The sequence below is a fragment of the Micrococcus sp. 63XJN7_6_ISO-PGPR-S23-444 genome, from assembly GCF_058072765.1.
In genome coordinates this window covers 1-57,105 of sequence record NZ_CM176516.1, presented here as the reverse complement: position 1 = coordinate 57,105, position 57,105 = coordinate 1, and the positions used below count along the sequence as shown (strand labels likewise).

The following is a 57,105-nucleotide window of genomic DNA, read 5'->3' as shown; positions in this document are numbered from 1 at the left end:
CCGTCGGTCTCGCCGGTCAGGAGCGCGGCGCCCAGCCGGGCGTCGTCGCGGTGTCCATGGTGCTGGCGCAGGTAGACCTGCAGGTCGGCCACGGCGCGGGCGTGCGCGGCGCTGCCGGTGAGCGGGCCGGGGCCGGTGGCCTGCCCGACGACGTCCATCACCTCGGTGCACAGCTGCGCCACGGTGCCGCGGATCCGGTCGGCCTCGACCATGCCGCGGCCGTGGTCCAGGCGGCCGGCGTCCACGTCGTCGGCGGCACGGGCGAGCAGGGCGGCCATCGCATGGAGCAGCCGGTCGACGCGGCCGAGCGCGGCCTGGCCGATCTGGTCCGGGCCCGGTCCGCGGCCCTCGGCCTCGGCGGCCGCGCGGGCGGCGGTGGCGTTCCGCAGGGTGCGGGCGATGCCGACGGCGCCGCCGAACCACACCGCCGCCACGCCGATGCCGCCCCACGCGAAGCCGGGCCGGCGCAGGTACCACTCGGCGCCGCCGACGGCGTTGCCGGGGACGGCGTCGAAGGCCAGGCCCACCGTGCGGATCGGGGCGAGGCCGAGCGCGGGCCAGGCCGAGTCGGTCTCGGCCACGCCGGGGTGGGACAGGTCCACGAGCACGGCACGGCGGGTGCCGTCCGCCTCCCGGCCGGTGACGACGGCGGCCGCGCACCGGTCTGCGAGCGAGCACCACGGCTTCTCGCCGTCGAGCAGCCAGGCGGTGTCGGGGCCGTCCGGGACGGGGCGCAGGGCGGGGGTGCGGCCGCCGGACTCGGAGGCGTAGACGCCGAGCAACCCGGCCGGGGCGGGGACGCCGGCCTGGGACAGGATTGAGAGCGCGTCCAGATGGGGCTCGAGCACGCGGGCGGCCGAGAGGTCCTGCGCGGCGACGGAGGCGAGCAGCTCCCACTGCTCCCGGGTGCGCCCCGCGCCGGTCAGCGGCAGGTCGAGCGGGGCGGCGTCGTCGTCGGACGCGGCGCCGGACGCCGCACGGAGCAGCTCGACCATCGCGTCGACGTCGCCGCCGCAGGCCGCGGCGGCCGCGAGGAGGGCCTGCTCGGCCGGGCGGTCCACGGCTCCACCCGGGACGAGACGGACGGGCTCGGGCTGGGCCATGGGTGGGGACCTCCTCGTCGACGGCGCCCGGGCCGGTGCGCCCCGGGGTCGAGGATTCACCGTAGTCAGCACGGGGACGGCGGGGAATGGCCGGTGCGCCGGGGGCGAAGCGGCCCGCTCTTTCTTGACATGTTCCAGAGAACCGGATGGGATCGACTGGCATGGAGACCACGACGCGGGACGAGGACGAGCGCACGCTGCTGCGCGGCGTCGGCCTGCGCGTGACCCGGCCCCGCCTCGCGGTGCTGACCGCCCTCGCCGACCACCCCCACGCGGACGCGTCCACCGTGCTGGCCGCCGTGCGTCGGGCCCTGCCCGGCACCTCGCACCAGGCCGTCTACGACTGCCTCCACGCGCTCACCGAGGCCGGGCTCGTGCGCTCCCTGCAGCCCGCCGGCTCCCCGGCCCGCTACGAGATCTGCACGGGCGACAACCACCACCACCTCGTGTGCCGCGGCTGCGGCACGGTCGTGGACGTGCCGTGCCGCACCGGCTCCGCCCCGTGCCTCGACGCCCCCGAGGACCACGGCTTCGCGGTCGACGAGGCCGAGGTCTACTACTGGGGGCTGTGCGCCGGCTGCCGAGGGTGACCGCCGGCGTCGTCCCGCTGGGCCGCGCGTCTTCCCCCGTCCGCCCGCCCGTGCCAAGGTGTGGCACATGACCGAGAACACCGCCGCCCTGCCCCCCTCCGAGCGTCCCGGCACCCCCGCCCTGCCGCAGGACCTGATCGACGTCGACGCCCTCCTGGAGGCGTACCGCACCGGTCACCCGGACGTGACGGACCCGGCGCAGAAGGTCGTGTTCGGCACCTCCGGCCACCGCGGCTCCGCGTTCACGACCTCGTTCAACGACGACCACATCGCCGCCATCACGCAGGCCGTGGTCGAGTATCGCGCGCACCACGGGATCACGGGGCCGGTCCTCGTCGGCAAGGACACGCACGCCCTGTCCGGGCCCGCGCAGGAGACCGCCGTCGAGGTGCTGCTCGGCAACGACGTCGAGGTGCTCGTCGACTCCCGCGGCGGCTACACGCCCACCCCCGCCGTGTCCCACGCGATCCTGCACCTGAACGCCGGGCGCGAGCTGTCGCCGTCGGGCTTTGCGGTGGACGGGGACAACGCCGGCCTCGTGGACGGCCTCGTGATCACCCCCTCGCACAACCCGCCCGCGGACGGCGGCTTCAAGTACAACCCGCCCCACGGCGGCCCCGCGGACACCGAGGCGACCACGTGGATCGCCGACCGCGCCAACGAGCTGCTCGCCGCCGGGCTGGCGGGCGTGCACCGGGTAGCGAGCGCCGACGTCGCCGGCCACGCGAAGCTGGGCGGCTTCGACTTCCTGGACCGGTACGTGTCCGATCTGCCGCAGGTGATCGACGTGGAGGCGATCCGAGAGGCGGGCGTGCGCATCGGCGCCGACCCCATGGGAGGGGCGTCCGTGGCCTACTGGGGCGAGATCGCCGACCGCCACGGGCTGGATCTGACCGTGGTGAACCCGGAGGTGGACCCGCGGTTCGGGTTCATGACCCTGGACTGGGACGGCAAGATCCGCATGGACTGCTCGTCGCCGAACGCGATGGCCTCGCTGATCGAGCGGATGACCCCGGACGCGGACGGGCAGGCGCCCTTCGACGTCGCCACCGGCAACGACGCCGACGCGGACCGGCACGGGATCGTCACCCCCGACGGCGGGCTGATGAACCCGAACCACTACCTCGCGGTGGCCATCGACTACCTGTACCGCCACCGCGAGCAGTGGCCCCAGAGCGCGGGCGTGGGCAAGACCCTGGTGAGCTCCTCGATGATCGACCGCGTGGCCGGGGACCTGGGCCGCGAGCTCGTGGAGGTGCCGGTGGGCTTCAAGTGGTTCGTGCCGGGCCTGCTGACGGGCACCGGCGTGTTCGGCGGCGAGGAGTCCGCGGGCGCGTCCTTCGTGCAGTTCGACGGCAGCCCGTGGTCCACGGACAAGGACGGGCTGCTGCTGTGCCTTCTGGCCGCGGAGATCATCGCCGCGACGGGCCAGTCCCCGTCCGAGCGGTACCGCGACCTCGTGGCCCTGCACGGCGACCCGGCGTACGCGCGCATCGACGCCCCCGCGACCGCCGAGCAGAAGGCGAAGCTGAAGACCCTCTCCCCCGACGACGTCCCCGTGACCGAGCTGGCCGGCGAGACCATCCTCGCGACGCTGACCAACGCCCCGGGCAACGACGCCCCGATCGGCGGGCTCAAGGTGGTGACGCAGCACGCGTGGTTCGCGGCGCGGCCCTCCGGCACCGAGGACGTCTACAAGATCTACGCGGAGTCCTTCCGCGGCCCCGAGCACCTGACGCAGGTGCAGGCGGAGGCGCAGCGGCTGGTGGACGCGGTCATCGGCTGACCCCCGCCCCATCTCCCCTCCCCCCGTCCGCTTTCGTTCGGGAAACGGCGGCGTGTCGCACCGCTTTCGTTCGGGAAACAGCGGGGCGCGTGCGCCGTTTCCCGAACGAAAACGCCGTGGCGCCCGTCGGGGCGGCACCAGCGGCCGGAGGACGACGACGGCGCCCCGCCCTGCCGCCGCACAGGGCCGCTCGGTAGCGTGGCCGGCATGAGCACGCAGCCCCCCGGCCTGACCACCGACTCCCCCGACTCCCCCGCCGACGATCCGGTCCGCGAGCCGTTGCCCACCGAGGCCCTGCCGATCGCGCCGGCCGGGCCCCGACCCGAGGAGCCGCGGGCCGCCGTCGAGCGGCTGCGCGCCGCCGCCCGCTCCCGCGCCGCCCACCCGCGCGCGGTGCGGGTGCGCCAGCTCAAGGGCCTGAAGCGGATGCTGACCGAGCACGCGGACCGGTTCGTCGCGGCGCTCGGCACGGACCTGGGCAAGCCGGCCACCGAGGCGCTGATCACGGAGATCGTCTCGGTGCGCTCCGAGGTGGACCACGCGCTGCTGCACCTGACCGACTGGATGGAGCCGCGGCCCGTGAAGCTGCCGCTGGCCCTGCGGCCCGCGAGCGCGGAGGTCAGGCCGCGGCCCAAGGGTCTCGTGCTGGTCATCGGCGCGTGGAACTACCCGGTGCAGCTCGCGCTCGCCCCGGTCGTGGGTGCGCTGGCGGCCGGCAACACGGTGGTGCTCAGCCCGTCGGAGAAGGCCCCGGCCACGGCGGCGGCGCTGCGGGAGCTGGTGCCGCAGTACCTGGACTCCGCGCTGGTCTCCGTGGTGGCGGGCGGCAAGGAGTGCAACACCGCGCTGCTGGCGGAGCCGTGGGACCACATCCTCTACACCGGCGGGGAGCGCGTGGGCCGGATCGTCTACGAGGCGGCGGCGAAGACCCTCTCCCCCGTGACGCTCGAGCTGGGCGGCAAGTCGCCGGCGGTGGTGACGCCGTCGCGGAACACGGGAGCGATGGCCCGCCGCATCGCGTGGGCGAAGTTCACCAACGCGGGCCAGACGTGCGTGGCCCCGGACTACGTGCTGGCCGTCGGCGAGGCCGCGCTGCGCCAGGTGACCGCCGAGCTCCCCGCAACCCTGCGCGAGTTCTACGGCGACGACCCCCGCGCGTCGAAGGACTACGGCCGGCTCATCTCCGCCGAGCACGCGGAGCGGCTGCGGGAGATGCTCCAGACGGACCTCGACGCCGGCGCCGAGCTGCTCGTCGGCGGCGACGTGGATGTGGCAGGACGGTACATGGCGCCGACCGTGGTGACGGGCGTGCGGCCCGACGGCGCGCTCATGCAGGAGGAGCTGTTCGGCCCGATCCTGCCCGTGCTGACCGTGGACACCTTCCAGGACGCCCTGGACTTCATCGCGGAGCGCCCGCACCCGCTGGCCGCCTACCTCTTCACGGACCGGCCGAGCTACCACCGCGCGTTCGACGACCAGGTGCAGGCCGGCGGCCTCGGCTACGACGTCGGCCTGCTGCACGCCGGCATCGCGACGCTGCCGTTCGGCGGGATCGGCGCGTCCGGGATGGGCGCGTACCACGGCATCCACGGGTTCGAGACGTTCTCCCACCTGCGCCCGTCCATCACGAAGTCGGACCAGGTGGACACGCTCAAGACCGCGTACCCGCCGTACGGGCGGATGAAGCGGGCGCTGCTGCCGAAGATGCTCTGAGGGGGCGGGGATCAGCGCTGCGGCCAGAAGCCGCGTCGGGCGTAGACCTCAGCGAGGACGTCGGCGCGGTCGGTCATGACGCCGTCGACGCCGAGGTCGAGCAGGCGCTCGATCTCCGCGGGCTCGTCCACGACCCACACGTGCACCGGCAGGCCCGCCGCGTGGCACCGCCGCACGAAGTCGGCGGTGGCCACGGGCACGCGGCCGTGCCGGACGGGCACCTGCACGCAGTCGACGTCGAGGGCGCACCGGCGCAGCCAGCGGGTCAGTCCCAGCGGGCCCAGCGTCACGAGCGCCGCGATGGCGGCCGCCCCGCCCGACGTCGCCACCCGCTCCGGCCCGTACGCCCGCTCGGGGTGGCCGAGGCGGGCGAGGGCGCGCCGGAAGAGGCGGCGCCGCGAGTCGTGGAACGAGGCGACGAGCACGCGGTCCCACGCGCCGTGCTCGGCGAGGATGCGGGCCAGGGCCGGGGCCGACGCGCGGTCCTTGAGGTCCACGTTGAGGCGCGCCTCGGGGAGCGCCGTGAGCAGTTCGGTGAAGCGCAGCAGCGGCTCCCCGCCGACCGTGACGTCCGCCAGCCGCTCCCACGTGTGGTCGCGCAGCCGGCCGCGGCCCGTGCTGACGCGGTCCAGGGTCTCGTCGTGGAACACGACGAGCTCGCCGTCCGCCGTGGTGCGCACGTCCAGCTCGAGGTAGGTGAATCCGGCGGCGTGGGCGTCCACGAACGCGGCCAGGGAGTTCTCCCGGTCGACGGCGGCGCCCCGGTGGGCGAACCCCAGCGGGTGGCCGCGACGGGCGGGGACGGAGTCGGTGAGGTAGGCGGGGGCGGGACGGGGCGAGGTCGGACGCACGGGATCACCGTAGCGGGACGGGCGGTGGGGTACTCACTGCCGCAGCCGGGAACGCGAGAGGTCGGAATGAGCGTCAGATCCGCCCTCATTCCGACCTCTCGCGTGACCGGAGGGGCCGAAGCGCCCGCCCTCAGTCCTCGACCGGGAGCTCCAGCATGGGACGGTGCTCGTAGAAGGTCTGCAGCACCACGATGGTCCGGGTGGACACCGACGCCGTCTGTCGGATCTCCGTCACGAGGGCCTCGAGCTCGCGCGGTGAGCCCACGCGCACGAAGAGCATGTACGCGGCGTCGCCGGCCACGGAGTGGCACGCCTCGATCGCCGCGATGGACTCGAGGAGCTCGGGGGCGTCGTCGGGCTGGCGCGGGTCCAGCGGGCTGATCTCGATGAACGCGGAGAGCGGCCTGCCCACGGCCTCGGGGTCGAGCAGCGCACGGTAGCCCGTGATGACGCCCGTGCTCTCGAGCCGGCGCAGGCGCGCCTGCACGGCGGAGGTCGAGAGGCCGACCCGCTCGGAGAGCTGGGCGAGCGTGGCGCGCGGGTCATGGGAGACGGCGGCCGCAAGCCGCCCGTCGACAGGGTCGTCCATGCGCCGCACGCTATCAGCCGGCCCCGGCCGCCGGGTTGACAGCCCCATGCCCTCATGGAACCCTTCCGGCAAGTGATCCGCATCACCGGATATTTTCCGGCGATTCGACCTCAGGAAGGTTCCATGTCCACCACTCTGCAGCCCGCCCGGACCGACGGCGTTGCCTCGGAGGCCCCGGCCGACGCGCGCACCGTCGAGACCCACCCGGCCTGGCTCCGCCTCAAGGCCGCCGCCACCGCCCTGCAGCCTCTGCAGGTCAAGGACGGCTCCATCCCGGACCCGGCGGACCACGCCGCCGCGCGCGAGCACGTGGAGACCATCGTCGCCGCCGTCGAGGAGCTCGCCCCGCTCTTCCCGCACGACGCCGCCTACCTCGCCGCCCTGCCCCGCGACTTCGCGCGCTGGGCTGACGGCGGCTTCGCCGAACCCGACTTCCTGGACTCCCTCGTCGCCTTCCAGCCGCAGGAGCACCGCGTCGACGGCGTCCGGCACCTCATGGTCTTCCCGATGTACACGCAGAACGGCTCCCCCGACCGGCACGTGGAGGCCCTGATCGTCGAGACCATCTGGCCCGAGTTCATCGCCGAGCTCGAGGCCGGCGACTATGGCAACCGCCTCTTCGTCTCCCTGCGCCTGATCGACTTCACCCCCGGCTACGACACGAACTCGGCGGTGCTCTTCCCCGAGACCGTGGCCATGCGCGAGATCCCCACCTTCACGTGGGGCGCCATCTTCCAGGACCGCGAGGCCGCCCGCTTCCGTCGGGTCGTCACCGCCGCCGCCGAGGTCACCCAGCTCGAGCTCCCGGCCGAGCTCGCCGAACTGCTCTCCAGCCAGGAGCTCGCCGAGGGCACCTTCGTGATGTGGGACCTCATCCACGACCGCACGCACATGCGCGGCGACCTGCCCTTCGACCCGTTCATGATCAAGCAGCGCATGCCCTTCTTCCTCTACACGCTCGAGGAGATGCGCTGCGACATGACCGCCTTCCGCGAGTGCGTGGCGATCGAGCGCCGCCTCACGGCGCGCGCCGCCGCCGGCGAGCAGCTCACCGCGCTCGAGGAGCAGACCCGCCGCCACGCCGGGCTCGTGCAGCACGCCGTCCTCTTCGACCGGGTCTTCCGCTTCGCCCTCACCGGCTCCCGCGTCCGCAACTACGACGGCCTCGGCGGCCAGCTGCTCTTCGCCTGGCTGCACCGCAAGGACGTGATCCAGTGGCGCGACGTCGAGCTCAGCGTGGACTGGGACCGGCTCGCCGACGCCGTCGTCGAGCTGGGCGACGCCATCGACACGCTCTACTGGGAGTCCATCGACCGCCCCAAGACCGTGCACTGGCTCCAGGCCTACGAGCTCGTCGCCTCCGTGGTCACCCCGCACCCGGCCTCCGTGTGGGCGCAGGGCCTGCCGCGCGAGGTGCTCGCCGGCCCACCCAAGGGCTACACCGACCTCGTGCTCGACGACGAGTTCCCGCTGTCCATGTTCTTCGAGGCCCTCGAGAAGAAGATGCGCGGCGTCATCGAGTCCACCGCCGGGATCCGCGGCACGGACGCCTGACCCGTGGCCGCCCTGACCGACCGCGCCGTCCTGATCGCGGGCGCCACGAGCGCCTCGGGCCGGGCCGCCGCCCGCACCCTCCTCGACGCCGGCGCGCACGTCGTCGCGACCGGGCGCGACGCCGCGAAGCTCGCCCCCCTCGCCGAACTCGGCGCCGAGACCGCGGCCCTGGACCTCACGGACGAGACCGCCGTCCGCGGCCTCGTCGAGGACCTGCACGCCCGCGGCACCCGGATCGACGGCCTGCTCCACCTGGTGGGCGGCTGGCGCGGCGGCGGGGGCCTCGCCGGCCAGACCGAGGAGGACTACCGCGCCCTCGAGGCCTCGTTCACGGCGCTGCGGCACGTGAGCCGGGCCCTCGACGACGACCTGCGGGCCTCGTCCGCCGGTCGCCTCGCGATCGTCTCGTCCACGGCGGTGACCCGGCCGCTCGCCGGCGGTGCGAACTACGCCGCGGTGAAGGCGGCGAGCGAGGCATGGACCCGCGCGGTGGCGCAGGGCTGGGCCAAGGCCGCCCGGGACGCGGGGACCCCGCTGCGCTCGGCGGCCGTCGTGTTCCGCGTGACCTCCCTCGCCGGGCTCGAGGCACGGCTGGCCGAGGAGTACACGCGACTGTGGGAGGCTGAGGCGGGCGCGCTGAACGACGCCGTCCTCACGCTCCAGGAGAAGGGAACGGACTGACATGCAGAGGATCCACGATCCGCAGGAGCGGGGCTTCGCCTCGGACAACTACTCCGGCGTCCACCCGGAGGTGCTCGCGGCGATCGCCGAGGCCAACGGGGGCCACCAGGTCGCCTACGGCGAGGACGTGTACACGGCCCGCCTCCAGGAGGTCGTGGCCCAGCACTTCGGCGAGGACGCCACCGTGTGGCCGATGTTCAACGGCACCGGGGCGAACGTCGTCGGGCTCCAGGCCATGCTGCCCCGCTGGGGCGCGGTGATCTGCGCGGACACCGCGCACATCCACGTGGACGAGGGCGGCGCGCCCGAGAAGTCCGCCGGCATCAAGCTGCTGCCCGTGGCCACCGACGACGGCAAGCTCACCCCCGAGCTGATCGCCGCCGAGGCCTGGGGCTGGGGTGACGAGCACCGCGCCCAGCCCCTGGTCGTCTACCTCACCCAGTCCACCGAGCTCGGCACGGTCTACACCCCGGACGAGGTCAAGGCCATCACGGACTACGCCCACGAGCACGGGATGCGCGTCTACATGGACGGCGCCCGCATCGCCAATGCCGCGGCCTCCCTGGGCCTGCCGCTGCGCGCCTTCACCACCGACGTCGGCGTGGACGTGCTCTCCCTCGGCGGCACCAAGAACGGGGCGCTGCTGGCCGAGGCCGTCGTCGTGCTCGACCCGGACGCCGCGGACGGCCTCGTGTACCTGCGCAAGAACCAGATGCAGCTGGCCTCGAAGATGCGCTTCATCTCGGCGCAGCTGCTCGCCCTGTTCGACGGCGACCTGTACCTGCGCTCCGCCCGCCACGCCAACGCCATGGCCGCCCGGCTGCGCGCCGGCATCGAGGCGGGGGTCGCCGACGGCTCGCTGGCCGGCGTCGAGTTCACGCAGGCCACGGACGCCAACGCCGTGTTCGCCGTCCTGCCCGAGGGCGTGGCCGACCGGCTGCGCGCCCGCTTCCGGTTCTACGACTGGGACGCGGCGCGCCGCGAGGTGCGCTGGGTGTGCGGCTTCGACACGACCGAGGAGGACGTGGACGCGTTCACGGCGGCGCTGCGCGCCGAACTCGTCCCCGCCGTCTGACGGACGCGCCCGGCCGGGATACCCTTCTACCACCGTGCAGCAGGGTGGGACGCCGCGGCCTTCGACGCGCGTCCGACCGCTCCTCCACCGAAAGGCCACCGTGGACACCAGCGCACCCCGGACGTCCCCGTCGACGCCGCGCGCCTCCGCCGCCCACGCCACCCATGAGGGCGGCTCCCTGCAACGCACCCTCAAGTCCCGGCACCTGACGATGATCGCGATGGGCGGCGCCATCGGCACGGGCCTGTTCGTGGCCTCGGGCAACACCATCGCGACCGCCGGCCCCGGTGGCGCCCTCGTGGCCTATGTGGCCATCGGCTTCATGGTGTTCCTGCTGATGCAGTCGCTCGGCGAGATGTCCACGTACCTGCCGGTCTCCGGCGCGTTCGAGGAGTACTCGACCCGCTTCGTGAGCCCCTCGTTCGGCTTCGCCATCGGCTGGAACTACTGGTACAACTGGGCGATCACGGTGGCCGCCGAGCTCGTCGCGGCGGCCCTGATCATGCGGTACTGGCTCCCGGACGTGCCCTCGTGGATCTGGTCCGCGATCTTCCTCGCGCTGCTCTTCGGCCTCAACGCCCTCTCCACGCGCGCCTACGGCGAGAGCGAGTTCTGGTTCTCGCTCATCAAGGTCGCCACGGTGGTGATCTTCCTGGTGCTCGGCGTCCTGATGATCGTCGGCATCCTCGGCGGCTCCTCCCCCGGCTTCCACAACTGGACGGACGGCGAGGCCCCCTTCGTGGGCGGCGGCGCCGGCATCCTGGCGATCTTCATGGTGGCCGGCTTCTCCTTCCAGGGCACCGAGCTGGTCGGCGTGGCCGCGGGCGAGGCCGAGGACCCGGAGAAGAACGTGCCCAAGGCGATCCGCACCGTGTTCGTGCGCATCCTGCTCTTCTACGTCGGCGCGATCACCGTCGTCGGCTTCCTCATCCCCTACACCAGCCCCCACCTGCTGGGCAGCGACGTCGAGGACATCTCGATCTCCCCGTTCACGCTCGTCTTCGAGAACGCGGGCGTGCTCGCCGCCGCCTCCGTGATGAACGCCGTGATCCTCACGGCCATCCTCTCCGCGGGCAACTCGGGCCTGTACGCCTCCACCCGCATGCTCTGGGCCCTGGCCGACTCCGGCAAGGCCCCGCGCTTCCTGGCGAAGGTGAACCGGCGCGGCGTGCCCATGAACGCCCTCTACGCCACCACCGCGGTGGGCGCGGCGTGCTTCCTGACCACGTTCATCGGGGACGGCGCCGCCTACGTGTGGCTCGTCTCCGCCTCGGGCCTGGCCGGGTTCATCGTGTGGATGGGCATCGCCTGGAGCCACTACCGGTTCCGGCGGGCCTACGTCGCGCAGGGCCACGACCCGAAGGACCTGCCCTACCGCGCCTTCCTGTTCCCCCTGGGCCCGATCGTCGCGCTGGTCATGTGCGCCGTCGTGATCCTCGGCCAGAACTACCAGGCGTTCATGGGCGACGTGGACCTCGTGGCCGTGGCCAGCGCGTACATCGGCCTGCCCCTGTTCCTCGCGCTGTGGCTCGGCCACAAGCTCGTCACCGGCTCGAAGCCGGTCCGCTACGAGGACGCCGACCTCACCCGCGTCCTGGACTGAGTCCCCCACCTCGGAGGTCGCCGTGCCCGCCCCCTCCTCCCACGCTCCCGCCGCCACCCACACCGCCCGGGGCCGCCTGGTCTGGGTGGACGTCGCGCGCGGCCTGGCCCTGGTCGCGATGATGGTCGCCCACACGGCGCCCGCCGGCGGCCCGGGTGGGGTGCTCCACCTCTCCGAGCACCTCACCGCGCCCCTGTTCGCGGCGCTCGTGGGCGTGGGCGCGCGCCTCGAGGCGGAGTGGCTGGGCCGTGGCCGGGCCGTGCCCCGCGCGCTTGTGCGGGCGGCCGCCCTGTGCGGGGCGGCGTGGCTGACCGGGCTCTTCGGGGCGGCCGTCGTGAACGTGCTGGCGCACCTGGCTGTGCTCACGGTGCTCATGGCACTGCTGGCCGCCCTCCCCCTCGCCGCGCACCTCGTGCTCGCCGTCCTGGCCGGCGGAGGCGGCCTCCTGCTCGCCGCCACACCGACGGCCGACGTCGTCGACCGGCTCGTCCCCGCCGCGCAGGCGCTCGGGCTGAGCCGCGCGACGCTGACCCCGTGGGTCTCCGCGTTCCTCACGGACGGCCCGTACCGCCTCCCCCTGTTCCTCGCGTGGGCGCTGCTGGGGGCGGTGCTGGTCGCCACCGTCCACGGCACGACGACGGCGGCCCCGGCCCGGAGCGCACGGCTCACGGGACTCGCCTGGGCGGCCGGGGGGATCGCGCTGGCCGGCGTCGTGCTCGCCCTGTCCCGGACACGGACCGGCGCCGCCCCCGTGCCCTACACGGCGACCCCGGCGGAGGCCCTGCTGGACACGGGCCTCGTGCTGATCGTGCTCGGCGGGTGCGCGGCCCTGGCGCCGCGGTGGGCCGGGCTGCTGGCCGTGCCCGGCGCGATGACGCTGTCCGTGTACGTGGCGCACCTGTGGTACCTCGGCTGGGTGCGGGGGCTCGGACCCGGGCCGTGGCGCAGCGCCACGGGCACGGACGACACGTGGTTCAACCTGGCCGTGCTGGTGGCCGGCGCGCTGCTGCTGCCGCTGCTGTGGCGGGCCGTCGTGCGTATCGGCCCGTTCCGCGCGGGGCCGCTGGAGGGCGTCGTCCGCCTGCTGACGGCCCCGTTCGACCGCGCGCGCTGACCGACGTCCACCCCAGCGGGTAGCCTCGAGAGCGTGAGCGAGCGAACCACCTACCTGCTGATCGACGGCGAGAACATCGACGCCACCCTCGGCACGTCCATCCTGCAGCGGCGCCCCCAGCCCGACGAGCGGCCACGCTGGAAGCGCCTGCTCGGCTACCTCGAGGACCGCTGGGACCAGCCGGTCAAGGGCCTGTTCTTCCTCGCCATCGACGGTGAGATCCCCATCCCGTTCGTCCAGGCGCTCACCGCCCTCGGCTTCCAGCCGATCATGCTGCGGGGCGAGGGCAAGGTCGTGGACATCGGCATCCAGCGCACCGCGGAGGCGCTGCTGGGCCGGGAGGACGACGTCGTCCTCGTCAGCCACGACGCCGACTTCGCCCCCCAGCTCACCGACCTCGCGGCCACGCCGGGCCGACGCACCGGGATCATGGGCTTCGAGGAGTTCCTCTCCCACGAGCTGCGCCGCATCCCCGGGGTCGAGTTCTTCGACCTGGAGCACGCGGTGGGCGCGTTCGACTCGTCCCTGCCGCGCCTGCGCGTGATCGACGTCGAGGCGTTCGACCCGTACGAGTTCCTCTGACCCGCCGGGGGTGGCCCGCGGCTCAGTCCGTGGGCAGCTCCAGCAGGCGTTCGACGGTGGCGGCCACCCCGTCGTCGTCGCACGCCCCGACCACGCCGTCCGCCGCGGCCAGCAGCGACGGATGGCCCGAGGCCACGGCCAGGCCGAGACCAGCCCACTGGAGCATCTCCAGGTCGTTGGGCATGTCCCCGAACGCGACGACGTCGACCGGCGCGACCCCCCGGCTCGCGGCGAACTCGGCGAGGGTCGCGGCCTTGTGCACGCCCGGGGCGGACATCTCCACGAGCGCGATGCCGGGCGCGGAGTGCGTGGCACTCACGAGCTCGTCCAGCTCGGCGCGGGCCGCGGCGAGGAAGGCGTCCGGGGCCAGGGTGTCCGAGCGGGCCAGCAGCTTCACCACGCCCAGCCGACCCGGCAGCGCGGCCTCGAGCGTGGCCGCCGCGTGGACCTCGGCCCGGAACTCGGCGCGCTCGGAGAACGCGTGCTCCCAGAAGAAGCCCTCGAGGGTCTCGGCGCCGAAGGACACGGTGCGGTCCAGGGCGCGCAGCCGGTCCGTGGCTGTCCACACGGCCTCGACGGGCATGGGGTGGGCGATCAGGACGTCGTCCGTGGCGGTGTCCACGAGGACGGCGCCGTTGGAGCAGATCACCGGTCCGACGGGGCCGAGCTGCGCGCTCAGCGGGCCGAGCCAGCGGAGGGGACGGCCGGTCACGAACACCACCTCGACGCCGGCGTCGTGGGCGTCCCGCAGCGCCGTGATGGTGCGCGGGCTCAGGCGCCCCGACCGCGTGTGCCGGTACCCGATGATGGTGCCGTCCAGGTCCGTCGCGATCATCCGCGGACGGCGCGAGGGCAGGGGCAGGGCGGGCATGCGCTCAGTCTAGGCCGGGGCCGTGCGGCGGGCCGGGGTGTCCTCCGCGGGCGAGCGGGGGCACGATGGGGGCGTGGACACCGCACAGCAGACCACCGCACAGGACACCGCCCCGGACCCCGCGTCGACGACGCCCCGCACGGTCACCGTCACCGGCGCCGCCGGCAACATCGGCTACGCGCTGCTCTTCCGCATCGCCGCCGGCGGGATGCTCGGCCCGGACACCCCGGTCCGGCTGCGCCTGCTCGAGATCCCGGCCGCCCTGGGCGCCGCGGAGGGCACCGCCATGGAGCTCGCCGACGCGGCCTTCCCGCTGCTGGCCGACGTGGAGGTCACGGACGACCCGGCCCGCGCCTTCGACGGGGTCCAGCACGCGCTGCTCGTCGGCGCGCGGCCGCGCACGAAGGGCATGGAGCGGGGCGACCTGCTCGAGGCGAACGGGGGGATCTTCGGCCCTCAGGGCCGGGCGATCAACGACCACGCGGCGGAGGACGTGCGGGTCGTCGTCGTCGGGAACCCGGCCAACACCAACGCGCTGATCGCCGCCGCCCACGCCCCGGACGTGCCGGCCGAGCGCTTCACGGCGCTGACCCGGCTGGACCACAACCGGGCCGTGGCGCAGCTGGCGGCGCGGGCCGGCGTCGCGGTGACGGACGTGGCCGGTGTGACGATCTGGGGCAACCACTCCGCGACCCAGTTCCCGGACCTCACCCACGCCCGCGTGCGGGTGGACGGGACGTGGCGGCCGGCGCTCGAGGTGGTGGATCCGGCGTGGGCGGGCGAGGAGTTCGTGCCGCGCGTGGCGAAGCGGGGCGCGGAGATCATCGAGGTGCGCGGGGCGAGTTCGGCGGCGTCGGCGGCATCCGCGGCGATCGACCACATGCGCGACTGGACCCTCGGCACCGGTGCGGACGCGGACGGGGCGCCGCGCCGGACGTCGGCCGCGGTGGTCTCGGACGGCTCCTACGGGGTGCCGGAGGGGCTGATCAGCTCGTTCCCCGTGACGTCCGACGGCGGCACCGCGTGGCGGATCGTGCCGGGGCTGGAGCCGGACGAGTCCGTGCTGCCGGGTGAGGGCGGGCGGCTGGCTGCGACCGTCGCCGAGCTGGAGGCCGAGCGCGACGCCGTGCGAGGGCTGGGCCTGCTCTGAGGCGACCGGGATCTTCTGCGTCTCTGACCCTTCTGGGGGCGTCCCCGCCCGCCGGAAGGGTCGGATGCGCAACAGATTCGTGCGGGGACGGGCGGGCGTGGGATCAGTCCGCCAGCTCGGCCCGCGTGGGCGGGTCCGCCCCCGGGCGGGAAGCCGTGATCGCCGACGCGCGGGAGGCGTAGATCAGCACCGACTCGACGTCGGCCGGGTCCATCGCGTGCAGGCGGCCGCGGTTGGCGGCGCCGAGCAGCGAGCGGTCGTCGAGGGCGGCGAGCAGGGCGGCGGTGAACGAGTCGCCGGCGCCCACGGTGTCCGCGACGTCCACGGGCACGATCGGGCGCTCCACCACGCCGTGCGCGGTGACGGCCACGATGTCCTCGGCGCCGCGGGTCATCACCACGAACGCCGGGCCCATCCGCTGCCACGCCTGCAGCGACTCGAGCAGCGGGCGGTCCGGGTACAGCCACGCGATGTCCTCGTCCGAGGCGTGCACCACGTCCGCCAGCCGCACGGACTCCTCCGCGCGGGCGCGGGCGAACGCCCGGTCCGGCACGATCGTGGGCCGCACGTTGGGGTCGTAGCTGATGGTCGTGACCGCGGAGATCCGCTCGAGCAGGGCCATCACCTCGGCGTCGCCGGGGGCGAGCATGGTGGCGATGGAGCCGGCATGCATGTGGTGCAGCGGGCCGCCGGCGGCGTCGTCGAAGTCCCGGGCGAGCGCGGCGGCGGGCGGCAGCGTCCAGTCCAGCTCGAACTCATAGCTGGCGGCACCCGTGGGGTCCAGGCGAGCGGTGGCCACGGAGGTGGCGGCGGCATCCGGCTCGAGCAGGCAGCGCACGCCGTTCTCCCGCAGGTGCGAGGCGATCATGTCCCCGTGCGCATCGCGGCCGAGGCGGCCGGCGAACAGGACGGGCCGCTCCAGCCGGCTCAGGCCCACGGCCACGTTCAGGGGGCTGCCCCCGACGTGCACGCGGGGGGTCGCGGTGTCCGAGACCACGACGTCGACGAGCGCCTCTCCGATCACACCACAGTACTGAGCCACGCGCCCCACGGTACCCTAATCACCGGCGCAGAACCGGGGCTGTGCGCAGGCTTCCAGGCCCCCGAGAAACGCCCGACACCCCCATCCCCGACCCCTCGGCAGGCGGCCATGTCCCCCACCCCCACCCGGCCCTCACGCGGCCCCGGCTGGCGCCTCCACGGCGACGGCCGCACCATCACCCCGGGCACCGTCGTCGCCCCGGACGAGCGGCTGAGCTGGCCCCGGACCGTGGGCATCGGCGTGCAGCACGTGATGGCCATGTTCGGCGCCACCGTGCTCGTGCCCGCCCTGACCGGCATGCCCGCGACGACGGCGCTGCTCTTCTCCGGCCTGGGCACCCTGCTCTTCCTGGTCATCACGGGCAACCGCCTGCCCTCGTACCTGGGCAGCTCGTTCGCGTTCATCGCACCCCTGACGGCCGCCGCCACGATCGGCGGCACGGGGGCCGCGCTCGGCGGCATCCTCGTGACGGGCCTGCTGCTCACGGTGATCGGCGCGATCGTGCACCGCGCCGGCACCGGGTGGATCCACGCGCTCATGCCGCCGGCGGTGATGGGCACGATCGTGGCCCTGATCGGCCTCAACCTCGCCGGCGCCACGACGACGGCCATGCAGGAGGTGCCCGTCACCACGTTCGGCACGGCCCTGGCGGTGGTGCTCACGGCCGTGACGTTCCGGGGGCTCCTGGGCCGCCTGTCCATCCTCGTGGGCATCGTGGTGGGCTACGTACTGGCCCTCGCGCAGGGCCAGGTGGACTTCGCCGCCGTCGGGGAGGCCGCCTGGATCGGGCTGCCGCCCTTCCACGGCCCGGAGCTGCGCTGGGACCTGCTGCCCCTGTTCCTGCCCGTCGTGCTCGTGCTGGTCGCGGAGAACATCGGCCATGTCAGGACCGTCGGGCTGATGACCAAGCGCGACCTGGACCCGCTCACCGGCCGTGCCCTGATCGCGGACGGCCTCTCCACCATGCTCTCCGGCGCGGGCGGCGGCGTCGGCACCACCACGTATGCGGAGAACATCGGCGTGATGGCCAGCTCGCGCGTCTACTCGACGGCGGCGTACTGGGTGGCCGGCCTGACCGCGATCGCCCTCGCGTTCCTGCCGAAGTTCGGGGCCGCCGTCGCCACCATCCCGGCCGGGGTGGCCGGCGGCGCGGGCATCATCCTCTACGGGATGATCGGCATGATGGGCGTGCGCATCTGGGTGCAGAACCGCGTGGACTTCTCCAACACCGTGAACCTCATGACGGCGGGTGCGGGCCTGATCATCGCGATCGCCGACCCCCAGCTCGTGGTGGGCGGGCTCGTGTTCGGTGGCATCACGCTCGGCACGGTCGCCGCCCTGGTGGTGTACCACCTCATGACGGCGATCGCCCGCGCCCGCGGCACCGAGCCGGTGCCCGAGGACGAGGAGCAGTTCGAGGCCTCGGAGGCCGGCCGGCTCGGCTGACCCCGGCCCCGGGCGCCCCGCCTCGCGCATCCCCGCGCCACGCGCACTTTCGGTCGTGAGATAGGGCCAATCTCACGACCGAAAGCGCTGAGAACCCCCCTTTCACGTTCGAAAACGCGGGGTGGGCGGACTGGGGCGGGGCCGGGCGGGGCTGGGGGGCGGGTCCCGTCAGCCGGCCGCGACCTCCTCGTCGGCGAGGGCGAGGACCTGGTCGAGCACGTCGAGGCCGAAGCGCAGGTCCTCGTCCGAGATGTTCAGCGGCGGGCACAGGTGGAACCGGTTCTCGGCCATGAACAGCAACAGCCCGCGGTCCTTGGCCTCGGCCATCATCCGCCCCATCACGGGCGCGACCTGACCGAGCGGGGCCAGCCGCTCCCGGGTCTGCCGGTCCTTCACCAGCTCGACGGCCCAGAACGCGCCGGCGCCGCGCACGTCGCCCACGCTCGGGTGGGCCGCGGCGATCTCGGCCAGGCGCGGCCCGATGACCTCCTCGCCGATGCGCTTCGCGTGGGCGACCATGCCCTCCTCCTCCATCGCGGTGATCGCGGCGACGGCGGCCGCGCACGCGAGGGGGTGGCCCGAGTAGGTCAGGCCGCCGGGGTAGGGCGTGGTCGCGAAGCTCTCGTAGACGTCGTCGCTCATGGCGACGCCGCCCAGCGGCACGTACCCGGAGTTGACCCCCTTGGCGAACGTGACGATGTCCGGGGTGACGCCCGTGAGCTGGTGGCCGAACCACTCGCCCACGCGGCCGAAGCCGACCATGACCTCGTCGATGATCAGCAGGATCCCGTGCTCGCGGCACAGCTCCTTGACGCCGGCCATGTAGCCGGGCGGCGGCAGGAAGATGCCCGCGGTGCCGGGGACGGCCTCGAGGATCACGGCGGCCACGGTGGAGGGGCCCTCGAGTTCGATCACGTCGCGCAGGTGGGCCAGCGCGCGCTCGGCCTCCTGCTCGTCGCTCTCCGAGCCGAACGCGGAGCGGTACGTGTACGCGGGCTGGAAGTGCACGACGCCGTCGGACGCCGAGTCCGAGCCCACGCGCCGCAGGGAGCCGGTCAGGTTCGCCGTCAGGCGCGTGGCGCCGTGGTACGAGAGGTACGCGGAGAGCACCTTGTGCCGGCCCGTGTGCAGGCGTGCCATCCGCACCGCGTGCTCGTTGGCCTCTGCGCCCGCGTTCGTGAAGAACACGTGGTTGATGGACTCCGGCAGCCGCTCCGTGATCAGCCGGGCCGCCTCGGACCGGGCGTCGTTGACGTGCTGCGGGGCCACGGTGGCCAGCGTCTCGGCCTGCTCGCGGATCGCGGCCACGATCTTCGGATGGCGGTGGCCGACGTTCGTGAAGACGAGCTGCCCGCTGAAGTCGACCATGGGCCGACCCTCGCCGTCCCACACCCACGACCCCTCGGCATCGAGGATGGTCATGGGATTCAGGTCGCGCTGCGCGCTCCACGAGTGGAACACGTGCGCGCGGTCGAGCTCGTGGGCGCGGCGGCCCCGCTCGATGGCCTCGTCGCTGATCCGGGGGTCCCGGCGGCCGACGTGCTGCTGATGCTCGGACATGCGCCCTCCTTGAGTGTGATGCGGGTCATTCCGAGCATAGGCGCGCCCGCCCTCAGCGCGAGCTGGCGCCCCGCCGCCCGCGCGCCACCCCCACGAACGCCTGCACGAGCTCCGAGTCGGCCGCCTTGAGCCAGGCCAGGGCGACGTCCCAGCCGGGGTGGCGGGCGTCGTCGTCGCCGTGGCCCGCGGGATCCGCCCCGTCGACGACGGCGGCGCCCGCCTCCGCCTCGGCCCGCGCCTGCTCGTCCGCGAGCGCGGACCGCGTGGCGGCGGCCTCGCGGTCGGCGCGGGACAGGCCCACGGTGTCGTCGAGGGTGGAGGCCAGCGGCAGCACGATCACGTCCTTGCGGCCGAACATGCGGGCCACGGACATCGGCAGCACGACGTGGCCGGCGCCGGACGCGGCGATCTCCAGGGCCATCCGCTCGCCCGCGCCGGGCAGCTCGGCGGCGTCCATCGGCTCCGGGCTGGGGGCCGGGGCGAAGCGGGCGGGATCCAGCTCCTCGTCCGGGTCGAGCTCGGCGGGCGGCACCGGGCCGTCCGCGTCCACGTCCCACGCGGCGAGCAGGTGGTCCCTGCCCACGCACACCACCGGCAGCTCGGAGTAGACGCCCACGAGGTGCACGTGCCGCGGGTCGACGCCGCCGGCGCGCAGGAACTCCTCGACGGGCACGTCGCGTCGGCGCCGCACGTAGCCCAGCTGCGGCAGGAAGTGGCGGGGCTGACCGGCGGCGTCGTGGGCGAGGTGGGCCAGCTGGGCCGCGTCGTCGTGGTTGACGAGCTGCACCGTGCGCTGGCGCGTGGTGAACCGCTCCACCCACGTGGACGGCGTGGCCCCGGGGATGGTGGCCAGGAAGAGGGTCTCGGGCGGGACGGGCAGGTCGGCCGGTGGCGCGGGCGCGGGACGACGCCGGCCCTCGCCCCCGGCGCGGCCCGCAGGCTTCACGCCCTTGGCCACGCCGCGCCCGCCGCCGGAGCGGGTGGACCGGGCGGGGCCGCCCCTGCTCGCGCGGGACTTCCCGCCCCGGCCGCCACGGGAGCCGCTCAGCGGACCTTCTCCTTCAGGAAGGAGACGGCGCGGTCCCAGGCGAGGGCCGCGGCCTCGGGCCGGTAGTTGCCCTGGGGGTTCTCGTCGTTGTGGAAGGCGTGCGGGGCGTCGTAGTAGAAGTACTCGACGTCGGCCCCGGACTCCTCACGGATCTGCTGCTCCTGCTCCCGCGCGTCCTCGACGGGGAAGGAGTCGTCCTGCTCGGCGTAGTGGCCCTGGACGGCGGCGGTGACGCCGGAGAAGTCGCCGGGCACGCCCTGGCCCACGCCGTAGAAGGGCACGGCGGCGGAGACCTTGTCGCCCTGCTGGGCCGCGAGGGCGAGCACGAAGCCGCCGCCCATGCAGAAGCCGATCGCGCCCACGGTCTGCGAGGTCACCTCGTCCCGGGCGAGCAGCCAGTCGACGGCGCCGGCCAGCTGGCGGGCCCCCTCCTCGGCGGGCAGGTTCTGCATCATCTCGCCGGCCTCGTCGCCGTCGTGGGCGATCCAGCCTCCGTAGAGGTCGGGGGCGAGCGCGACGAAGCCGAGGTCGGCGAGGCGGTCGCACACATCCTTGATGTGGTCCACCAGGCCCCACCACTCCTGGATCACGATCACGCCGGGGCCCTTCCCGGAGGCGGGCAGCGCGAGGTAGCCGTGGCCCGTCCGGTCGCCGTCCTGGCCGGCGTCCTTGGTGGGCAGGTCGAACGTGACGTTCTGGTGCGGGGTCTTCGAAGCCATCATGGGCCCCACCCTATGAGGAGACCGGGCCCCTCATCGAGGGACCCGGTCTCGACGCGCGAGGTCGACTCAGGCTCAGGCCTGGGCGTCGGCCTCGGACAGCACGAAGGCGGCGCCGATCTCGAGCTTCACCTTGTCCGAGACCAGGACGCCGCCGGCCTCGGTGGCGGCGTTCCAGGTCAGACCGAAGTCCTTGCGGGAGATCTCGCCGGTGGCCTCGAAGCCCACGCGGGTCGCGCCGAAGGGATCCTTGTCCTGGCCGCCGAACTCGGCCTCAAGCTCCACGGTCCGGGTGACGCCGTGCAGCGTCAGCTCCCCGACCAGGGTGAACTCCTCGGGCTCGCCGCGGACCTCGGTGGAGCGGAAGGTCATGGTGGGGAACTGCTCCACGTCGAAGAAATCGGCGGAGCGCAGGTGGCCGTCGCGGCCCTCGTTCTTGGTGCTGATGGAGGCGACGTCGACGGTCACGTCCACGGAGGACTGGGCGAACTGCTCGGCGATGACGAGCTGGCCCTCCACGGCGTGGAAGGTGCCGCGCACCTTGGAGATGCCCGCGTGGCGGACGACGAAGTCGACGTCCGAGTGGGCGGCGTCGAGATTCCAGGTTCCGGTGGTGATGGCGTTCATGGGGTGCTCCTTCTGAAGCGGGTCTGTCTGGTGTGTCCGGGGTGGGCCGCCGCGGCGGCGATGGCTCCTGGGCCTCCGAACTTGTTTCAAATTCAAACATCATCCGGGCAGGCCGTCCACGCTTGATCGTCAAAATTCGAAATAGAGACGGAGGTCACGGTCCGGGGGCACATCAGGCCGCGTCCGCCCACGACGACGGCCCGGAACCTCCGGGGTTCCGGGCCGTCGGCCCGCGGTCGGGCAGCGGGGCCGCGCTCGGGCGGCCGGACGGGGTCAGGCGGCGGGGCCGCCCCCCGTCACGGGTAGAGGCCGCGGGTGCGGTGGGCCTCGGCCACGCGCTGGACAGCGGTCAGGGTGGCGGCCTCGCGCAGGCTCACGCGGCGGCTCTCGGAGGTGGCCAGCACCGCCTTCCATGCGGCGACCATGCGCCGCTTCAGGCGCTCGTCCACCTCCTCGCGGCTCCACCAGTAGGCCTGGTTCGCCTGGACCCACTCGAAGTAGGAGACGATCACGCCGCCGGCGTTGGCCAGGATGTCCGGGACGACCAGGACGCCCTTCTCCTCGAGGATGCGGTCGGCCTCGCCCGTGGTGGGGCCGTTGGCGCCCTCCACGACCAGCCGGGCGCGCACGCGCGGGGCGTTCTCCTCGGTCAGCACGGACTGCACGGCGGCCGGGACCACGAGGTCCACGTCCATCTCGAGCAGCTCGTCCGCGTCCATGGGCGCGGTGCCGGGGGTGTCCTTCACGGAGCCGGTGTCCCAGAGCTGCCTCTGCAGGGCGTCGTAGTGCAGGCCCTCGTCGTCGCGCACGGCGCCGTACTGGTCCGACACGGCCACGACCTTCACTCCGGCCGCCTCGAGCAGCTCGACCGTGCCGGCGCCGACCTTGCCGAAGCCCTGGACCGCGGCCGTCGCCCGCGACGGCTCGATGCCGAGGTGCTCGAGCGCGGCGAGCGCCACGTAGACCACGCCCGCCGAGGTGGCGGAGGCGCGGCCCAGCGAGCCGCCGAGCGAGACGGGCTTGCCGGTGACCACGCCGAGCGTGGTGTGGCCGACGTTCACCGAGTAGGTGTCCATCATCCAGGCCATGGTCTGCTCGTCCGTGCCCACGTCCGGGGCGGGGATGTCCACCTCGGGGCCGATGATCGGCTGGATCTCGGAGGTGTAGCGACGGGTGACGCGCTCGAGCTCGGCCTTCGAGTACTGGCGCGGGTCGATGGTCACCCCGCCCTTGGCGCCGCCGTAGGGCACGTCCAGCAGGGCGCACTTCCAGGTCATCCACATGGCCAGTGCGCGGACCTCGTCCAGGTCCACGTCCAGGCTGAAGCGCACGCCGCCCTTGGCCGGGCCGCGGGAGAAGTTGTGCTGCACGCGGTAGCCGCGGAGCACCTCGGTGGAGCCGTCGTCGCGGCGCAGGGGGATGGAGACGGCCATCTCGCGGCGGGGGGCGGCGAGCATCTGGTGCAGGCCCTCGTCGTAGCCGAGCGTCTTCACGGCGGCGGAGAGCTGGGCCAGGGCGTTGTCGAGCGGGGAGGACGGGGCCGTCACGGCCTCGTCCTCGGCGGGGATCCTCGTCATTGAGCGTCCTCGTGGTCCGGTGGGCAGGGATGTGTCGCGGCCCGACCGACGCGCGGAGGGCCGCGCCCCATTGCGCGGCCGACGTCGTCCGGACCCCGATGAACGCTACGCGCTCCCCCCGCACCCGTCACCCCTTCTGAGCCGAGATCCACGCCCACCCGGGTGACGTCGGACACGGTGGCGTGTACTGTGCTGTGGACGCGCCGCACACCCGCGGCGCCCTTCGGCGTCGAACCAACGCCGCTCGCTCAGGGCCCACCTGGTCCGTCCCCCGGCCGTCCGCCGCGCGAGGCACCCCGCCCGCGACCTCGGCCCGACGCCCCAGCCCCGTGAAGGAGCCCCTCATGACCGTGACCCTGCCCGCCGCGATCACCCCCTCCCCCGCGTTCCAGCCCGTGCCCGGCCAGCGCATCGATCCGGAGCTCGCCCGCTCCTGGCTGCTGGTCAACGCCGCCCAGCCCGAACGGTTCCAGCCCGCCGAGGACTCGGCCGCGGACATCGTCATCCTCGACATCGAGGACGCCGTGGCCCCCAAGGACAAGGACCAGGCCCGCGCGGACGCCGTCGCCTGGCTGACCTCCGGGCACACCGGCTGGGTGCGGCTCAACGGCTACGGCTCGCGGTGGTGGGAGCAGGACGTCGAGGCGCTCGCCGCGGCCCTGCCCGCGCACCTGGGCGGGCCGGTCGCCGAGGGCGGCCTGGCCGGCGTCGTGCTGGCGATGGTGGAGTCCACGGACCACGTGAACGAGACCGCCCGACGGCTGCCCGGCGTGCCCGTCGTGGCGCTCGTGGAGACGGCGCGCGGGCTGCAGCGGATCGACTCGATCGCCGCCGCGAAGGGCACGTTCCGGCTGGCCTTCGGGATCGGCGACTTCCGCCGCGACACCGGCCTGGGCGAGTCGCCGATGGCGCTGGCGTACACGCGGTCCCAGTTCACGATCGCGGCGCGGGCCACGGGGCTGCCGGGCGCGATCGACGGGCCGACCGTGGGCTCCACCGGCGTGAAGCTCGCCGAGGCGACGGCGGTGACCGCGGAGTTCGGCATGACCGGCAAGCTGTGCCTCGCGCCGGAGCAGTGCGCGGCCGTGAACGAGGGGCTCAGCCCGTCCCAGGAGGAGCTGGCGTGGGCCCACGAGTTCCTCGCGGACTTCGAGGCCGACGGCGGCGAGATCCGCAACGGCTCCGACCTGCCCCGCAAGGCGCGCGCGGAGAAGATCCTCGGGCTGGCCACCGCGTTCGGGGTGCACTCCACGCGGTACCCGGACCAGGACAACGCGATCACGGCGCCGTCGGACACGTACCACTACTGAGCGGGCCGCCGCCCACCAGAAACGCGGGTTGAGTTGTCACGGGTGCGGAGGCCGCACACCGGTGACAACTCAACCCGCGTTGTCTCGGGGGGCGCGGATCCCGCCTCCGCTCACACGTCCTGACGCGTCCGGCGCACGACGGCGGCCCGCACCGAGAACGCCAGCACGATCGCCAGGATCCCGTAGATCACCCACGTGATGGGGGTGGAGACGAGCACGGCCGGGTCGCCCACCGAGCTGAGCAGGGCGTCGCGCAGGCTGGTCTCCGCCAGCGGGCCGAGCACCATGCCGATCATCAGCGGCGCCAGCGGGTAGCCGTACCGCCTCATCAGGAAGCCCAGCACGCCGATCCCCAGCAGCATCAGCAGGTCGAACACCGCGCCCGTGGTGGCGTAGATGCCCAGCCCGCAGAACAGCGTGATCCCCGCGTAGAGGTAGTGCTTCGGGATGAGCAGGAGCTTGGCCCACAGCTGCGCGAACGGCAGGTTGATCGCCAGCAGCACGATCATCGCGATGAAGAAGCTCGCCAGCAGCGCCCACACGAGGTCCGGGCTGCGGTCGAACAGCAGGGGGCCGGGCTGCAGCCCGTACTGGCGGAACGCCGCCAGCATGATGGCCGCCGTCGCGGAGACGGGCAGGCCGAGCGTGAGCAGCGCGCCCATCGCCATGCCGGTGGTCGAGTTGCCCGCGGCCTCCGGGGCCGCCAGCCCGCGGATCGCGCCGCGGCCGAACTGCGGATGCGCCCGGCGCCGGTCCAGGCGCCGCTCGGCCGAGTACGCCAGGAACGTCGGCACCTCGGAGCCGCCCACCGGCACGATGCCGAACGGCAGGCCGATCGCCGTGCCGCGCAGCCACGCCGGGGCGGCCTCGCGGAACTCGGCGCCCGAGAGCCACGGCCGGCCGGTGCGGCGGATGCGCAGGTCCTCGTGCTCGCGGCGCACCCGGGAGGCCACGTGGAACACCTCGCCGAGCGCGAGGATCGCCACCGTGACGGTCACCAGCGGGATGCCGTCGAACAGCTGCGGCGAGCCCATCGTGAAGCGCTCGGTGCCGGTCACCGCATCGATCCCGACGACGGCGATGCCCAGTCCCAGCACCAGAGAGGCCAGGCCGCGCAGCACCGAGTCGGCGACCACCGAGGAGGTGGCCACGAACGCGAAGAGCGCGAGCGCGAAGTACTCCGCGGGGCCGAATCTCGTGGAGAACTCCGCCAGCACGGGGGCGAGGAACACGACGCACACCGAGGCCACCATGCCGCCGATGAAGGCGCCGAGCGCCGCCGTCGCCAGGGCCTGGGCCGCCCGGCCGTTCTGGGCCATGCGGTGGCCCTCGAACGTGGAGGCGATGGCCGAGGCCTGGCCGGGGGTGTTCATGAGGATGGCCATGGTGGAGTCGCCGAAGAGGCCGCCGAAGTACACGCCGGAGAACATGATGAACGCGGCGGTGGGCTCGAGGGCGAAGGTCATGGGCAGCAGCAGGGCCACGGCCATCGAGGAGCCCAGTCCGGGCATCACGCCGACCGCGGTGCCGAGCAGACAGCCCAGCACCACCCAGAGCAGGTTCATGGGGGTGAGGGCTCCGGCGAAGCCCTCCATGAGGAGTCCGAGGGTCTCCATGTCAGAAGCCACCTCCCAGGATGCCCGAGGGCAGGGTCAGGCCCAGGGCCACCGCGAAGCCGAGGTAGGCCAGCGAGGAGACGAACAGGGCGACGAGGATGTCGAACACGGGGTGCGGGGCACCGAACGCGCGCGTGATGCACCAGAACAGCAGCGCCCCGGCGAGGATCCACCCCAGCCAGGGCAGCAGGACGGCGAACGCGAGGAAGCCGAGGAAGCACCAGGCCAGCGCGCCGAAGTCCGAGTGGAACAGGGTCAGCGGGCCGGCCGCCTGGCCGACCTCGCCGTCCGCGTCGGCCTGACCCTCGGGGGCCTGGCGCACGCGCACGACCTCCACCGCGAGCGCGGCGGCGATCACGAGGCCCGCGACCGAGAGGATCAGCGGGAAGAAGTCCGGGCCGGGGAAGTCGGCGCCGTCGGTGTCCATGGTCAGGGACCCCAGCAGCAGGTAGAGGCTGAACGCGGCCAGCACGGCCGGCATGACGAGTCCGGAGAGCCCGGCGGCGCGTCCCCAGCGGGAGGGGGCGTCGGCGGCGGGGGGGACGGTGGATGCGTGGCTCACTTGATCTCCTCCGTCAGCGTGCCGATGCGCTCCTTCTCGGCGGCGATGAACTCCTCGAGTTCGGTGCCGGAGAGGGGCACGGGGTTCCAGTAGTTGCGCTGCACCGCCTCCTTCCACTCGGGGGTGTCGACCGCCTCGGCGATGAGGGTCTCGAGCTCGGTGCGCTCCTCCGCGGAGACGCCCGGCGGCACGAACAGGGCGCGCCAGTTGGTGAGCGTGACGTCGTAGCCCTGGGAGCGCAGGGTCGGGATCTCCTCGACGCCGGCCAGCGGCTCGGCCGCCACCACGCCGAGGGCGCGCAGTCGGCCGGCCTCGACCTGCGGGTAGATGTCCGCGAAGCCGCCGGCGGAGGCCTGGGCGGTGCCGTTGAGCAGGGCCTGGATGGCCTCGCCGCCGCCGTCGGACGGGATGTAGGTGGTGTCCGCGACCGGCACGCCGGCCGTGCGGGCGATGTCCGCCATGACGAGCTGGTCGAAGGAGCCGCCGCCGGTCCACGCCACGTGGGCGGGGTCGGCGCGCCAGGCGCTCACCAGGTCGTCCATGCTCTGGTACGGCGAGTCCGCCGGGACCACCACGAGGCTGTATTCCTCGACGACGCGGCTGACCGCGGTGACCTGGGAGAGCTCGGGGCCGGTGCCACGGGCCGCGTGGGCGGCGATCTGGCCGGTGCCGCCCACCATGAGGTTGTTCGCGTCCTCGAGCGTGGTCAGCTGGCCGAGGGCGATGTTGCCGCCGGCACCGGGGATGTTGACCACCTGGACGTTGTTCACCAGCCCGTTGACGCGCATGGTCTGCTGCAGCTCGCGCTGGAACGAGTCCCAGCCGCCGCCGGCGGCCGCGGGGGCGATGAGGGTCAGGTTGGTGCGGATGTCGTTCCCTCCCGAGGCCGAGCGGATGGAGAAGGCGGAGGCCGCGAGCACGGTGAGCACCGCGATCACGCTGAAGACGATCCGGCCGATCCCCGTGCGTCGGCGCGGGGGGCCGTCGGGGGAGGTGGAGGACATGGCGGTTCCTAACAGAGACACCCCGCCGCCAGGGAGTGGCGCCGGGGACAGGTGCGAGTGGTGGAGGTCACCGTAACAGCGCGACGAGGCTGCGTGCGCTCCGCGTCCGCAGAGTGACCGACGACAACCGGCCCGGGTGGTGACGGGGACCGCGCCCATGACGCACAGTGGTCCCCATGACGATCATCAGCACCGGAACCAGCACCCCCGAGAGCGCCGCGGCCTGGCGGGCCGCCCTGGCGGAGGCGGCCCTGCGCGGAGAGGACGTGGTCTGGTTCTCCCTCGACGGGACCGAGCCGGACGAGGCGGAGGCACGCGAGGCCGGCGTCGGCGTGTCCGTGGCGCACGCCCAGGAGCGCGGCCGGGACGCCGTCGGCGACCTGCTCGAGCACGCCGAGCGCGTGGGCGCGAGCCGGATCGTGGTGGGCGTGAAGCACCGCTCCCCCGTGGGCAAGCTGCTGCTGGGATCGGCCGCGCAGCAGATCATCCTGGAGGCCCGCGTCCCGGTGGTGTGCGTCAAGCCGTGAGGGCCGACGTCGGGCGGGCGGCCCCGCGCCCGGCCCACCCCGGGAACGCCGAAGGCCCCGGAACCACACGGTTCCGGGGCCTTCGTCCTCGGTGCGCGAGGGGGGACTTGAACCCCCACGTCCTTGCGAACACTGGCACCTGAAGCCAGCGCGTCTACCAATTCCGCCACTCGCGCGAGCGGCTTCCTGCTCTCGGCTCCGGGCATCCGGCGACCGTCACAGGCAGCGAGGAATACTCTAACCCCCGCCCGCCCGGGCGTGCAAATCGGCCCCGACGCCCACCCCCGCGTCCCCGCCACGCCGGCAGCTCGCCCCTCCGGCACCTCTCCCACCCGCGCTCCACCCCGCAGAATCCCGCTGTTCTCGGCGGTCTCCCAGCCCGGCCCGTAGTATCGGGACGGACAACTGTGGAAAGGGGCCCCGTCGTGGGACTTCTGGACAACCTCGAACGCGGCCTGGAGCGGGCCGTGCGCTCGGCCTTCTCGGCCGGCGGTCCGCGGGCGGTCAAGCCGGTGGAGATCGCCTCGGCCCTGCGACAGGCGATGGACGACGAGTCGTTCGCGCTGTCCGAGGGCCACACGGTCGCGCCCAACAGCTACGTGGTCCACTTCTCCCCCGCCGACTTCGAGCGCGCCCGCTCGTGGGGGTCCACCCTCGCCAGCGAGCTGTGCGACGAGGTCATCCGCCACGCCGACTCCCAGGGCTATGCGCTGCCCGGCACGGTCCGGGTCGCCTTCCACCCGGACGCGGACGTGCGCGCCGGGGACCTGCGCGTCGTCACCCGCCTGGACGACGGCTCGCTCACCGCCCCGGCCCCCCACGACGACGGCGCCTCGCCCGCCACCGCCCACGGCCCGGGAGCCTCGGCCGCGGCGCCGGACCGACTGGTCGAGGACCTGCCGGCGGCCGCGCCCCGCAAGCCCTCCCCCGCCCCGCGCGTCGGGCCCCGTCCGGCGCCCCGCCGGGCCGCCGCCTCGACCGCGCCCGCCGCCCCCGCCCACGCCGACCAGCCGACCGTCGTGATGGGCCGCCCCGTGACCGGGCCCGCCGGCCCGGCCCTCGAGCTGGACGGCCGCATGCTCCCCCTGGACGGGGACGACCTCATCCTCGGCCGCTCGGCCGAGCGTGCCGACCTCGTGATCCCGGACTCCTCGGTGTCCCGCGAACACCTGCGCCTGCTCACCGTCGGCTCCACGGTCACGCTCCTGGACCTGGGCAGTCGCAACGGCGTGCTCGTCAACGGCCGCCGCGTGGACGGCTCCGTCACCCTGCGCGACGGGGACGTGGTGACCGTCGGCCAGACCGAGCTGCTGTTCTTCGGCGGGACGGGGGGCCGCGCATGAGCGAGCTCGCCGTCGCCGTGCTCCGCATGGGCCTGCTGCTGGCCCTGTGGGTGCTGATCATCTCCATCGTCATGGCGCAGGGCCGCGACCTCGTGGTCGGCCGACGCAACAAGACACGCCTCCAGCAGGCCCAGCGCGACGCCGGCCTGGTCACCGCGGTGCCCGCGGCCGGGGCCGCCGGGGCGGGCTCGTCCGCGGTCGACCGCCCCGCGCCCGCGTCGACGCCGGCCCCCGCCGCGTCCGCGCCGACGACGCCGGCCCCGCGGCTGTCCCGGACCCTGCGGGTGGTCGAGGGCCCGAAGGCCGGGCAGACCATCGCCCTGGAGGGCCGTCCCCTGCTGATGGGCCGCGCCCAGGACGCCGACCTGGTGCTCGTGGACGACTACGCCTCCGGCCGCCACGCCCGGCTGTTCCCGCAGGGCACCCGCTGGTTCCTCGAGGACCTCGGCTCCACGAACGGCACCTACGTGAACGGCGCCCCCGTCACCCGCGCGCTGCCCGTGGGCCCCGGCACGGCCATCCGCATCGGCAAGACCGTCATGGAGCTCGAGGCCTGACCCATGACCCTCGTCCTCCGCTACGCCGCCCGCTCCGACGTCGGCCGCGTCCGTGCCAAGAACGACGACTCCGCCTACGTGGGCCGTCATCTGGCCGTGCTCGCGGACGGCATGGGCGGGCACGTGGGCGGCGACGTGGCAAGCGCGTCCACGGTGCTGGACCTGGCCCCGCTGGATGCGGTGGGCTACGAGGACCCGGCCACGGTGCTGCCGGACGAGATCCAGAACGCCAACCTGATCCTCAACGAGCTGGTGCACGCCAACCCCAAGCTCGCCGGCATGGGCACCACGTGCACCGCCGGCCTGCTCGCGGGGACCACGCTGCACATCGCGCACATCGGCGACTCCCGTGCCTACCGGCTCGCGGACGGCGAGTTCTCCCAGGTCACCACGGACCACACGTTCGTGCAGAAGCTCGTCGACGAGGGGCGCCTCGAGGCCGGGGAGGCCCCGTTCCACCCGAACAAGAACGTGCTCATGCGCGTGCTCGGCGACGTGGACGCCTCCCCCGAGCTGGACGTGTTCGAGGTGCCCGTCGCCCCCGGAGAACGGTGGCTGTTCTGCTCGGACGGCCTCACGGACGTGGTCCCCCCCGAGAAGATCCACGAGGTGCTGCGGGACTCGGAGGCTCTCAACCAGGCCGTCGACACCCTCGTGGACCTCACCCTCAAGGGCGGCGCCCCGGACAACGTCACCGTGGTGGCGTTCGAGATCGCGGAGGGCACGGCGGAGGAGCTGGCCCCCGTCCCGGACGTCCACCTGTCCGAGCAGGCCCTCGCCGCCGCCCACCCGCCCGAGGTCGGCCCGGTCTCCGGCCTGCTGCTGCGCGAGGACCTGGACGCACGGCCTCACCTGCTCGTCGGCGCGGCCTCCAACGCCGTGAAGACCGATCGCATCCCCGTGGTCACCCGCAGCTCCACGCGCCGCCGTGCCGCCGCCCTGCTCGGCGAGACGCCCGTGCCGGAGAACCGTCCCCGGCGCACCGCGGCCGTCCTCACGGACGGGCCGGATCCCGCCGCCGCCCCGCGCCCGGACGCCTCCGTCCCGCCCGCCGCGCAGAGCGGCACCGCTGCCGCCGCCGGCTCCTCCTCCGCCGCCACACCGGCCGCCACCGCTGCCGACCACCCGTCCGACGAGGCCGCCGAGCCGATGACCACGGCCCCCACCCCGGCCCCGGCGACCGCCGGGCCCGCCGGCGGCCCCGAGGACGGGGCCGCGCGTCGGCGGCGTGGAAAGGACGACCGCCCGGTGCAGTACCGCCGCGGCTGGTTCATCCCCGTGTTCACCACGCTGCTCGCCCTCACCCTCGCGGCCGTGGCCGTGTGGGGCTACCTGTGGACCCAGACGCAGTACTACGTGGGGGCCAACGACGGCCGGATCGCCGTGTTCAAGGGCGTCTCCCAGCGGCTGGGCCCGCTCGAGCTGTCCCACGTGGACCGCCAGACCGACCTCCCGGTGGACGCGCTGCCCGCGTACGCACGCGACCGCGTGAACGCCGGCATGGCCGCCCGGGACGTGGACCACGCGGAGCAGATCGTCGCCGAGCTGCGCGACTCGCTGCACCCGAACGCCCCCGCCCCCGCCGGTGAGCCCTCCGAGCGGGCCCGGCCGAGCACGACGCCGTCGTCGTCCTCCGCCCGCCCCTCGGACGCGTCCGGCTCCACCGCGCCGACGAGCCCGGCGTCGTCCCCGAGCGCGACGGGAGGTGAGGCCCCGTGACCGAGGTGATCTCCCCCGCACGCCCGCGCCGGAACATCGAACTGGTCCTGCTGCTGGCCGCCCTGGCCATCGCCCTGGGGGCGGACCTGCTGGGCATGATCGGCACGGACGCCCCGCTGGACTCCACCGCCTGGGTGCCGCTGGGCGTCTTCGGCGCCGCCACCCTCGTGCTGCACGTGGTCCTGCGGCTGCGGGCCCCCTACGCGGACCCGTTCATGCTGCCGATCACCGCCCTGCTCAACGGGCTGGGCCTGGCCATGATCCACCGGCTGAGCCAGGACGCCGCGATGGCCAACCCCACCTCGCAGCTCGTGTGGTCCGTCCTGGCCGTCCTGGTGGCCTCCGCCCTGGTGTTCCTGGTGCGCGACCACCGGGTGCTGCGGCGCTGGCCCTACCTGTTCCTCGCCGCGTCCGGCGTGCTGCTGCTCCTGCCGCTCGTGCCCGGGCTGGGCCTGAGCATGTACGGGGCGCGGATCTGGATCGACGTCGGATTCGGCACCTTCCAGCCCGGCGAGATCGCCAAGATCACGCTGGCCATCTTCTTCGCCGGCTACCTCTCCGCGAACCGCGACCTGATCCTGCTGGCCGGCCGCCGTGTGGGCCCGGTGACCTTCCCCCGAGCCCGGGACCTCGGCCCGTTGCTGGCCGGCTGGCTCCTGGCGCTCGGCGTGCTCGTGTTCCAGCGCGACCTGGGCTCGGCCCTGCTGTTCTTCGGCATGTTCATGGCGATGCTCTACATCGCCACGTCCCGCGCCTCCTGGATCCTCCTCGGCCTGGGCCTGATCGCCTTCGGCGCGGCGCTGGCGTTCCTGTTCATGCCGCACGTGACCGCCAGGTTCGAGATCTGGCTGAGGGCCTTCGACCCCGAGATCTACCATCGCGACTTCGGCGGCTCCTACCAGGTGGTCCAGGGCCTGTTCGCGATGGCCTCAGGCGGGCTGATGGGCACCGGCCTGGGCGCGGGCAACCCCACCCAGGTGCCGCTGTCCTTCTCGGACATGATCCTCACGGCCATCGGCGAGGAGCTCGGCTTCGTGGGCCTGGCCGCCGTGCTCGTCCTGTACCTCCTGCTCGTCACCCGCATGATGCGCGCCGCCCTCGGCGTGCGCGACGCGTTCGGCAAGGTGCTCGCCTCCGGCCTGGCCTTCACCATGGCGTGGCAGGTGTTCGTGGTGATGGGCGGCGTGACCCTCGTGCTGCCGCTCACCGGCCTCACGACGCCGTTCCTCGCCGCCGGCGGCTCGTCGCTGCTGGCCAACTGGATCATCGTGGGGCTCGTGCTGCGCATCTCGAACGCCGCCCGCCGTCCCGTGGTCGTGGACGGGATGGTCAACGCGTCCGGGCCCGGCGCCGGCCACCTCGACCCCGGCACGGCGCTCCCGGCGGCGGCCGTGCCCCCGGGAGGAGGTGAGGAGCGGTGAACGAGGCGATCCGACGCACGTGGACCGTCATGGCGGCCATGATCCTGGTGCTCGCGCTGGCCGCGTCCGTCATCCAGGTGCTGGCCGCGGACCAGCTCAAGACGCACGCCCTGAACTCGCGGCAGATGTTCCTGGAGTTCGGCGCCCCGCGCGGGCCGATCCTCGTGGACGGCGAGCCGATCGCCGAGTCCGTCCCCTCCGACGACGCGTACCACTACCAGCGCGTCTACCACGAGCCCGAGCTGTACGCCCCGCTCACAGGCTTCTATTCGCTCACCTACGGCACCGACGGGCTGGAGGCGGCCATGAACGAGCAGCTCTCCGGCACCCCCACGTCCCAGTTCGTGGACCGCGCCATGGAGATCATCACGGGTGCCACGCCCGAGGGCGACCAGGTGGAGCTGACGATCGACCCCGAGCTGCAGCGTCTGGCGTACGACGCGCTCCCGGACGGCGTGCGCGCCTCCGCCGTGGTCACGGACCCGACGACGGGCGAGATCCTGGCCATGGCGTCGAAACCGGGCTTCGACTCCAACGCGCTCTCCTCACACAGCCCGGCCGAGGCGCAGTCGGCCATGGCCGCGATCGACCAGATCCCCGGCGCCAGCGCGTACCGCAACCGCGCCGCGGAGCAGCTCGTGTCCCCCGGCTCCACGTTCAAGCTGATCGACGCGGTGGCCATGCTCGAGTCCGGTGACTACACCCCGGGCGGGACGGTGGACATCCCCGCCGCGTGGACGCTGCCCGGCACGACCACGGAGCTGCCCAACTACGACGGCTCACCGTGCAACACCGTGGGGCGTCAGACCCTCACGTGGGCGCTGGCGCAGTCCTGCAACACGCCGTTCGCCATGGCCGCCGTCGAGCTGGGCCAAGACCGGATCCGGGAGGTCGCCGAGCGGTTCGGCTTCAACGACTCCTTCGACTACCCGTTGCCCGTGACCGGCTCCGTGTTCCCCTCCGACCTGGACGACGCCACGCTGGCGCAGTCCTCGATCGGCCAGCGGGACGTGCAGGCCACCGCGCTGCAGATGGCCATGGTGGCCGCCGGCATCGCGAACGACGGCGTGGTCATGGAGCCGCAGCTGATCAAGGCGGTCCGCCGTTCGGACCTCACCACGGTGCAGGAGTTCAGCCCCCGTGAGCGCGGCCGGGCCACGACCCCCGAGGTGGCCGGGCAGGTCTCGGACATGATGGTCTCGGCGGTGGAGGACGGCATCCTGGGATCCGTGCAGTCGGACACGGTGCGGATCGCGGCGAAGTCGGGCACGGCCGAGGTCGGGGACACGGGCAACGTGCACTCCTGGATCACCGGCTTCGACGCGAGCGAGAACCCCCGGGCGGCCGTGACGATCGTGGTGGAGGACGAGCCGCCGGGGGTTGGACATCAGACAGTCGTCAGTGGCATGAAGGCAATCATGGAAGCGGTGGTCACGGAATGAGGCCGACATCGGGCATCACCCTCGGCGGCAGGTACCAGTTGACCGATCGCATCGCGATCGGCGGCATGGGCGAGGTGTGGAAGGCGCGGGACAAGGTCCTGGGCCGGATCACCGCCGTGAAGATCCTCAAGGAGGAGTACACGGGTGACCCCAACTTCCTGCGCCGCTTCCGGGCGGAGGCCCAGCACACCGCGCTGCTGAACCACCCCGGCGTCGCCAACGTCTACGACTACGGCGAGGAGAAGGGCTCCGCCTACCTCGTCATGGAGCTCGTGCCGGGCCAGCCGCTGTCCTCCATCCTCGAGAAGGAGAAGGTGCTCTCCCCCGAGCGGACCCTGCGGATCATCGCGCAGACGGCGGCCGCGCTCTCGGCGGCCCACGCCCAGGGGCTCGTGCACCGCGACGTCAAGCCCGGCAACCTCATGATCACGCCCACCGGCCGGGTGAAGGTGACGGACTTCGGCATCGCGCGCCTGGCGGACCAGGTCCCCCTCACGGCCACCGGCCAGGTGATGGGCACCGCCCAGTACCTCGCGCCCGAGCAGGCCACGGGGCAGCAGGCCACCGGCTCCTCCGATCTCTACTCGCTGGGCATCATCGGCTACGAGGCCCTCGCCGGGCATCGCCCGTTCACGGGCGAGTCCCAGATCGCGATCGCCCTCGCCCAGGTCAACGACACGCCGCCGCCCCTGCCGGACACCGTCCCGGCCCCGGTGCGCGCCCTGATCATGTGCATGCTCTCGAAGGACCCCCGGGAGCGGCCCTCGGACGCGGCCGCGCTCTCGGACGCCGCCGACGCGCTGCGGCGCAAGGACACCCGCGGCGCCGTGGAGGCCGTGCCCGCCCTGGCCGTCTTCCTCGAGGAGCAGGGCGTGACCGACCCCTCGGGCGCCGAGACCGCTCCCCTGGACTACGACGGCATGCGCACCACCCATCCCCGCGCCGAGGGCACCCGGACAGACGGCTCCCCCGCCACCGCGGCGCTGCCGGTGACCGCGGCCCAGCCCCGCACCGACGACGCCGCCCGCGGCCCCGGCGCCGCCGGTGCGGCGGCCGTGGGCGCGGCCGGTGCGGCCGGCGCCGCCGCGAGCGCGAGCACGCGCGACCACGAGATCGCCGCCGTGCGCGACCAGCAGACCCGCCCGGGCGACGTCGTGGACCCGGGCCCGCCCGCCGGGGGTGGCTCCGCGCCCGCCCGCCGGCGACGCGCCAACCCCTGGCCGCTGTGGGCGCTGCTCGGTCTCGTGGTGTTCGCCCTGTTGGGGGCGCTGCTGTGGCCGCTGCTCACGGGTGGCCGCGGCGACGGCGGCTCGGCGCCGGCGACCTCGCAGGAGGAGTCGTCCGTGCACGTGGACCCGGAGGCGTACAAGGGTCGCCCCGTGAGCGAGGTGCGCGCCGAGCTCGAGGGCCTCGGCCTGGCGGTGCGCGAGGAGGACCGCGACGCGCAGAGCCCGGAGGGCACCGTCGAGGAGATCAACCCCGTGGGGGCGCTGCAGCGCGGTGAGACCGTCACGCTGGCCGTCTCCACCGGGGAGGGCGTCATCCCGGAGGGTCTCGTGGGCCAGCCCGTGGACAGCGCGATCCAGACGCTGCGCGACCGCGGCTTCACCGTGGACCGGGTGGACGACCCGTCCGCCGACGGCGCCGACGGCGAGGTGGTGCGCGTGGTGCCCGGCGAGGGCGAGCGTCACCGCTATGACACGCACGTGCAGCTGATCGTGGCCACCGGCGGGTCCGACGCCGCGCCGACCCGCGAGGCCTCCCAGCCCGCCTCGGAGCCGGAGCCCAGCGCGTCGGAGGAGCCGAGCACCGAGCCGAGCAGCGAGCCGAGCCCGTCGGCCTCGGACGAGCCCCGCCCGTCCCCCACCGCCGAATCCCCGACGGCCACCGCCGACCCGGAGCCCACGCGGGAGCCGTCCGAGGAGCCGACGACGCCCACGGGGGATCCGACGACGGAGTCCTCCGGGGAGTCCACGGCGCCGACGGGCGAGTCCACCACCGACCCGTCCGCTGACGCGCGTGGCGCGGAGGCCTCGTCCGCCGACGCCACGCCCTCCGCCTGAGCGGCGGGCGGGACGAGCACGCGGACGTGTCTGTGGACGAGCAGAGGACCCTGAACGGGCGGTACCGGATCGGTGAGCTGATCGGGCGCGGGGGCATGGCGGACGTCTTCCGCGGCGAGGACCTGCGGCTGCACCGCCCGGTGGCGGTCAAGCTGATGCGCCGGGACCTGGCGCGCGATCCGCACTTCCAGGCGCGCTTCCGCAAGGAGGCACGCTCGGCGGCCTCCCTGAACCACCCCTCGATCGTCTCCGTGTACGACACGGGCGAGGTCTCCCTCGAGGACGGCCTCCATCCGGTGGACTGCCCGTTCCTGGTGATGGAGCTCGTCTCCGGCCGGACGCTGCGGGAGATCCTGCACGCCGAGGGCGCCGTGGGCACGGACCGTGCCGTGGCCTGGACCCGGGGCGTGCTGGAAGCGCTCGAGCACGCGCACGAGGAGGGCATCGTCCACCGCGATGTGAAGCCCGCGAACGTCATGGTCACGGAGACGGGCGCCGTGAAGGTCATGGACTTCGGGATCGCCCATGCGCTGGCCGACACCTCCGCCACCACGTCGCAGACCCAGGCCGTGGTGGGCACGGCCCTCTACCTGGCCCCGGAGCAGGCGACGGGCCGCACCGTGGACGGCCGCGCCGACCTCTACGCGGCCGGCTGCCTGCTGTTCGAGCTGCTCACGGGCCGACCCCCCTTCACGGGTGACACGCCGCTGGCCGTGGCCTATCAACACGTGCGCGAGGAGCCGCCGGCGCCCTCCGACGTCGACCCCGACCTGCCGCCCGCGTTCGACCCCGTGGTGCTGCGCGCCCTGCGCAAGGATCCGGAGGACCGGTTCCCCACGGGCACCGCGTTCCTCGCGGCCCTCGAGGAGGCCGCGGCGGATCCGCACGCCGGCCCCGGCCGTCACACCCCGCCGCTCGATGCCTTCCCTCCCGCCCTCGTCGGCGCGGGCGGCGCGGTGCTGGGCGCCGCGGCCGCGGAGCACGGGGCCGACGTGCCGATGGCCGCGGTCCCGCTGACCCGGCCGACGCCCTCCGTCCCGGCCGAGCCGGACGCCGCACAGCCCCAGGCGGCGAACCATGCCGTGGCGGGTGCGGGACTGCCCGGCGCCGCCTCCGCCGCGCAGCTTGCCGCCGCCGCCGCCATGGACGGCCCCCGCCCGGTGACGGTCGGCCAGCCGGTGAAGCCCGGTGCGGCCGCGACGCCCCGGCCCGAACCGCAAGGGGACACGCCGGCGCCAGCGACGGCCACGCACCGTCGCGTCCGCCGGCGCCTCCGCCGGCGCACGCTCCTGGCGGCCGGCGCGGTCCTGATCGGCCTGGCCCTGGTCCTGGCGCCGTGGCTCGCGGCGGCCCTGCGCACCACCGTGGAGGTGCCCGCGGTGGTGGGGCTGCAGCAGGACGAGGCGGTCGCGGCGCTCGAGGACGCAGGTCTGGTGGCCGTCGTCTCGTCCGCGTACATGGCCGACGCCCCGGACGGGACCGTCACCCAGAGCGACCCGCCGACGGGCACGGAGGTGCCCCGCGGGGCCAAGGTGCGGATACGAGTGTCCCGCGGCGAGGAGGGCATCGCGCTGTCCGACTCCCTGCACGGGCTGTCCGAGGACGCGGCCCGCCGCGAGCTGGAACGGCTGGGCCTGCGTGTCTCCTCCGTGCAGTACCAGGACGACGGCCGACTCGAGCGCGGGCTGCTCGCCCGCACCGACCCCGCGATGGGCACGCACGTGCCGCCCGGCTCCTCCGTGGTGCTGCACCTGTCCAGCGGCATGGTCGCCGTGCCGGATGTGGTGGGGATGAGCGCTCCGGACGCGCGGCGTCAGCTGGCGCTGAGCGCCCCCGAGCTGCGCGTGCGGATCCAGGACGAGGACGGCGCGACCACGGACACCGGGACGGTCGTGGCCCAGGATCCGCCCGCCGGCGTCCGCGTGGACAACCGTTCCTCCCTGACCCTGACGGCGTCCTCGTGGATCGCGCCCACGGCCGAGCCCTCCGAGCCGGCCCCGCCATCCAGCGAGGCGCCCGAGCCCACGCCGTCGGCGTCCGCATCACCGAGCCCCCCGCCGACGGAGAGCCCCGAGCCCTCCGAGAGCGCGGAGCCGTCACCCTCGCCGTCCGCCTCGGCCACGCCCAGCCCCGAGCCGACGACGACCGAGACGCCGTCGCCGACGCAGAGCCCGTCACCGACGTCGGCGGCCCCGTCGGAGCCGACCGGGCAGCCGCCGAGCACGTCGCCCACCGCGACGCCGGTGGACCCGCTGCCGACGCTGACACCGGACCCCGAGCCCTCGATCGATCCGCCGCCGTCCACCTGAGCGGACGGGGCGCCGTCGGACCCGCGAACCGGGCCCCGGGCCGGTCAGTCCTGGCGGACGAGGGGAGAGAGCCGGCCACCGCGCTCGGCGGCCCCGGAGAGCCCCACGGACTCGAGCCAGTTGCCGAGCATCCGGTAGCCGCCCTCGGTGAGCACGGACTCGGGGTGGAACTGCACGCCCCACAGGGGCGCGGTGCGGTGGGCCAGTCCCATCACGACGCCGTCCTCGGTCTCGGCGGTGATCTCCAGGACCGCCTCGTCCACGGTGGCCCGCACGGCGGCCAGCGAGTGGTAGCGGGTGGCGGTGAACGGCGAGGGGACGCCCTCGAACATGGGGTGCTCGCCGTGGCGGACCAGGGACGTCTTGCCGTGCATGAGGGACTCCGCGTGCGTCACGGTGGCGCCGAACGCCTCCGCGATGGCCTGGTGCCCCAGGCACACCCCGAAGAGCGGGCGGCCGCCGTCGGCGGCGGAGCGGATGAGGTCGAGGGAGACACCGGCGTCGGCGGGCGCGCCCGGCCCGGGTGAGATGAGCACCGCCGTGTGCTCGGCCGCGAGCTCGAGGGCGCGGGCGGGGGTGACCTCGTCGTTGCGGATCACGGTGGTGCGGGCCCCGAGCTGCTCGAGGTAGCCCACCAGGGTGTAGACGAAGCTGTCGTAGTTGTCGACGACGAGGACGGAGACCTGGGGGCTCTGCACGGGGGCGCTCTTTCCTCCCCGCCGCGTGGGAGCGGGGTGCATAGACTGGCCGGGCATGTCGCTGACCCCGGTCCTGGGCAGGTCAGCAGGATACCGTCCCCGCCCCGGTCCCCGCCGGTGGGGGCGCCCACCACCCCCCACCCGAGGAGAAGACCCGTGGCAGCACCCGCCGGCAAGCGCAAGGACTCGGCCCGTCGGAAGCGCGAGGAGCTCGAGGCCGCGCGCCGCAGCCGCTCCGCCGTGCGGACGGACCTCGGGGACGTGGACCCGGGTCCCAAGCCCCTCTCCCCTGTGTACAAGGCCGTGATGTTCGGCCTGCTGATCCTCGGCCTGCTCTGGATCATCGTCTACTACCTGACCCAGGGTCTCCTCCCGATCGTGCAGATCGGCGGCTGGAACATCCTCGTGGGCTTCGGCCTCGCGCTCGTCGGGTTCCTCATGATGTCCCGCTGGAGCGAATGACACGCGTGTAGTTCTCCACAGCGGTGGACAACCCTGTGGATGGGGGATCCGCACGATCCGGCCCGGAGACGAGTTGTCCCCGGAGTTGTCCACAGGTGTGGACACCCCTGTGGGAAGAAGTGCACACCCGCCTGTGGAGAACTCCGGGGACGGTCGGGGAAGACGGCCTACCCGAGCAGGCCGGCCACCGTGACCCGTGCGGCGCCGAGCACCGTGAGCGCCGCCAGCGCCGCCGCCACGACCACGAGGCCGGCCACCTGGGCGCCCACGGACGGCACGCGCGCGCGGCCGGGCCGCAGCCCGCCGGCCAGGGAGAACACGACGGCGACGACGGCGCCCGTCAGCAGCCCGCCCACGTGCACCTGCCAGGCCACCCCGGGCAGCAGGAACGAGAACACGAGGTTCAGGCCGATCAGCACGGCGATCGAGCGCACCTGCCCGCCCCGCACCCGGGTGAGCAGGAACAGGGCCGCGAACATGCCGTACACGGCGCCGGACGCCCCGACGACGGGCTGCAGCGGGTCCGAGACCCACAGTGCGAACACCGCACCGCCCACGGCGGAGAGCACGTAGAGGGCGAGGAACCGCCACCAGCCCAGCGCGGGCTCGAGCACGCGCCCGATCACCCACAGCGCGAGCATGTTCAGCAGCAGGTGCGTGGGGCCGGAGACGTCGTGCACGAGCGCGTAGGAGGCCATCCGCCACGGCTCCATGCCGTACGGGGACGTGTAGAGCCCGGCGTACCAGAGCGCCTCGGTCACGCCGGACGCCTGATCCCGGGTCATCCACTGCGCCGCATAGACCACCGTCGTGACCGCCAGCAGGATCCAGGTGACGGGCGAGGCGGTGAAGCCCGTCCGCCGTCGGGCCGGGACCGTCGCGGCGGCGCCGGCGGCGGGGGACGGCGTCGGAGCGGGGCTGGCCACGACGCCGGACGCACAGTCCACGCAGACCGGTCCGGCCGCGGGACCGGGACGCTGGCAGTCGAGGCACGCGGGGCGCCGGCAGACGGCGCAGCGCACATACGCCGCACGGCCCGGATGCCGCGGGCACACCGGGGGTGTGCCGTCCGCGGAGTCCGGGCCGTGCGGGTCAGAGGGGGTGGTGCTCACCGAGGGGCTGCTCAGGCCTCGTCGATGTCGATGGACTCGATGACGACGTCCTTGAGCGGGCGGTCACGGGGATCGGTGGCGACGGCGTTGAGCTCGTCCACGACCTTCTGGGAGGCCTCGTCCTTCACCTCGCCGAAGATGGTGTGCTTGCCGTTGAGCCAGCCGGTGGGCACGGAGGTGATGAAGAACTGGGAGCCGTTGGTGCCGGGGCCGGCGTTGGCCATGGCCAGCAGGTAGGGACGGTCGAACTGCAGCTCGGGGTGGATCTCGTCGCCGAACTGGTAGCCGGGGCCGCCGATGCCCATGCCGAGCGGGTCGCCGCCCTGGATCATGAAGTCCTTGATGATGCGGTGGAACACGGTGCCGGAGTACAGCGGGGCGCCGTTGTTCTTCTCACCGGTCTGCGGGTGGGTCCACTCCTGCTCGCCGGTGGCGAGGCCCACGAAGTTCTTCACGGTCTTCGGGGCGTGGTTGCCGAACAGCTCGACGACGATGTCGCCGTGGTTCGTGTGGATGGTCGCGGTGTGCGTCTTGTTCGCCATGCGCCCCATTGTTCCATCCGCGGCGGCGGGCCGTCCGGATCCCGCCGTCCGGGGTCGGGATCTTCCGCGATCGGCGTACGCACTCCCGGCGTGCCGGGACCCGTGCCACGGCGGGGGTCGGCCACTAGGCTGGGCCCCGAGGACCACCGCGTTCAACGACCATCCAGAACCCACGGGAGGCATCACATGGCTCGCAAGACCCTGCACGACGAGATCCAGCACGACGGCGGCGCGAACGCGTTCGTCGCACGCCAGGCGGAGAACCTGCGCCACTGGGCCGCCCCGAAGGTGGAGTCCACCCGCGCCTGGAGCGAGGTGGCGGCGGCCTACGGGCTGATCGGCGGCTCCGCCGCGGCCGAGGAGGGCCGCCGCAAGGCCCAGGACGCCAAGGAGGAGTACGGCCCCGTGGTCGAGCGCGGGGCGCGGAAGGCCGGTGAGGCCGTCGCGCACCAGTACGGGCTGCTGGCCCCGGCCGTCGCCAAGGGCGTGGACACCGTCCAGGACTTCCTCGAGCACCTGCAGGCCCAGGCGCAGGACGCCGGCCACGAGGTGCAGCAGCAGTTCGCCGCGGCGCGCAAGGACGCCGAGAAGGCCGCGAAGAAGGGCCGCCGTCGTGGGGGCCGCAAGGCCAAGCAGGTGCGCCGGGACGGCCGCCAGACCGCCAAGGGCCTGCGCAAGGACGCGAAGAAGGCCGCCAAGGGCGCCCGCAAGGACGCGCAGCGGTCCGCCGCCCTGTTCAGCGACCGTGCCGGCCAGGCCAAGGACGCCGCCGCCGCGGGCGGCCTGACCCTCGCCGGCCTCCTCGCCACGGGTCTGTCCGCGCTGCAGGAGCAGGGCGGGAAGGTGGCCCCGCAGGTGCAGGCCCGCCTGGCCGACGCCGGCGACTACGCCCAGCGCCGCAAGGAGGAGGTCCTTCCCGTGGCCGCCGCCCGCCTGGCCGACGGCGCCGCGCACGCCCGCAAGACCGCCCACGACGTCGAGGTCCCGGACGCCCTGGAGCAGGCCCTGATCAAGCTCACCGGGGACAAGGCGATCGTGAAGCGCCTGCGCAAGGGTGCCGAGCAGTACGCCGGCGCCGCCGAGAAGGACCTGAACCGTGCCGCCGGTCGCCGGGCCTCCCGCTCGGGTGGCCGCGCCTGGATCGTCGCGGGCATGGCGGCCGCCGCCGCCGGCGCCGGCTACGCCCTGTGGCGCCTGACCAAGCCGGTGCAGGATCCGTGGACCGCCCCGGTGCCGGGCCCGATCACCGCGAACATCCCGGTGGTGGAGGCCAACAACCCCTACGCCCAGCAGCAGAAGGTCGTGGCCGAGGCCGGCTCGGCCGCGGCGGGCCAGGGCGTGCGGGTGGACACCGCCGCCCCGGACCCGGTGGCCGCCGCCAACGCGAAGGTGCTGGGCGTCCAGCCCGGGCAGCAGCGCTGACCTGCTCCCCCGCGCTCTGAGCGCGCAGCGGACGACGCCCGGCCCGCGCATCCTCGGCAGGACCGAGGGGGCGCGGGCCGGCGCGCGTCCGGGCGCAGGTCGGGGCGGGAGCCGGTGGGCCGCCGTCGAACGGGGCGCGGGCCTTGTCCGCCGCCGGGAGCGCGCGGGAGGCTGGGAGCGCCCGGGATCCCGACGCCGGGCGGAGGAGTGATCTGCATGAGCACGACCCTGACCCTCTTCGGCCACTCGGCCGTCCGCCTCGAGAAGGCCGGTCGACGCCTCGCGTTCGACCCCGGCGCGTTCAGCGACGCGGCGGTCCTGGACGGCGCGGACGCCGTCCTCGTGACGCACGGCCACCCGGACCACGTGGTCCCCGAGCAGCTGGCCCGGGCGTTGGCCGGCACGGAGGCGCACGTGTGGGCGCCACGGGACCTCACGGGGCTGCTGGCGGAGGCGGGGCTCGACGCCGGGCACGTGCACACGGCCGTGCCCGGGGAGACGTTCGAGGCCGCCGGCTTCCGGGTGGAGGTGCTCGGCGGGGAGCACGCGGTGATCCACGCCGAGGTGCCGCGCCCGGTCAACGTGTCCTACCTCGTGGACGGGGCCGTGCTGCACCCCGGCGACTCGTTCACGGTGCCGGACGCCGACGTCGAGGTGCTCCTGCTGCCCGCCGCGGCGCCGTGGCTGCGCATCGCGGACGTGGTGGACCAGATGCGGGCCATCGCGGCGACGCACACCCGCCCCATCCACGACGGCATCCTCAGCGAGGACGGCAAGGGCGTGGTGGATCGGGTGCTCTCGGGGCTCGCCGAGGGCGTGACCGACTACCGACGCCTGGCCCCCGGGGAGCCCTGGAGGTTCTGAGGCACGGGGAGGCGACGGCGGCCGGCCCGGGGCCGGTCACCAGCTGAGGGTGATCTCCAGCTCGGCGTCGCCGTCGTCCTCGACTTCGAGCTCCACCTCGAGGCCCACGCGGTCCGGGACGGTGACGACGACGTCGCGGCCGCCGTGCTCGATCCGCACGTCGTTCTGCCGGGAGAGCTGGTCGGCGAGGTCGCGCAGGCGTGCGGCGGCCTGCTCGCGGCTGAGGGTCTGCTGCTGCTCGTGCTCGAAGAGGTCCTTGCCCATGGCACCGACGGTAGCCGGTGGGCGGGGTGCGCGCGACGGACGGGCCCCGGCGCGGCCGACACCGGGGCCCGTGCGGGTCAGCGGGACGCGGCCGGGGCGAGGGCGGGGTCGTCGTCGCGGTGGATCTCGAAGCCGGGTGCCCGGTAGGTGGGCTCCCGGCGCTTGAGGGCGCGGATGACGAGCAGGGTCACCGGCACGATGAGGATCTCCACGAGCGTCTTGTACGCGAAGCCGGTCACCGTGTAGTTCGCCAGTTCCAGCAGCGAGATGGTGCCGGCGTAGGCGATGGTGCAGAAGATCAGGGTGTCGAAGAACTGGCCGACCACGGTCGAGAGGATGAGCCGGAACGCCACGTGCCGTTCCTTCATGCGCTCCTTGAGGCGGACCACGATGGACGCGTTGAGCAGGGAGCCCACGAGGAACGCGACGAAGCCGGCCACGGTGATCCGCAGCATGGGCGCGAGGGCCTGGTCCCACACCTCGAAGCCCTCGACGGGCGTGGTCCAAGAGACCACCGTGTAGGTGAGGGCGGCGAGCACGAGCATCGCGAAGCCGAGGACGATGGCGCGGCGGGCCCGGCGCCAGCCGTACACCTCGGCGAGGATGTCGCCGACGATGTACGCGAACGGGAACAGGAAGGCGCCGCCGTCGAAGATGAGGGGGCCGCCGTCGTAGAAGAGGTCGGAGACGATCGGGACGGTGGGGCCGTAGAAGAGCTTGGCCGCGGTGACGCCGGAGAGGATCAGGAGGGCGATGAAGACGCCCACGAAGATGTCGTAGTAGCTCGCGGGCACCCGGGCGTAGGCCGGGGTGCCCTGCCCAGGGGCGGGTCGGTCGGGGGACGGGGTGTCGATGATGGTGTTCACCGGACCATCCAACACCACACGCGACGGCCACGGGCGCGGTGGGCGGGTCCGGCGGCGGGGGTTCGGGGCAGGCCATCCCCGTCCCTCCGTGGGCAGAAACGCCCTCTCTTCTGCCCACGGGGCCCGAAGTCCTGCGGTTTGTGCCCCAGGAGCCCCCGGGTCGCCGGTTTCTGCCCACGGTGCCGGCGCCGGCGGCCACCCTGGGCAGACGAAAGGGCCCGGGATTCTCACGACTCCCGGGCCCTTCTTCGGTGGAGGCAAGGGGACTCGAACCCCTAACCCCCTGCTTGCAAAGCAGGTGCGCTACCAATTGCGCCATGCCCCCGTGAGGACCGGTCAGTCCTCCGGTGCCGGCTCGACGCCGTCGGCGTCCTCCGGCAGGTCGTCCGTGGCCGTGGCCCAGACGTCCTTCCCCGCACTGTTCTCCCGCCAGAGACGCGCCCCGTAGGCGGCTGCCGCGGCGCCGACCACGAGGGCCACGCGTGCCAGTCGACCCATGGGAAGACCTCCGGAGACGAACGGAGCCCCAGCGGACCGGGGCTCTGTGTGGTGGGAGTGGGCGTACCAAGACTTGAACTTGGGACCTCTTCGTTATCAGCGAAGCGCTCTAACCGCCTGAGCTATACGCCCTCACCGTCGCTCACGGCTGACGCCGTTCACAACAGGAGATGACTGTACAGGAACGCCGACGCCCCGCGCAAATCCGCGCGGGGCGTCGTCGAGGGTCTGCTCAGTCGTCCGTCAGCGTGACGCCGAGGCCGCCCACGAGGCTCGCGCAGAGGTTGTAGAGCAGCGCGGCCACGGTGGCCAGGGCGGTCAGCAGGATGACGTTGACCACGGCCAGCACGGTGGCCAGCGAGGTCACGGTGCTCAGCGGGGCCAGGGACGCCACGGTGTAGCGCCCGGCCTCGGAGCCGAGCACGGTGCCGATCACGTCGTTGACCCTGTCGAAGATCCCGAGGACGTCGGACAGCGAGTACAGCGCCACCGCCGCCACCACCGTGAGGATGCCCAGCGCCACCGAGAGCAGGAACGCCAGCTTCAGCACGGACCACGGGTCCACCCGGGTCAGCACCAGGCGGGCGCGGCGCACCTTGGCCTTCGGGACGGCGCGGACCAGGTCCTCCTGCGAGGACCCGCTGGCCTTGCGCACCGGACGGCCGGACCGCGGCTCGGCGGCCTTCCCGGTGCTCCGTCCCTGGCCGGGACGCGACGACGCGGACGTGCTCACTGCTCTCCTCCGTCTGCACCCTCACCGGCGTCCTGCGTCAGGGCGTCCTCCGGTGCGGCTACGGGGTCGGTCGGGTCGATGTCTGCGTCCAAGGGTACATCCGGCCCCGCCTCGGCCTCGGCGTCCGCCTTCGCCTCCATCTCCTGCTCGTTGTTCAGGGTGACGGCGACGATCCGGTCCCGCTTGTCCGGCTTGGCGAAGATCACGCCCATCGTGTCGCGGCCCTTGGCCGGCACACCGGCGACGGCGGAGCGCACCACCTTGCCCGAGGCCATCACCACGAGGACCTCCTGGTCCTCGCGCACCACGAGACCGCCGGCGAGCTCGCCGCGGTCGTCCACGAGCTTGGCGACCTTGATGCCGAGGCCGCCGCGGTTCTGCAGGCGGTACTCGTCCACGTGGGTGCGCTTGGCGAAGCCGCCGTCCGTGACGGTGAAGACGTAGCCGTCCTCCTCCACCACGTCCATCGTCAGCAGGGAGTCGTCGTCGCGGAACTTCATGCCCGTCACGCCCGAGGTCGCACGGCCCATGGGACGCAGCGCCTCGTCCGTGGCGGTGAACCGCAGGGACTGGCCCTTGTGCGAGATCAGGATGAGGTCGTCGTCGGGCGAGACCACGCGGGCCGAGACCAGCTCGTCCCCCTCGCGCAGCTTGATGGCGATCAGGCCGGCGGTGCGGTTCGTGTCGTAGTCCAGCAGCGGCGTCTTCTTCACGAGGCCGCCGCGCGTGGCGAGCACGAGGTACGGGGCCCGGCCGTAGTCCACGAGCGGCTGGATCTGAGCGATCCGCTCGTCCGGCTGGAACGCGAGCAGGTTGGCCACGTGCTGGCCCTTCGCGTCGCGGCCGGCCTCGAGCAGCTCGTACGTCTTGATGCGGTACACGCGGCCGAAGTTCGTGAAGAACAGCAGCCAGTGGTGCGTGGACACGGTCAGGAAGTGCTCGACGACGTCGTCGCCGCGCAGCGTCGCCCCGCGCACGCCCTTGCCGCCGCGCGCCTGGGACCGGTACTGGTCGATCCGGGTGCGCTTGACGTAGCCGCCGCGGGTGATGGAGACGACCATCTCCTCCTCGGGGATCAGGTCCTCGATGGACATGTCGCCGTCGAAGCCGGCCATGATCTCGGTGCGGCGGTCGTCGCCGTGCTTGGCCACGATCTCGGCGAGCTCCTCGGAGATGACCTCGCGCTGACGCTGCGGGGACTCCAGGATCCGGTTGTACTCGGCGATCTTCGCCATGAGGTCGTCGTACTCGTCCTGGATCTTCTGGGACTCCAGGGCGGCGAGCTGGCGCAGCTGCATCTGCAGGATGGCCTGGGCCTGGACGTCGTCGATGTCCAGGAGCTCCTTGAGGGCCTCGCGGGCCACGTCCGCCGAGGCCGAGCGGCGGATGGTCGCGATGACCTCGTCCAGCATGTCCAGGGCCTTGAGCAGGCCGCGCAGGATGTGCGCGCGCTCCTCGGCCTTGCGCTTGCGGAACGCGGTGCGGCGCACGATCACGTCGATCTGGTGCTTCACCCAGTGGTGCACGAAGCCGTCCAGGGACAGGGTGCGCGGCACGCCGTCCACGAGCGCGAGCATGTTGGCCGAGAAGTTCGACTGCAGCTCGGTGTGCTTGTAGAGGTTGTTCAGCACCACCTTGGCGACGGCGTCGCGCTTGAGCACGATCACCAGGCGCTGGCCGGTGCGGCCGGAGGTCTCGTCGCGCATGTCCGCGATGCCGCTGATCTTGCCGTCCCGCACCATCTCCGCGATCTTCGCGGCCAGGTTGTCCGGGTTGGTCATGTAGGGCAGCTCGGTGACCACGAGGCACGTGCGGCCCTGGATCTCCTCCACGTTGACCACGGCGCGCATGGTGATGGGGCCGCGGCCGGTCCGGTAGACCTCCTCGATGCCCTTGCGGCCCAGGATCTGGGCGCCCGTGGGGAAGTCGGGGCCGTGCACGCGGGCCAGGAGCGCCTCGAGCAGCTCCTCGCGGGTGGCCTCGGGGTGCTCGAGATACCACTGCACGCCCGCGGCCACCTCGCGCATGTTGTGCGGCGGGATGTTCGTGGCCATGCCGACGGCGATGCCCGAGGAGCCGTTGACCAGCAGGTTCGGATACCGGGCGGGCAGGACGACGGGCTCCTGCTGCTTGCCGTCGTAGTTGTCCTGCATGTCGACGGTGTCCTCGTCGATGTCCCGGACCATCTCCATGGCCAGCGGGGCCATCTTGGTCTCGGTGTAGCGCTGGGCGGCCGCGCCGTCGTTGCCCGGGGAGCCGAAGTTGCCCTGGCCGAGCGCCAGCGGGTAGCGCTGGACCCAGTCCTGGATGAGGCGCACGAGGGCGTCGTAGATCGCGGTGTCGCCGTGCGGGTGGTAGTTGCCCATCACGTCGCCCACCACGCGGGCGGACTTGTTGAACGCACGGTCCGGGCGGTAGCCGCCGTCGTACATCGCGTAGAGCACGCGACGGTGCACGGGCTTGAGGCCGTCGCGCACGTCCGGCAGCGCGCGGCCGACGATCACGGCCATCGCGTAGTCCAGGTACGAGCGCTTCATCTCCGACTCGAGGTCGACGGGCTCGACCTTGTCGGCGGCGCCCTCGGGGAGCACGTAGTGCTCGACCTCGATGTCCAGGCCGGTCTGGCCGGTCTGCGGGGTCGGGGCGCCCTCGACGGGCTCGTCCGGGGTCTGGGGGGTGGTCTCGTCGCTCACGCGGGTCCTCTCGTGCTCCCCGCGACGGCGGGGAGGATGGTCGGCTCAGGCAGGTCTGCGGGTCCGGCTCAGACGTCCAGGAAGCGGATGTCCTTGGCGTTCTGCTGGATGAAGGTGCGGCGGGACTCCACGTCCTCGCCCATGAGCATGGAGAAGACGGCGTCCGCGGCGGCGGCGTCCTCCATGGTCACCTGCAGCAGGGTGCGGTGCTCCGGGTCCATGGTGGTGTCCCACAGCTCCTGGTAGTTCATCTCGCCCAGGCCCTTGTAGCGCTGCACCCCGTTGTCCTTGGGGTAGCGCCAGCCCTTGGCCAGGCCGGCCTCGACGGCGGCGTCGCGCTCCTCGTCCGAGAACACGTAGTCGTGCGGGGCGTTGGACCACTTGATGCGGTACAGCGGCGGCTGCGCGAGGAACACGTGGCCGGCCTCGATGAGCGGGCGCATGTACCGGAACAGGACGGTCAGCAGCAGCGTGGTGATGTGCTGGCCGTCCACGTCCGCATCCGCCATGAGCACGATCTTGTGGTACCGCAGCTTGGAGATGTCGAACTCCTCGCCGATGTTGGTGCCGAACGCCGTGATCATCGACTGGATCTCGGCGTTGCCGAGGGCCTTGTCCAGGCGGGCGCGCTCCACGTTCAGGATCTTGCCGCGCAGCGGCAGGATGGCCTGCGTCTCCGGGTTGCGGCCCTGCTTGGCCGAGCCGCCGGCGGAGTCGCCCTCCACGATGTACACCTCGCAGCGCTCGGGGTCCTTCGAGGAGCAGTCGGCCAGCTTGCCGGGCATGCCGAAGGACTCCAGCGGGGACTTGCGGCGCGCGTTGTCCCGGGCCTTGCGGGCGGCCAGGCGGGCGTGCGAGGCCATGATGGCCTTGCGGATGATCTCCTTGGCCGGGCCCGGATTGCGCTCGAACCAGTCGCCGAGGTGGTCCGTGACCGCCTTGGACACGAACCCGCGGGCCTCGGAGTTGCCGAGCTTGGTCTTGGTCTGGCCCTCGAACTGCGGCTCGGAGAGCTTCACGGAGATCACGGCGGTCAGGCCCTCGCGGATGTCCTCGCCCGTGAGGTTGTCCTCCTTGGGCTTGAGGATCTCCTTCTCCCGCGCGTAGCGGTTGACCAGGGAGGTCAGCGCGGCGCGGAAGCCCTCCTCGTGGGTGCCGCCCTCGTGGGTGTTGATCGTGTTCGCGTAGGTGTGCACGGACTCCGAGTAGGCGGAGGTCCACTGCATGGCCACCTCGACGGCCATGGAGCGGCCGTCCGAGAGGTCCTCGGCCTCGAAGGCGATGACGTCGTCGTGGACGTACTCGACCTTCTTGGCGGAGTTGAGGTGCTGGACGTAGTCGAGCAGGCCGTTCTCGTACAGGTAGGTGACGGAGCGGCGCTGGGGCTCCTGCTCCGCGTCCTCCGCCAGGCCGTTCTCCGCGACGTCCTCGCCGGCGGCGCCCTCGCCCGCGATCTCGTCGTCGACGACCTCGTTGGACTCCTGGACGCGCTCGTCCGTGAGGGTGATGCGCAGGCCCTTGTTGAGGAAGGCCATCTGCTGGAAGCGGGCGCGCAGGGTCTCGTAGTCGAACTCGATCGAGTCGAAGATCTCCGGGTCCGGGTAGAACGTCTGCACGGTGCCCGTGGCGTCCGTGGCCTCACCCTTGACCAGCTCGCCCTGGGGCACGCCGCCGTCCGCGAAGGACATGCGCCACGCGTGCCCCTGACGGCGGACCTCGGTGTCCACGCGGCGGGAGAGCGCGTTGACCACGGAGATGCCCACGCCGTGCAGGCCGCCCGAGACGGCGTAGCCGCCGCCGCCGAACTTGCCGCCGGCGTGCAGGATCGTCATGACGACCTCGACGGTCGGCCTCCCCTCGGTGGGGTGCAGGTCCACGGGGATGCCGCGGCCGTCGTCCGCCACGCGCACGCCGCCGTCGGCCTGCAGCGTGACGTCGATGCCGGTGGCGTAGCCGGCCAGCGCCTCGTCCACGGAGTTGTCCACGACCTCGTACACGAGGTGGTGCAGGCCCCGCGGGCCGGTGGAGCCGATGTACATGCCGGGGCGCTTGCGGACGGCCTCGAGGCCCTCGAGCACGGTGATGGCGCTGGCGCCGTACTCACCGGGCACCTTCCGGTCCTTCACCGGGGCCTCGGGCTGCCCGACGGCGTCCGGCACGGCCTCCGGGTTCGGCGCGGCCGACGCGGCGGTCGGCTCCTCCGCGGGGTTCTCGGGCATGGCGTCAACCACGGGTGGCTCACTTCCTCGGACGTCGGCGGCAGGGTCGACCCGCGCGCAGGCGCGCGACGCCGCCCGGACAGGACCGGCACGCGACACGCTCCCGCAGATCCACGGGGGCGGGGGCCGGACGACAACCGGCCCCCTCTCACTGGTCCCAGTGTACCGCCTGACACCCCGAGGGCCCGCATCGACGGGGGTCCGCCACGGGAGAACACCCGCTCAGCGGCCAGGGACACGGCTCAGGACGTGCGCAGGAGACCGCCCATGCCTCCCGGGCCGTCACCGACCCTGTGAGCGCGCCAGAGCGGCGCCCATGGCCTCGCCGCGTCCGGGACGCCGTCGTGCGCCGCGGGGGGGCAGCCCCGGACTCAGCCGTAGGTGTCGCGCGGCCCGCGGCCGCCGCGCACGGTGCGCGGCCCCTTGCGCCAGCTCGGGGCCTGCGGGCCCGCCACGTCGATGCGGGTCACGACGCCGGGCCCGAGCGCCTCGTCGAAGCGCTGCAGGAGCACGGGGCTCATCAGGCGCAGCTGCGTGGCCCACGCGGTGGAGCTCGTCCGGACCCGCACCACGGAGTCCTCGAAGCTCTCCGGGCGGCAGTGCAGCGCGATCTCCGGCCCCACCAGCTCGGCCCAGCGGGTGAGCACGGAGCCGACCGCCACGGGGGTGGACCAGCCACGGTCGCGGATGAGCCGGCCGAACACGGTGGACACCGTGGCCGGGTCCCGGTCCGCACCCCCGAACGGGCGCCGACGGTCCTGCCGCTCCCGGCCGGCCGACGTCGTGCCCGCCATGGCCCCGGCCAGGCCCGCGCCCGTCCCCCGCGCCCGCAGCGGCGCCTCGCCCCGCTCCCGGGCGGCCTCGCGGACCCGGCGCAGCTGCACGAGCGCCAGGTCCGGCCGGTCCGGCTCGAACGGGGCGGGGGTCTCAGCCATCGGCGCCGCCCTCGCGCCGGGGCTCGCGGATGTCCCCCTCCACGGGGGCCGCGGCGGTCACGGCCTCGGAGCCCTCCGCGTCCTGGCGGATGAGCACGCGGTGGGCCGTGAGCTCCTCGGGGACGTCCTCGAGCGCGGCGGCCGTGACGATCACCTGCTCGGCCCGGTGCACGAGCGCGGCGAGGCGGCGGCGACGGGCGGCGTCGAGCTCCGCGAACACGTCGTCCAGGATCAGGACGGGGCGGGCGTCGGGGTCCGGGTCGTTGGCCACGAGCACGTCGTAGGCCGCCATGCGCAGGGCGAGCGCCAGCGACCACGTCTCCCCGTGGGAGGCGTAGCCGCGCGCGGGCGCCGGGCCCAGGAAGAGGGCGAGCTCGTCCCGGTGCGGGCCCACCAGGGTGAGCGCCCGCGCCCGCTCCTCCTCCCGTTGGGCCTCGAGCGTCCGGTGCATGTCCGCGGCCAGGTCCGCCACGGCCGGGACCTCCGCGTGGGTGCCACGGGCCAGCGGGACGGTGGACTCGTAGGCGTAGGCCGCGGCCTTGGAGCCGTTGGTCAGCGCCGCGTACATCTCCTGGAGGGGGCGGGCCAGCAGGCGCAGCACGTGCAGGCGGCCGTGGAGCAGGCGGGCGCCGGCGGCGCAGAGGTGCTCGTCCCAGACGGCGAGGGTCGCGTCCTCCTCGGGGCCCCAGCGGCGAGAGCCGCGGCTCGACTTGAGCAGGGCGTTGCGCTGGCGCAGCACGCGTTCGTAGTCGGCGGCGGCCTCACCGAGGGCCGGACGCAGCTGCACCATGAGCTGGTCGAGGAGACGACGACGGCCACCGGGCTCCCCCGTCACGAGGCTCAGGTCCTCCGGGGCGAAGACCACGGTGCGCAGGATCCCGAGGCCCTCCTTCGCCCGCACGGGGGCGCCGCGGTTGATGGCCACCCGGTTGGACCGGCCCGGCAGGATCTCCAGCTCGAGGGCGACGGTGCGGGACCCGCGGTGCACGCGCCCGGCGATCCGGGCCCGGTCCCGGCCGAAGCGCACGAGCTGCGCGTCCGAGCTGACCCGGTGGGACTGCTGGGCGCCGAGGTAGCCGATCGCCTCCACGAGGTTGGTCTTGCCCACCCCGTTGGCCCCGAGCAGCACCGTGGACCCCGGCGTCAGCTCCAGGTCGGCCCAGCGGTAGGACCGGAAGTCCGCGACGGTGAGGTGGGACAGGTACACGGGAGCGTCCAGCCCCCTGCGTCAGGCGATGCGCACCGGCATCACGAGGTAGCGGTAGTCGGAGACGACGCCGTCCTCCTGGTTCACGCCGGTGAGCAGGGCGGGCTTGGGCGCGGACGTGAACGCGAAGCGCACCTGCGGCTGGTCCACCACGGCCAGGCCCTCGGAGAGGTAGGACGGGTTGAACGCCACGGTGATGTCCTCGCCCTCGAGCGTGCACGGCACGGACTCGTTGGCGCTCGCGTCGTCGCCGGTGCCGGCGTCCAGGGTGACCTGGCCGTCCGTGAACACCATGCGCAGGGCGGTGTTGCGCTCGGCGACGAGGGCCACGCGGCGGGACGCCTCGACCAGGGCGGCGGTGTCCACCACGGCCTGGATGGGGCTGGACTCGGGGAAGAGCGAGCGGATCTTGGGGTACTCGCCGTCCACGAGCACGGAGGTGGTGCGACGGCCGCCGGAGGCGAAGCCCACGAGGTCGGCGGTCTGACCGAGCAGGATCTCCAGGTCGCCGCCGGAGCCGAGGGACTTGGCGACCTCGGTGAGCGTGCGCGCCTTGATGAGCAGCGACGTCGAGAGGGACGGGTCCGCCGGGGTCCAGCGGATCTCCTTCATGGCCAGCCGGTAGCGGTCCGTGGCCAGGAAGGTCATGGTGTCGCCCTCGATCTCCACCTTCACGGCGGTGAGGATCGGCAGGGTGTCGTCCTTGGAGGCGGCGACGGTGACCTGGGCGACGGCGTGGGCGAACGCGGCGCCGTCCACGGTGCCCGCGGGGGCCGGCAGCTCGGGCAGGGCCGGGTAGTCGCCCACGGGCATCGTGGCCAGGGCGAAGCGGGAGGAGCGGCAGGTGACGAGCACCTTGCCGCCGTCGAGCTCCACCGTGACCTGGGCCTGCGGCAGGGAGCGGACGATGTCGTTCAGCAGGCGGCCGGAGACGAGCACCTGGCCCGCGGTCTCGACGTCGGCCTCGATCTCCAGGCGCGCGGAGGTCTCGTAGTCGAAGCTCGCGATGGACACGACGCCGGCCTCGGCCGTGATCAGCAGGCCCGAGAGCACCGGCACCGGCGGGCGCGGGGACAGGGAGCGTGCGGCCCAGGAGACGGCGTCGGTGAGGATGTCGCGTTCGACGGTGAACTTCACGAGCTGCACTGCCTCTCTGGGGGTGATGACGGGGGTTGCGGGCCCGGGGGGAACGGCGACACGCGGGCCTCAGCATAGGCGGTCCGCGCGGTGGGTGTCAGGTCGCCCACGAATGACAGTGGTGTGATTCCACGGATTCCGAGCGCACGGGCGCAGCCCGGGCCCTCGAGGCGCTCAGCTCGGTGCGGGGCGGCGGAGATGATGTTGCTTGGCGGGATCTCTCCAGAGGGATCAGAAGGAGTGGTAGCGGGTGTGGATCCTGTGGAGAACGCGGTTCTGCCGCGCCGACATGCGGATCCGGTTGGGGGAACCGTGTGGACGCCCGCTCGTTCGGGGTGTGCATCCGATGTGGACGAGACTCGGAGGCCCTCCCCCCGCTCTGCACAGGCCCGACCGGAGTTGTCCAGACTCATCCCCGGATCCACCCCCCAGTTGTCCACATTCCTGTCCACAGGGTGCGTCCACACCCGTCGAAATCCGCGAGATCATGCGGTTTTCGGCTGTGGAGATCTGTGGATACGTGTGGACCATCGAATGACACCCGTGTGATTCACCAGCCTGTGCACCGTCGTCGTCCCCAGGGGAGTGGACGCGGCGTGAGCGGCCTGATTCCGCCATCCACAGGGGCGGAGGTTGTCCACAGCACCGGGGGTTCTCCACAGAGTTGTCCACACCGGTGGACAATGTGGAAGAAGGCTCGAGTCCCGGTCGAAGGTTCGAACCGGGACTCGAGGGTGGGACAGCGGGTGGCTCAGGCGCCGCGCTGCTTCCGCTTGATCTCGTTGGTGAGCTCGGTGACCTGGTTGTAGATCGTCCGCCGCTCGGCCATCAGCTCGCGGATCTTGCGGTCCGCGTGGATGACGGTGGTGTGGTCGCGGCCGCCCAGGACCTGGCCGATCTTGGGCAGGGACATCTCGGTCAGCTCGCGCAGCAGGTACATGGCGATCTGCCGCGCCGTCACCAGCGTGCGGGTGCGGGACTTGCTGGTCAGCTCCTCGAGGGTGAGATTGAAGTACTCCCCCGTGGCGTGCAGGATCAGCTCCGGGGTGATCTCGTGCGCCGTCTCGTCCGTGATCAGGTCCTTGAGCACATGCTCGGCCAGCTCGATGTCCACGGTCTGCCGGTTGAGCGAGGCGAACGCGGTCACGCGGATCAGCGCGCCCTCGAGCTCGCGGATGTTCGTGGAGATGCGCGAGGCGATGTACTCCAGCGCCTCCGGCGGGGCCACGAGCCCCTCGGCCTCCGCCTTCTTCCGGAGGATCGCGATGCGCGTCTCGAGGTCCGGCGGCTGGATGTCCGTGATCAGCCCCCACTCGAAGCGGGAGCGCAGCCGGTCCTCGAACCCGGAGAGCTGCTTGGGCGGCAGGTCCGAGGTGATGACCACCTGCTTGTTGTTGTTGTAGAGCGTGTTGAAGGTGTGGAAGAACTCCTCGACCGTCGCCTCCTTGTCCGCCAGGAACTGGATGTCGTCGATCAGCAGGATGTCCACGTTGCGGTAGACCTGCTTGAACGAGGCGCCCTCGTCGTGGCGGATGGAGTTGATGAAGTCGTTGGTGAACTCCTCCGAGTTCACGTACCGCACCCGCAGGCCCGGGTAGAGGCGACGGGCGTAGTGCCCGATCGCGTGCAGCAGGTGCGTCTTGCCCAGGCCGGACTCGCCGTAGATGAACAGCGGGTTGTACGCCTTCGCCGGCGCCTCGGCCACCGCGTTCGCGGCGGCGTGCGCGAACCGGTTGGACGAGCCGATCACGAACGTCTCGAAGTGGTAGCGGTCGTTGAGGCGGCTGGTCTCCGCGGACGTCGACGGCGGCGCGGGGGTCGGCTTGCCGTTCCCGCTCGGGGCCGCGGTCGCAGCGGGCGCGACGTCGGCCGGCGGCTCGATGCGGAAGCCCGGCAGCTCCTCGGCGACGGCGCGGCGGGAGGTGGCGGCGGTCGCAGCCGGGGGCAGCTCGACGTCCGGCACCGCGGCGGCGGCCGGTCCGCCCGCGAGGGAGGAGCGGCGGGCCTCGGACGAGGGGGTCCGCGGCGGCTGCAGGTTCGCGTCGATCGAGATGGCCAGCAGGATCTCCTCGCGGAACTCCTTGGTCAGGGCGTCCGTGAGGGCGTCGGCCACCTGGGTGCCCTGGAGCGTCTCGCGGGTGGTCTCGTTCGGCACGGCCAGCAGGAGCGTGTTGCCGATGAGGCCCTGCGGCTGGGCCAGGTAGACGAAGCCCATGAGGCGGGCGCTGACCCGCGCGTCGTCCTCGAGGGAGCCCACGACGGAGCGCCACGAGCTGAGCACGGCCTGGTCTGCCACCAC

49 protein-coding genes and 3 tRNA genes (1 of these 52 only partly in view) are annotated in these 57,105 nt (G+C 73.4%); 23 read left to right on the top strand and 29 right to left on the bottom strand.

What is annotated here, in order from left to right:
• Positions 1-1,103: the 5' portion of an acyl-CoA dehydrogenase family protein gene (locus tag AC3RJ9_RS00260; RefSeq protein WP_061867218.1), read on the bottom strand. The gene continues 16 nt to the left of window position 1, outside the view; the window shows 1,103 of its 1,119 coding nt (coding positions 1-1,103); the start codon lies at positions 1,101-1,103; the stop codon falls past the left edge of the window.
• 161 nt (positions 1,104-1,264) lie between these two features.
• On the opposite strand from AC3RJ9_RS00260, the gene AC3RJ9_RS00255 reads away from it, so the two are divergent.
• From AC3RJ9_RS00255 to AC3RJ9_RS00245, 3 genes are all read left to right on the top strand, one after another.
• Positions 1,265-1,693, top strand: coding sequence for a Fur family transcriptional regulator (locus AC3RJ9_RS00255; protein WP_061867217.1), 429 nt, complete (start codon positions 1,265-1,267; stop codon positions 1,691-1,693).
• 67 nt (positions 1,694-1,760) lie between these two features.
• A complete protein-coding gene (pgm, locus tag AC3RJ9_RS00250) occupies positions 1,761-3,479 on the top strand; it encodes a phosphoglucomutase (alpha-D-glucose-1,6-bisphosphate-dependent) (protein WP_061867216.1) in 1,719 nt (572 codons plus the stop codon).
• A gap of 207 nt (positions 3,480-3,686) precedes the next feature.
• Positions 3,687-5,192: an aldehyde dehydrogenase family protein gene (locus AC3RJ9_RS00245; protein ID WP_061867219.1), complete on the top strand. Its 1,506-nt coding sequence runs from the start codon at positions 3,687-3,689 to the stop codon at positions 5,190-5,192.
• 11 nt (positions 5,193-5,203) lie between these two features.
• Here AC3RJ9_RS00245 and AC3RJ9_RS00240 read toward each other — a convergent pair whose 3' ends face one another.
• Both AC3RJ9_RS00240 and AC3RJ9_RS00235 read right to left on the bottom strand, forming a co-directional pair.
• Positions 5,204-6,043 (bottom strand): glycerophosphodiester phosphodiesterase family protein, encoded by an 840-nt coding sequence (locus AC3RJ9_RS00240; RefSeq protein WP_061867215.1) that lies wholly within the window; start codon positions 6,041-6,043, stop codon positions 5,204-5,206.
• Between the two features lie 130 nt (positions 6,044-6,173).
• Positions 6,174-6,632 (bottom strand): Lrp/AsnC family transcriptional regulator, encoded by a 459-nt coding sequence (locus tag AC3RJ9_RS00235; protein WP_061867214.1) that lies wholly within the window; start codon positions 6,630-6,632, stop codon positions 6,174-6,176.
• A gap of 123 nt (positions 6,633-6,755) precedes the next feature.
• Between AC3RJ9_RS00235 and AC3RJ9_RS00230 the strand changes: the two genes are divergently transcribed.
• The 6 genes from AC3RJ9_RS00230 to AC3RJ9_RS00205 all read left to right on the top strand — a co-directional run bounded on the left by AC3RJ9_RS00230 (position 6,756) and on the right by AC3RJ9_RS00205 (position 13,241).
• Positions 6,756-8,186, top strand: a complete 1,431-nt coding sequence (locus AC3RJ9_RS00230; RefSeq protein WP_061867213.1) for a DUF6421 family protein — start codon at positions 6,756-6,758, stop codon at positions 8,184-8,186.
• A gap of 3 nt (positions 8,187-8,189) precedes the next feature.
• On the top strand, positions 8,190-8,867 hold the full coding sequence (locus AC3RJ9_RS00225; RefSeq protein ID WP_061867212.1) for an SDR family NAD(P)-dependent oxidoreductase: 678 nt from the start codon (positions 8,190-8,192) through the stop codon (positions 8,865-8,867).
• Between the two features lies 1 nt (position 8,868).
• Positions 8,869-9,942, top strand: a complete 1,074-nt coding sequence (locus tag AC3RJ9_RS00220; RefSeq protein WP_061873126.1) for a threonine aldolase family protein — start codon at positions 8,869-8,871, stop codon at positions 9,940-9,942.
• A 100-nt stretch (positions 9,943-10,042) separates the two neighbouring features.
• Positions 10,043-11,545, top strand: coding sequence for an amino acid permease (locus AC3RJ9_RS00215; protein ID WP_061867210.1), 1,503 nt, complete (start codon positions 10,043-10,045; stop codon positions 11,543-11,545).
• A 22-nt stretch (positions 11,546-11,567) separates the two neighbouring features.
• A complete protein-coding gene (locus AC3RJ9_RS00210) occupies positions 11,568-12,659 on the top strand; it encodes an acetyltransferase domain-containing protein (RefSeq protein WP_061867209.1) in 1,092 nt (363 codons plus the stop codon).
• 33 nt (positions 12,660-12,692) lie between these two features.
• The gene (locus tag AC3RJ9_RS00205; protein ID WP_002858225.1) at positions 12,693-13,241 is read left to right on the top strand and encodes an NYN domain-containing protein; all 549 of its coding nucleotides are present in this window, start codon (positions 12,693-12,695) and stop codon (positions 13,239-13,241) included.
• A gap of 22 nt (positions 13,242-13,263) precedes the next feature.
• Here the strand turns inward: AC3RJ9_RS00205 and AC3RJ9_RS00200 are convergent, their stop codons facing one another.
• Positions 13,264-14,112 (bottom strand): HAD family hydrolase, encoded by an 849-nt coding sequence (locus AC3RJ9_RS00200; protein ID WP_061867208.1) that lies wholly within the window; start codon positions 14,110-14,112, stop codon positions 13,264-13,266.
• 73 nt (positions 14,113-14,185) lie between these two features.
• Between AC3RJ9_RS00200 and AC3RJ9_RS00195 the strand changes: the two genes are divergently transcribed.
• Complete coding sequence (locus AC3RJ9_RS00195) at positions 14,186-15,262, top strand: malate dehydrogenase (RefSeq protein ID WP_061867207.1); 1,077 nt, start codon at positions 14,186-14,188, stop codon at positions 15,260-15,262.
• A 103-nt stretch (positions 15,263-15,365) separates the two neighbouring features.
• On the opposite strand, the gene AC3RJ9_RS00190 is transcribed toward AC3RJ9_RS00195, so the two are convergent.
• Positions 15,366-16,286, bottom strand: a complete 921-nt coding sequence (locus tag AC3RJ9_RS00190) for a carbohydrate kinase family protein (RefSeq protein WP_036337149.1) — start codon at positions 16,284-16,286, stop codon at positions 15,366-15,368.
• Between the two features lie 126 nt (positions 16,287-16,412).
• Here AC3RJ9_RS00190 and AC3RJ9_RS00185 point away from each other — a divergent pair, with 126 nt between their 5' ends.
• Positions 16,413-17,750, top strand: coding sequence for a uracil-xanthine permease family protein (locus tag AC3RJ9_RS00185; RefSeq protein ID WP_216881922.1), 1,338 nt, complete (start codon positions 16,413-16,415; stop codon positions 17,748-17,750).
• 168 nt (positions 17,751-17,918) lie between these two features.
• On the opposite strand, the gene AC3RJ9_RS00180 is transcribed toward AC3RJ9_RS00185, so the two are convergent.
• The 5 genes from AC3RJ9_RS00180 to AC3RJ9_RS00160 all read right to left on the bottom strand — a co-directional run bounded on the left by AC3RJ9_RS00180 (position 17,919) and on the right by AC3RJ9_RS00160 (position 23,281).
• Positions 17,919-19,310, bottom strand: coding sequence for an aspartate aminotransferase family protein (locus AC3RJ9_RS00180; protein WP_061867205.1), 1,392 nt, complete (start codon positions 19,308-19,310; stop codon positions 17,919-17,921).
• A gap of 52 nt (positions 19,311-19,362) precedes the next feature.
• The gene (locus AC3RJ9_RS00175) at positions 19,363-20,268 is read right to left on the bottom strand and encodes a hypothetical protein (RefSeq protein WP_061867204.1); all 906 of its coding nucleotides are present in this window, start codon (positions 20,266-20,268) and stop codon (positions 19,363-19,365) included.
• A gap of 86 nt (positions 20,269-20,354) precedes the next feature.
• Entirely contained in the window at positions 20,355-21,080 is a 726-nt protein-coding gene (locus AC3RJ9_RS00170; protein WP_061867203.1) for a dienelactone hydrolase family protein, read from the bottom strand.
• Positions 21,081-21,152: 72 nt separating this feature from the next.
• The gene (locus tag AC3RJ9_RS00165; protein WP_044659846.1) at positions 21,153-21,704 is read right to left on the bottom strand and encodes a YceI family protein; all 552 of its coding nucleotides are present in this window, start codon (positions 21,702-21,704) and stop codon (positions 21,153-21,155) included.
• A 296-nt stretch (positions 21,705-22,000) separates the two neighbouring features.
• A complete protein-coding gene (locus AC3RJ9_RS00160; protein ID WP_044659845.1) occupies positions 22,001-23,281 on the bottom strand; it encodes a Glu/Leu/Phe/Val family dehydrogenase in 1,281 nt (426 codons plus the stop codon).
• Positions 23,282-23,625: 344 nt separating this feature from the next.
• Between AC3RJ9_RS00160 and AC3RJ9_RS00155 the strand changes: the two genes are divergently transcribed.
• Positions 23,626-24,591, top strand: coding sequence for an HpcH/HpaI aldolase/citrate lyase family protein (locus tag AC3RJ9_RS00155; protein WP_044659844.1), 966 nt, complete (start codon positions 23,626-23,628; stop codon positions 24,589-24,591).
• A gap of 110 nt (positions 24,592-24,701) precedes the next feature.
• Here the strand turns inward: AC3RJ9_RS00155 and tctA are convergent, their stop codons facing one another.
• From tctA to AC3RJ9_RS00140, 3 genes are read right to left on the bottom strand one after another with little or no spacing between them, the layout of a single operon-like run.
• Positions 24,702-26,207 (bottom strand): tripartite tricarboxylate transporter permease TctA, encoded by a 1,506-nt coding sequence (gene tctA / locus AC3RJ9_RS00150; RefSeq protein WP_044659843.1) that lies wholly within the window; start codon positions 26,205-26,207, stop codon positions 24,702-24,704.
• 1 nt (position 26,208) lies between these two features.
• On the bottom strand, positions 26,209-26,769 hold the full coding sequence (locus AC3RJ9_RS00145; RefSeq protein ID WP_044659842.1) for a tripartite tricarboxylate transporter TctB family protein: 561 nt from the start codon (positions 26,767-26,769) through the stop codon (positions 26,209-26,211).
• Positions 26,766-27,773 carry a tripartite tricarboxylate transporter substrate binding protein gene (locus AC3RJ9_RS00140; protein WP_020624448.1) on the bottom strand — a complete coding sequence of 336 codons (1,008 nt, stop codon included), beginning with the start codon at positions 27,771-27,773 and terminating at the stop codon, positions 26,766-26,768. Before AC3RJ9_RS00140 ends, AC3RJ9_RS00145 begins: the two co-directional genes overlap by 4 nt.
• 176 nt (positions 27,774-27,949) lie before the next feature.
• On the opposite strand from AC3RJ9_RS00140, the gene AC3RJ9_RS00135 reads away from it, so the two are divergent.
• Positions 27,950-28,300, top strand: a complete 351-nt coding sequence (locus tag AC3RJ9_RS00135; RefSeq protein ID WP_043278910.1) for a universal stress protein — start codon at positions 27,950-27,952, stop codon at positions 28,298-28,300.
• A gap of 92 nt (positions 28,301-28,392) precedes the next feature.
• Here AC3RJ9_RS00135 and AC3RJ9_RS00130 read toward each other — a convergent pair.
• Positions 28,393-28,476 (bottom strand) — tRNA-Leu (locus AC3RJ9_RS00130).
• 249 nt (positions 28,477-28,725) lie between these two features.
• Between AC3RJ9_RS00130 and AC3RJ9_RS00125 the strand changes: the two genes are divergently transcribed.
• Genes AC3RJ9_RS00125 through AC3RJ9_RS00095 form a run of 7 tightly spaced genes read left to right on the top strand, consistent with a single transcriptional unit; the run spans position 28,726 to position 39,154 of the window.
• Entirely contained in the window at positions 28,726-29,643 is a 918-nt protein-coding gene (locus AC3RJ9_RS00125; RefSeq protein ID WP_061873127.1) for an FHA domain-containing protein, read from the top strand.
• A complete protein-coding gene (locus tag AC3RJ9_RS00120; protein ID WP_044659734.1) occupies positions 29,640-30,200 on the top strand; it encodes an FHA domain-containing protein FhaB/FipA in 561 nt (186 codons plus the stop codon). Before AC3RJ9_RS00125 ends, AC3RJ9_RS00120 begins: the two co-directional genes overlap by 4 nt.
• A 3-nt stretch (positions 30,201-30,203) precedes the next feature.
• Positions 30,204-31,919, top strand: coding sequence for a PP2C family protein-serine/threonine phosphatase (locus AC3RJ9_RS00115; protein WP_061873128.1), 1,716 nt, complete (start codon positions 30,204-30,206; stop codon positions 31,917-31,919).
• Positions 31,916-33,340 (top strand): FtsW/RodA/SpoVE family cell cycle protein, encoded by a 1,425-nt coding sequence (locus AC3RJ9_RS00110; protein ID WP_036314455.1) that lies wholly within the window; start codon positions 31,916-31,918, stop codon positions 33,338-33,340. Before AC3RJ9_RS00115 ends, AC3RJ9_RS00110 begins: the two co-directional genes overlap by 4 nt.
• Entirely contained in the window at positions 33,337-34,782 is a 1,446-nt protein-coding gene (locus AC3RJ9_RS00105; protein ID WP_123244070.1) for a peptidoglycan D,D-transpeptidase FtsI family protein, read from the top strand. Before AC3RJ9_RS00110 ends, AC3RJ9_RS00105 begins: the two co-directional genes overlap by 4 nt.
• Positions 34,779-36,845, top strand: coding sequence for a protein kinase domain-containing protein (locus tag AC3RJ9_RS00100; protein WP_123244071.1), 2,067 nt, complete (start codon positions 34,779-34,781; stop codon positions 36,843-36,845). The genes AC3RJ9_RS00105 and AC3RJ9_RS00100 overlap by 4 nt, the downstream gene beginning before the upstream one ends.
• A 32-nt stretch (positions 36,846-36,877) precedes the next feature.
• Positions 36,878-39,154, top strand: a complete 2,277-nt coding sequence (locus AC3RJ9_RS00095) for a protein kinase domain-containing protein (RefSeq protein WP_123244072.1) — start codon at positions 36,878-36,880, stop codon at positions 39,152-39,154.
• A gap of 44 nt (positions 39,155-39,198) precedes the next feature.
• On the opposite strand, the gene AC3RJ9_RS00090 is transcribed toward AC3RJ9_RS00095, so the two are convergent.
• A complete protein-coding gene (locus AC3RJ9_RS00090) occupies positions 39,199-39,852 on the bottom strand; it encodes an anthranilate synthase component II (RefSeq protein WP_123244073.1) in 654 nt (217 codons plus the stop codon).
• 156 nt (positions 39,853-40,008) lie between these two features.
• Here AC3RJ9_RS00090 and AC3RJ9_RS00085 point away from each other — a divergent pair, with 156 nt between their 5' ends.
• The gene (locus tag AC3RJ9_RS00085; protein WP_101965668.1) at positions 40,009-40,314 is read left to right on the top strand and encodes a cell division protein CrgA; all 306 of its coding nucleotides are present in this window, start codon (positions 40,009-40,011) and stop codon (positions 40,312-40,314) included.
• A 167-nt stretch (positions 40,315-40,481) separates the two neighbouring features.
• On the opposite strand, the gene AC3RJ9_RS00080 is transcribed toward AC3RJ9_RS00085, so the two are convergent.
• On the bottom strand, positions 40,482-41,426 hold the full coding sequence (locus AC3RJ9_RS00080; protein WP_356985515.1) for a rhomboid family intramembrane serine protease: 945 nt from the start codon (positions 41,424-41,426) through the stop codon (positions 40,482-40,484).
• 11 nt (positions 41,427-41,437) lie between these two features.
• On the bottom strand, positions 41,438-41,968 hold the full coding sequence (locus tag AC3RJ9_RS00075; protein WP_123244086.1) for a peptidylprolyl isomerase: 531 nt from the start codon (positions 41,966-41,968) through the stop codon (positions 41,438-41,440).
• 186 nt (positions 41,969-42,154) lie between these two features.
• Between AC3RJ9_RS00075 and AC3RJ9_RS00070 the strand changes: the two genes are divergently transcribed.
• Both AC3RJ9_RS00070 and AC3RJ9_RS00065 read left to right on the top strand, forming a co-directional pair.
• Complete coding sequence (locus tag AC3RJ9_RS00070; protein WP_123244074.1) at positions 42,155-43,390, top strand: hypothetical protein; 1,236 nt, start codon at positions 42,155-42,157, stop codon at positions 43,388-43,390.
• A gap of 216 nt (positions 43,391-43,606) precedes the next feature.
• Positions 43,607-44,254: an MBL fold metallo-hydrolase gene (locus AC3RJ9_RS00065; protein WP_123244075.1), complete on the top strand. Its 648-nt coding sequence runs from the start codon at positions 43,607-43,609 to the stop codon at positions 44,252-44,254.
• Between the two features lie 36 nt (positions 44,255-44,290).
• On the opposite strand, the gene AC3RJ9_RS00060 is transcribed toward AC3RJ9_RS00065, so the two are convergent.
• The 12 genes from AC3RJ9_RS00060 to dnaA form a co-directional block, all read right to left on the bottom strand.
• A complete protein-coding gene (locus AC3RJ9_RS00060; RefSeq protein ID WP_123244076.1) occupies positions 44,291-44,518 on the bottom strand; it encodes an amphi-Trp domain-containing protein in 228 nt (75 codons plus the stop codon).
• 77 nt (positions 44,519-44,595) lie between these two features.
• A complete protein-coding gene (locus AC3RJ9_RS00055) occupies positions 44,596-45,384 on the bottom strand; it encodes a queuosine precursor transporter (protein WP_123244077.1) in 789 nt (262 codons plus the stop codon).
• A gap of 252 nt (positions 45,385-45,636) precedes the next feature.
• Positions 45,637-45,709 (bottom strand) — tRNA-Ala (locus AC3RJ9_RS00050).
• A gap of 11 nt (positions 45,710-45,720) precedes the next feature.
• The gene (locus AC3RJ9_RS00045; protein ID WP_010079767.1) at positions 45,721-45,882 is read right to left on the bottom strand and encodes a hypothetical protein; all 162 of its coding nucleotides are present in this window, start codon (positions 45,880-45,882) and stop codon (positions 45,721-45,723) included.
• 58 nt (positions 45,883-45,940) lie between these two features.
• Positions 45,941-46,014: transfer RNA gene (locus AC3RJ9_RS00040), tRNA-Ile, on the bottom strand.
• Between the two features lie 100 nt (positions 46,015-46,114).
• Positions 46,115-46,615 (bottom strand): DUF3566 domain-containing protein, encoded by a 501-nt coding sequence (locus AC3RJ9_RS00035; RefSeq protein WP_010079768.1) that lies wholly within the window; start codon positions 46,613-46,615, stop codon positions 46,115-46,117.
• Positions 46,612-49,308, bottom strand: a complete 2,697-nt coding sequence (gene gyrA, locus AC3RJ9_RS00030; RefSeq protein WP_123244078.1) for a DNA gyrase subunit A — start codon at positions 49,306-49,308, stop codon at positions 46,612-46,614. Before gyrA ends, AC3RJ9_RS00035 begins: the two co-directional genes overlap by 4 nt.
• 68 nt (positions 49,309-49,376) lie before the next feature.
• A complete protein-coding gene (gyrB, locus tag AC3RJ9_RS00025) occupies positions 49,377-51,527 on the bottom strand; it encodes a DNA topoisomerase (ATP-hydrolyzing) subunit B (RefSeq protein WP_201294454.1) in 2,151 nt (716 codons plus the stop codon).
• 371 nt (positions 51,528-51,898) lie between these two features.
• A complete protein-coding gene (locus AC3RJ9_RS00020; RefSeq protein WP_002856448.1) occupies positions 51,899-52,462 on the bottom strand; it encodes a DciA family protein in 564 nt (187 codons plus the stop codon).
• Positions 52,455-53,669, bottom strand: coding sequence for a DNA replication/repair protein RecF (gene recF / locus AC3RJ9_RS00015; protein ID WP_159833621.1), 1,215 nt, complete (start codon positions 53,667-53,669; stop codon positions 52,455-52,457). Before recF ends, AC3RJ9_RS00020 begins: the two co-directional genes overlap by 8 nt.
• A 21-nt stretch (positions 53,670-53,690) precedes the next feature.
• Positions 53,691-54,806, bottom strand: a complete 1,116-nt coding sequence (gene dnaN / locus AC3RJ9_RS00010) for a DNA polymerase III subunit beta (RefSeq protein ID WP_002856446.1) — start codon at positions 54,804-54,806, stop codon at positions 53,691-53,693.
• A 751-nt stretch (positions 54,807-55,557) separates the two neighbouring features.
• The gene (gene dnaA, locus AC3RJ9_RS00005; RefSeq protein WP_044659943.1) at positions 55,558-57,105 is read right to left on the bottom strand and encodes a chromosomal replication initiator protein DnaA; all 1,548 of its coding nucleotides are present in this window, start codon (positions 57,103-57,105) and stop codon (positions 55,558-55,560) included.

Excerpts from the sequence above, each read along its gene's own strand:
- AC3RJ9_RS00230 (WP_061867213.1), top strand. The coding sequence starts at position 6,756 with ATGTCCACCACTCTGCAGCCCGCCCGGACCGACGGCGTTGCCTCGGAG.
- AC3RJ9_RS00115 (WP_061873128.1), top strand. The coding sequence starts at position 30,204 with ATGACCCTCGTCCTCCGCTACGCCGCCCGCTCCGACGTCGGCCGCGTC.
- AC3RJ9_RS00235 (WP_061867214.1), bottom strand. The coding sequence starts at position 6,632 with ATGGACGACCCTGTCGACGGGCGGCTTGCGGCCGCCGTCTCCCATGAC.
- AC3RJ9_RS00020 (WP_002856448.1), bottom strand. The coding sequence starts at position 52,462 with ATGGCTGAGACCCCCGCCCCGTTCGAGCCGGACCGGCCGGACCTGGCG.
- AC3RJ9_RS00165 (WP_044659846.1), bottom strand. The coding sequence starts at position 21,704 with ATGAACGCCATCACCACCGGAACCTGGAATCTCGACGCCGCCCACTCG.
- AC3RJ9_RS00075 (WP_123244086.1), bottom strand. The coding sequence starts at position 41,968 with ATGGCGAACAAGACGCACACCGCGACCATCCACACGAACCACGGCGAC.
- AC3RJ9_RS00245 (WP_061867219.1), top strand. The coding sequence starts at position 3,687 with ATGAGCACGCAGCCCCCCGGCCTGACCACCGACTCCCCCGACTCCCCC.
- AC3RJ9_RS00100 (WP_123244071.1), top strand. The coding sequence starts at position 34,779 with ATGAGGCCGACATCGGGCATCACCCTCGGCGGCAGGTACCAGTTGACC.
- AC3RJ9_RS00045 (WP_010079767.1), bottom strand. The coding sequence starts at position 45,882 with ATGGGTCGACTGGCACGCGTGGCCCTCGTGGTCGGCGCCGCGGCAGCC.
- AC3RJ9_RS00155 (WP_044659844.1), top strand. The coding sequence starts at position 23,626 with ATGACCGTGACCCTGCCCGCCGCGATCACCCCCTCCCCCGCGTTCCAG.
- AC3RJ9_RS00060 (WP_123244076.1), bottom strand. The coding sequence starts at position 44,518 with ATGGGCAAGGACCTCTTCGAGCACGAGCAGCAGCAGACCCTCAGCCGC.
- AC3RJ9_RS00200 (WP_061867208.1), bottom strand. The coding sequence starts at position 14,112 with ATGCCCGCCCTGCCCCTGCCCTCGCGCCGTCCGCGGATGATCGCGACG.
- AC3RJ9_RS00255 (WP_061867217.1), top strand. The coding sequence starts at position 1,265 with ATGGAGACCACGACGCGGGACGAGGACGAGCGCACGCTGCTGCGCGGC.
- AC3RJ9_RS00160 (WP_044659845.1), bottom strand. The coding sequence starts at position 23,281 with ATGACGAGGATCCCCGCCGAGGACGAGGCCGTGACGGCCCCGTCCTCC.
- AC3RJ9_RS00140 (WP_020624448.1), bottom strand. The coding sequence starts at position 27,773 with ATGTCCTCCACCTCCCCCGACGGCCCCCCGCGCCGACGCACGGGGATC.
- tctA (WP_044659843.1), bottom strand. The coding sequence starts at position 26,207 with ATGGAGACCCTCGGACTCCTCATGGAGGGCTTCGCCGGAGCCCTCACC.
- AC3RJ9_RS00070 (WP_123244074.1), top strand. The coding sequence starts at position 42,155 with ATGGCTCGCAAGACCCTGCACGACGAGATCCAGCACGACGGCGGCGCG.
- AC3RJ9_RS00135 (WP_043278910.1), top strand. The coding sequence starts at position 27,950 with ATGACGATCATCAGCACCGGAACCAGCACCCCCGAGAGCGCCGCGGCC.
- gyrB (WP_201294454.1), bottom strand. The coding sequence starts at position 51,527 with ATGCCCGAGAACCCCGCGGAGGAGCCGACCGCCGCGTCGGCCGCGCCG.
- pgm (WP_061867216.1), top strand. The coding sequence starts at position 1,761 with ATGACCGAGAACACCGCCGCCCTGCCCCCCTCCGAGCGTCCCGGCACC.
- AC3RJ9_RS00220 (WP_061873126.1), top strand. The coding sequence starts at position 8,869 with ATGCAGAGGATCCACGATCCGCAGGAGCGGGGCTTCGCCTCGGACAAC.
- AC3RJ9_RS00065 (WP_123244075.1), top strand. The coding sequence starts at position 43,607 with ATGAGCACGACCCTGACCCTCTTCGGCCACTCGGCCGTCCGCCTCGAG.
- AC3RJ9_RS00170 (WP_061867203.1), bottom strand. The coding sequence starts at position 21,080 with ATGATGGCTTCGAAGACCCCGCACCAGAACGTCACGTTCGACCTGCCC.
- AC3RJ9_RS00120 (WP_044659734.1), top strand. The coding sequence starts at position 29,640 with ATGAGCGAGCTCGCCGTCGCCGTGCTCCGCATGGGCCTGCTGCTGGCC.
- AC3RJ9_RS00185 (WP_216881922.1), top strand. The coding sequence starts at position 16,413 with ATGTCCCCCACCCCCACCCGGCCCTCACGCGGCCCCGGCTGGCGCCTC.
- AC3RJ9_RS00180 (WP_061867205.1), bottom strand. The coding sequence starts at position 19,310 with ATGTCCGAGCATCAGCAGCACGTCGGCCGCCGGGACCCCCGGATCAGC.